The following is a 54,854-nucleotide window of genomic DNA, read 5'->3' as shown; positions in this document are numbered from 1 at the left end:
GAGCAGCAGCACGGCCTCGTCGAGCCAGTTCAGCGGCCAGACCATGGAGTCGATGGGCTGATCGGTGATGTCCCTCAACTGGAGCGGCTTGGAAAGCACGAGGTTCCTCCTCAGCTTTGGTGGTTGGTGGTGGTGTTCGACCTGCCCCACCAGCGGTTGTTGTTGGTGACGTAGCTGTTGTGCTCGTGTCGCTCGACCGTCCGGCCGAGCGCGGCGGGCGCCGAGCGCAGCAGGACCGCCCCGAAGACGATCCAGAACAGGACGCCGGTGCCCGCCCCCGCGGCGGCGCTGACGAACTGCCCGGCACCCCAGCCCACTCCGGCCGCGCAGACACCGCTCGCGGCGATGCGCTGGGCCTTCGGGTCGAAGACGAACAGGGGCTGAGGGCTGAGGTCACGCGGCGGGGTCGCCTGCACGGGCGGCGGAACCTGGCTCTTTCGCATCGGGACGCTCCGGCCGTACGCGTCGTCCATCCAGACGACGGGGTCGCGTTCGTCGTACGTCTCGACCGGCCCCGTGAGCGGCATCTGGGCGAGGGGCATGCGGTAGCGGGGGGTGACGTCGGCGCCGTACCCGTGGTGCGGCTGCACCGCGGTCTCGGTGTCGTCGGGCAGGGCAACGTCGTACCCGTGGGGGGCGAGGGGCGCAGGCGTCTGTGGGGTCTCCGTCTGGACGTAGCGCTGGTACCTCTTCGGCAGGTTGGACACGTTCTCGGACACGTTCAGGGTCTCCGGGGGCTGGTGGTTGCGTTCAGGGGCGAGGTGCTGGGGGTGCTGGGCTGCCCGTCCCGCCGCCGTGCGGGGGCTTGGCGGCGGGACGGGGCACGGTGGTTACTCCCCGCGCAATTCGGCGAGGAGGGCGTCCAGTTCATCGGCGCGGACCAGGACGTCGCGGGCCTTGGAGCCGTCGGCGGGGCCGACGATGCCCCGGGACTCCATCTGTTCCATCAGTCGGCCCGCCTTGGCGAATCCGACGCGCAGCTTGCGCTGGAGCATGGAGGTCGACCCGAACTGCGTGGAGACGACCAGCTCGGCCGCCTGGCACAGCAGGTCGATGTCCTCGTTGATCTCCTCGTCGATCTCCTTCTTCTGCCCGGTGCCCACGGTGACGTCGTCCCGGTAGACGGGCGTCATCTGGTCCTTGGCGTGCTGGACGACGGCCGCGATCTCGTCCTCGGTCACGAAGGCGCCCTGCATGCGGGCGGGCGTGCTCGCTCCCATCGGCAGGAAGAGCCCGTCGCCCTTGCCGATCAGCTTCTCGGCGCCGGGCTGGTCGAGGATGACGCGGCTGTCGGTGAGCGAGGCGGTGGCGAAGGCAAGCCTGGAGGGCACGTTCGCCTTGATCAGACCGGTGACGACGTCGACCGAGGGCCGCTGGGTGGCGAGCACCAGGTGGATGCCGGCCGCACGCGCAAGCTGGGTGATACGCACGATGGCGTCCTCGACGTCCCGAGGGGCGACCATCATCAGGTCGGCGAGCTCGTCGACGATCACCAACAGGTACGGGTACGGCTGGAGCTGCCGCTCGCTGCCCGCCGGCGCCTTGACCTTGCCGCTCCGTACGGCTGCGTTGAAGTCGTCGATGTGCCGGAAGCCGTACGCCGCAAGGTCGTCGTAGCGCAGGTCCATCTCCCGCACGACCCACTGGAGCGCCTCGGCGGCCCGCTTCGGGTTGGTGATGATCGGCGTGATCAAGTGCGGGATTCCCTCGTAGGCCGCCAGCTCCACGCGCTTGGGGTCGACCAAGACCATGCGCACGTCCTCGGGGGTCGCGCGGACCATGATCGAGGTGATCAGGCAGTTGATGCAGGACGACTTGCCCGAGCCGGTGGCTCCGGCGACGAGCAGGTGCGGCATCTGCGCCAGGTTGGCCATGACGTATCCGCCCTCAACGTCCTTGCCGAGCGCGACCAACAGGGGGTGGTCGTCCTCCGCGGCCGCCGCCAGGCGCAGCACGTCACCGAGGTTCACCATCTCCCGGTCGGTGTTCGGGATCTCGATGCCGACCGCAGACTTGCCCGGGATCGGCGAGATGATCCGCACGTCCGGACTGGCAACGGCATACGCGATGTTCTTGGCCAGCGCCGTGATCCGCTCGACCTTCACCGCGGGCCCGAGCTCGACCTCGTAGCGCGTGACCGTCGGCCCGCGCGTGAAGCCGGTGACGGCCGCGTCGACTTTGAACTCGGTGAAGACGTTCGCCAGCGCGGCGACGACGGCGTCGTTGGCGGCGCTGCGGGCCTTGCTGGGGCCCCCGCGCTCGAGGAGGTCGAGCGCGGACGTGGTGAGGCCCGCCATGTCGGCCTCGGGCTCCTCCTGTTCGGGGCGCGAGTCGTGCGCCGGGCCGGGCGTCTGGCTGGTCTCCGGACGCTTCGGCTCGGTCTGCTGCTTGCTGGTGACGGGGAAGGAGCCGTCGGGGCGGGGGGCGCCGATGAATCCGGCGGAGTGCAGGACCATCAGCACCCCGTTCGCGGTGGCCGCGTCGATGCCGAGGCGGTTGGCCAGGTCGTCGGCTGATACCTGCTCCAGCTCGGAGAGGAGGGCAAAGGCCCGCGGCAGCACGAGGTTGACCCTCGCTGTCAGGTCGTCTCCGCCGGTGCTGCTGTCGTCGGGAGCGTCGGCGGAGTCCTGTGCGGTGTCGGGGCCGACCCACACGTAGGGGGTCCTCTTGCCGCCGGGCTGGTCGATGTTCTCGTGGGAGGTGAACCAGCCGTCGATGGCCTGACGGGTTGGGGGCCGCTCGTCCGGGTGCCGGGAGCGCAGCCGGTTGATGCAGTCGTTGATGCTCACGCCGTCCGGTCCCGCCTCGCGGACCATGGCAATGACTTCGTCGTACCGCGGGTGCTGCCGCTTCTTCGGATCGGCCTTGACGCTCTGCTCGTGGTTCTCCCCCGCCTGCCGAGCGATGTCTTCGAACTTCTGCAGCGCGTCGGCGATGGCCGCCTCGACGGCCGGATCCTTCGGCCCCTCATCCCCGCCCGCGCCGCTGGCGGGGGTGTTGGCTGGGGTGCCACTGCTGTTGCCGCCGTCCGGCCCAGGAGCCGAGTCGCGGAAGGCCTGACGGTAATGGTCCATCGACGGCAGCGGACCGAGCGTGGCCGGGCCCGAGGGCATGCCGGGCGCCGCAGGCTGTCCGGGGTTGTGGCCACCGGCCTGGGGTGAGGTGCCGTTGGAGGCGGGGCGCGAGGCCGTGGTGGCGGGCACGTCCAGGCCGTAGGCGTCCATGAGCCAGCCGATGCGTTCCGGGTCCGACCAGCGGTCGGCGTAGCCCCACTTCTCGGCAGCGGCGACGGCCTCGGGGTCGAGGTCAGGCCGGATGTCCCAGCGGGCCACCGACAGGTCCTCGATGTCCGCGCTGTCTTCGTCGTCGTTGACGAACGCGATCCTCCCCTTGGTGGGCTGCTCGCCCGGGTCCATGGTCGACGTCTTGGCGTAGAAGGCACCGTTGCCGGGCAGCGCGGCCAGGTTGATCTGGTGGTAGTAGTCCGGGAAGACGTGCTGGGTCTCGCCGCGCTTGTTGAACTTCATGCCGATGACGGTGTCGTACTGGCTTTCAATTTCGCCGCCACCGGTGTTGGGGCCGGTGCCGCGCTGCGCGACGTCGATATAGTCGACCGCGGCTTTGCGGCCCTGCTTCACACCGCGGGTCTTGGGCTTGAGCGCTGCGGGGCTCCATGCCATCAGGTCGGAGCCCTCTTCGCTGATCACGATGATCGCGGGCCGCTCCCGCTTCGGGACGATCTTGCCGCCGCGCATGCGCTTGGCCCGGTCGATACCCACGTCGAACGCCGCGTTGTACATGCGCACGGCCTCGTCCTCGGTGATGGCCACCCAGTCGATGATCGGCCGGTCGATGAGCCGTCCCTTGGAGTCCTTCCACTGTTCGACCCACGGCCGCAGCCACCGCTTGGCGGTGTTGCCGCCGGCCATGTCGACCATCCAGATGACGCAGTCGACGCACCGCACCAGCAGCGAGATCAGCACGTGCAGGGCTACCGACTTGCCGGAGCCCTTCTTGCCGCAGATGAACACCGAGTTCTGGCGCAACAGGATCTCGAACGGCTCGCCGCTCTCCAGCATGCCCAGCGTCAGGGGCTCATTGATGGTGATGGGGTCGTGGCCCGCCTCAAGGGTGACCAGTTCCGCGAGCACATTGCGGGTGGACACCTCCAGGAATGCCTCGGAGGCCATCTCGCCGCGCTTGAGGGTCAGTGAGCCCTCCCGCAGGTCACCCTTGCGCATCTCCAGCCGGGGCAGCAGCGGCAGCAGCCCGTTGTAGTCGACTTCGGTCAGCCGCAGGATCAGCCGATAGCCATAGCTCGTCTTCTCCTTCTTCACGACCTGCACGCCCCGGCCGCCGACCGCCGCGAACAGCTCCTCCCAGTCGTGCAGCGGCTTGTTGAGCTCCGCCTCCTCGGCCGCCCACTTCGCGGCGATCTCCGGCGCCCGCATCCACCGGTCGAGGCCGTACAGGGGGGTTGCGACGACCGTCGCGGCGGCGAGAACGGACGCGGAGGCGAGCGTCCACGGAGTGCCGTGGGACACCCAGTTGAGCCAGGCCGCCGTGCCGGCGCTCCACGCCCCGGTGAACAGAGTGTGATACCAACGGGCGGCCGTGCTGCGCAGGTTGCCGTCGGGCAGGTTACGGGTGCGGACGAAACGGCTGACGGCTGCGGAGACCACGCCGCCCACCGAGCCGAGCATCAGCATGTCCAGAGGCAGGTCGTGCCCCAGGTCCTCGATGACCCCCGCGCCCAGACCGCCGAGGTAGATGAACCCGGAGGTGTACAGGGGCGTGGCGACCACGCCGTGCCTCCAGGGAACCGCCAGTTCGTCGCGTTCGTCCTTGGCGTCCTTGCGTGCCATGGGGGTCAAAACTCCTTCAGCTTGAGGGCGGGAAATCGGGGGCGGGGCTACACGCGGTTGCGGGAGGAGTCCCACTTCGCGGCCCGGGGATCGGGATTCTCGATGTTGTCGATCTGCTCGGCGTGGATGGTGCGGTACATCTGGTGCAACTGCTGCACCGCGACGCCGATGAACTGGTACTGCATGGCGGCATCGCGATAGGCGGCCGGGACGATTTCGTGGACTTTGAACTCCGTCTCGGTCACGTCGGCCACCTGCCTCAGCAGGCCCTCGAGCGCGTCGGTGACGAGCGGCAGGTTCTCGATAACCGCCTCGTAGCCGAACATGTCGTTCGACGGGTTCATCCGGATCATGCGGCCGGCGTCGACCGTCGCGGCCGTCGCCGCCAGCAGCGGCATCGCGTACGCCATGGGGTTGTGCCAGGCCCCCGGCGTCCAGCCGAAGATGTGGCCCCAGTGTGTGCTGATGTCCCACTTCTCGCCCTGCCAGGTGGGCTGTTCGAAGTTCTCGATCTGCTCGCTGTGCGCCGCGCGGTACAGGTCGTGGTGCACGGCGTGCACGAACTTGCCCATGTCCATGCAGGCCCGAGCGATGGCGCGCAGCTGGTCCGGGATGATCGGGTCGACCTTGAAGGCCTCCTCCGTGGTCGTGGCGGTCTCGTTCAGCACGTACATCAGCGCAAGGTTGACGGGCGGCAGGTTCTCGATGACCGCCTCGTAGCCGCGCATGGAGTCCGCCGGCGCGCTGGCGAACGCCACACCGGCGTCCTGGATGGCCTGAGCCGCGTATACCAGCGGCATCGCGTGCAGCATGGGATTGGTGGCGTAGGGGACAACAGCGCCCACGGTGGTTCCTTTCGCTCCTGCCGGAGAGGCAACGGGGTTGTGCGTACCGCCGGGGATGCCCCCGGCGCCGGGCGTCCCGGCCGCCACGACGGCGACACGCTTCTTCGGGGTGGCGGGCGAGACGCCGGGGATTGCGGTGGCGTTGCGGTACATCCATCGGCTCAGCCAGCCCCAGCTCCGCGACGCTGCGACGACTCGGGCCAGCGGGGTGGTGCACCAGAACAGGACGCGGGCCATGGGCCGCAGCCAGTTCGGGCCTGCCGTGGACAGCCGGACACTGCCCAGGACCACGTGCAGGCCGGTGATCATGCTGGTGGCGCGGCGGATGAACCGGGCCGCCAGCGGCTGCCCGATCCGGTTCGCCACCCGCCAGGCCGTACGGAACGGGGAGGCCGCACGGCGCATGCCCCGCCACAGCCGGGGGTTGGTGTGACGGCGGATGAACGTGGTGATCCTCCGGCCGCCCCGGGCCGGAAGCGGGTGCTTCCACGGGCTGGGCCCGCCCCCCGCCTTCTTGCCCTTCTTCTTGCCCTTCGGGGACGCGGGGGCCTTCCCGCCCTTCCTGCCCTTGGGGCCCTTGCCCTTGGGCGAGCCGGGAGCACCCTTGCCGACCTTCGGCGCCTTCTTCTTCGGGGTGGTGGGGCCCTTCGTCTTCGGTGTCGTGGGGCTCTTCGGCGTCTTCCGCTTCGGGATGGTGGGGCTGCCGCCGCCGGTTCCGCTTCCGCTCTTCTTCCGTCGCAGGATCCGGCCGAGGATGCTCGGCGAGGAGGCGCCGCCGGACGCCCCCGGCTTGCGGTGCTTGCCGCCCTTCGGCGAGAGCACCCCCGCGCCTTTCCCCTTGCCGGACGACTTCGGGCCGCCCGACAGGCCGCCGCCCTTGGCCCCACCGAACAGGCCGCCCCGCATCCCGGAGGTGCTCGGCCCCTTCGTGCCAGCCGACGTGTTCCGCGGCGTCTTTCCGCCCAGGCCGGCCGGGGACAGCTTCTTGCCGCCGCCCTTTCCGGCGGGATTCCGAGATCCGCCGCCGCCCAGGGCGCCGGAGCCGTTCCGGCGCTTGGTGGAGCCAAGTCCGGCACTGGAGCGGTTCAGTGCTCCCGGCCGGCTGCCGCCGCCTGAGCCGAGCCCGCCGGAACCGCGGCCCCGACCGGTTCCGCCGGAGCCCCGGCCGCTGCCGGAGCGGCCCATGCCTGCACCGCTGCCGGACCGGCGCGACCCTCCGGCGCCGGTGCCGCCGCCCGACCGGCCTCCGCGTCCTGGTCCGGCGCCACCGTTGGACCGGCCGGCGCCTCCGTTCCTCCGACCACGGGCGCGTGAGGCGGCCCGGCGGCCCTTCAGGATGAGCGCGGTGGTCGCGGCGGCCGCGGCGGCGAGCACCGCGAAGATCACTATCCGCAGGCCGAACGTGTGGATCAGCCAGCACAGGCTGATCATGCCGACCAGTACGCCGCCGGGAATCATCATCCCGGCGAGGCTGTCGTCGTTCGCGGTGGAGCGGCGGCGGGTGGTGCGCTGTGTTCCGCCCCCACCCGCAGCCGCGGCCGACGCCTGCGGCTGCGCAGACGCCTGCGGCACGGCGGTGGCCGTGGCGCCGGGGGGCTGCATGTCGTAGCTGGGGGTGGTCACGGGGTACTTCCTCCACTCGGGTGGGACAGGTCCGGTTGTTACTGTTCGTGTTCGCCGTGATGTAAAGCTGGGTTGTCAACGTCAACGTCAAGCGCGGATGTCAACGTCAATTGGCCTGATCAAGGGGCCGTTTTCCCGGGGCTGAGCCGGGATTCGGGGGTGTCTGCGTCAAGTCGGCTGCTTGACGTTGACGTTGACGTCCCCGGCTTTACATCACGTTGTGTAGTTGTCGCGCGGATGGTCGGACGGACTGGTGCCGGTCTAGGAGGTGCTCTCGGACGCGCGGTTGGAGTCGCCGTCCGGGCTTTCGTCGGCGCCGGCTCCCGCGTTGGTGAGCTCGACGAGGCTCTTCAGGTCGAGGCGGATCGTCAGCGGAAGCTCGATCCCCTTCTGGGTCGACGCCCTGAGCCCGCCGTCCGGGAAGGCCGTCCGCAGGTGGGCGTAGAGCAGTTGCGTCGCACAATCCAGCGCGGTCACGGCTTCCTGCGCCGTGTTCGCCGTCCACTCGTATTCGGTGCCGTTGATCGCGGTCATGTAGCTCTCCTTGGTCCAGGTGGCGGTCAGTTGCCAGTGCCAGTGGCAGCGGTCTCGGCCTCGTCGGAGGTCTCGATCACGTGGCGGTGGCCGGCGGTGTAGTGCTCGCGAGCGGCCTTGAGGCGCGTGGCGGCAGTGGCGCGGGGGCGCCCTGTGACTTGCTCCGCCTCACCCGGGGTGTTCTTGGACCCGAGCTTCACCGAGTCAGCGCTGCCGCGAGACCACATGAGGTCCAGCAGTGCCTGGATCTCGGACTGGGCATCCCGCAGGTTCGTGACCTTGAAGGTCTCGGTCTCGCCGGTCTCGCCAGACCCGGTCTTGGCCTGGTTGTCGTTGGTCCCGTTGGTCTCGTCGGACCTGGTCTCGAAGGTCTCGGTGGTCTCGCTGGACTTGGTCTCGGAGGTCTGATCGGTCTCGTTGGACCTGGTCTCGGAGGTCTCGTCGGACTCGGTCCCTGTGGTCTCGCCGGACCTGCGCGCCCGCCTGGATCCCCGCCGCTTGGACCCGGTCCGGGTCTCGCCGTCGGAGCTGGACCTTGATGGGGCGCCAGGCGTGGCGTCGGTCTTGGACTGCTCGGCGAGGGTCTCGGAGACCGGGATGCCGTACCGGGCCAGGATCAGTGGACGCAGTTCCTCTGCGGTTGCCTCCCGCCGCCACTTGCCGAACTTGCCGGGGTGGCGCTGCTTGATTTCCTGGATGTAGACCCGCCGCTCCTGCTCCTGCTTCAGTGCCTCGTCCAGCTTGCGGATCCGCCAGATCCGCATCCGCCGCACGAGGAAGGCCGTGGAGGGGAAGGCCAGCAGCCAACGGTCCATGCCGACTGCCTCGATGTGCTGCCCGCTGCTGATCTTGGCGATGTGAGCCACGGCGTGCCGGCCGCCTTCGGTGGCGAGCACGAAGAGCATCGGCATGACGGTGTGCATGCCGACGGCCACCGGGTCACCCCAGGAGGCGCTGGCGTTGAACCACACGGTCGCGACGGTCAGGCCCCAGGCCGCCTGGCGCAGCAGCGGGAACGGCATGCGCCGCCAGGTGAGGAGCAAATCGAAGGCGAACAGCACGACGATGCCGGCGTCCACGCCGATGGGCAGCCACTTGGAGAATCCGCCGAACCCCTTCTGTTCGGCGAGTTCACGTACGGCGGTGTAGGAGCCGGTGAAGCCGATCCCGCCGATGGCGGCCGCACCGAGGAGGATGATGCCGATGAGCACGGCGTGGACCCAGGTGACCTGGTTCTCTCCGGCCTTACGGCGCTCGATGCGCTCCCGGCGGCGCGCGTCCTTGTCCTCGCGCTTGAGCTGCTTCTCTTTCAGCTTGAGGACGGTGGGGCTGAGGGCGTCGGCCATCTTCTGGTCGGCCTGCCGCATGAGCGTCTCGGCTCGCGCCCTGGTGTCCTCGGCTTCCAGACGGACCTTCGTTGCCGCATCCAGCTCCTGCTGGGCCTGTTCCTGGAGTCCCCGGGAGGTTGCCGCGGCCTGGTCGAGGTACCCCTGGGCGAGCTCGGTGGCCCGTTCACGGGCCTCCTCCCCGGCGCGACGCTCGGATTCCGCTTCTGTGGCAGCGAGCTGACGCACGCGTTCCGCTTCCTGGTGTGCGCGGCTGCGGATCTCCTCGGCGGCGCTCTCGGCGCGGGTGCGGATCGCCTCCGCCTGCTCGGTGGCCTCGGAGTGGATCCGCTCGGCCTCGCTGCGGCTTCGTACGACCTCCTGGTGGGCGCGTTCGGCATCACCGGCGGCCGCGGTGCGCACCCGCTCGGAGTCAGCGGCAGCGTCGGCGCGGATCTGCTCGGCGTCGCTGCGGGCCCGGGCGAGTACCTGCTCGGCCTCGGCGCCGAACTCCTCTGCACGGCGACGCGCGGTCGCCACCAGCCGTTCGGCCTCCCGGCTGGCCGCGTCCCGGATGTTGTCAGCCTCACGCCGGGCGGCAGCAAGGAGTTCGTCCGTCTCGCGCCGCGCCTCGGTCAGATGGGCTTCAGCGGTCTCGCGGGCCGTCTTCTGGACGCTCTCGGCGGCGTCGGCCGCTTCGGCGCGCAGGAGATCCGCCTGCGCGCGGGCCTCGTCCAACAGTTCGTCCGCCTGGGTACGCGCGCCGGCTAGCAGCTCCTGAGCGGAGGCTTCCGCGTCGGCGCGCAGGGTGTCGGCGTTCTGCTGGGCCTCGTCGAGCAGCTCCTGGACGGTCCTCTCGGTCTCCTGCTCGGCCTGGGTCAGGTGTGCCTTCGCCTGCTTTTCGGCGTCGGCGATGATGCGACTTGCGTTCTGCTGTGCCTCCTTGACCAGCTCGTCGGGTGCCGTGGCAGCCGTCTTCTGCCCGGCAGCACCCCGGCTGCGGGTGTTGGAACGGCTGTTGCGTGCGGCCATGGTGAGTGGGGGTCCCTTCAGACGGTGAGCGCGAGGGCGGCGGTGACGACGAACAGGAGCCCGGCGCCCTTGAGCAGGAGACCGGCGAGGGCCAGTCGGCGGAACTTGGCTTCGGTGATGCCGGACAGGACGATCAGTTCGCCGTGTCGGTCGGCGTCCGGGCCGAGGGCGAGGCGCAGTTCGTCGCGGCTGCAGCGGGCGTAGTGCAGGAAGTTCGCGTTGCTGCTGCCGGTGAGGCGGGGCAGGACGACGTCGAGCAGGAGCCAGGTGGCGATTCCGATGAGCAGTGCGGCCGCGCCGGCCAGGGCGGCGACGGGCCAGGGCTGGCGCAGGACCGTACTGGCCTGCTCGGCGAGCGGTCCGGCGACGATCGCGACACTGGCGAGGAGGATCGAGGCCTTGGTGTCGGTACGGGCGATCTCGCCGCGCACCACGGTCAGTTCCTGCTCGACCCGGTCGTCGCCGGACCGCTCGAGGACCTCACGCGTTGCGGCGATCTCACCGGCGACCGCGAGCACCGCGAAGGGCAGGGCCACCCTGGGACCGGAGCTGTCCTTGGGAGTCCAGCCGCCCAGAGCGCCAAGCGCTGTGCTGCGGGCTTCGACCGCCTGCTGGCGGCCGGCCGTCTGGTCCACGTGAGTGGTCACCGTCCGTTGGTCCTTTCGTCTGCGGTGGCTGCTGTCAGGGCCGCCCGGCGCGGGCCGGGCGGCCCGGGGATCAGGTGGAGATGGGCCCGGTCGGGGTCTTGCGCAGGACCGGGCCCGTGGAAGGGGTCGTCGGCAGCGGCGGCCGCTGTCGCTCGGCTACGGAGAGAAGCAGGGCACGGTGTACGGCGAAGACGGCCTCGGCGGCCGCTTCACCGATCCACGGCCGGGCGGCCATCCACAGCTCGTTCAGCAGGGCCGCCTGAGCCAGCACGAGGTTGCGGGCGTCGCCGACCGCGCCCGCGCCGCTGCTCAGGCTCGTGAGCTTGGTGAGGATCGGCTCGATCGCGTACTCGTACTCGCCGGTGGCCACCACCGGGCTGTACGAGCCCGCCTCGGCGAAGGCGAGCAGGAGGTACAGGCGCGCCCGCATGGCGTGGACACCGGTGCGCTTGTACCCGTCCTTGTCCTCGCGGTTGGCAGCCCTGTGCGGCCAGCCCTGGGGGTGCAGGCCCGACATGACCTGCTCGTGCTTGGCGAGTTCCTGCAGGTACTGCACGCGGCCGAGGCCGTCTTCCTCCGACAGCGCGAGCAGCGAGGCCTCGACGGCCCGGAGCTCCTTGTAGTAGCGGCGGCGGGCCAGGTGACGGTCCCACAGCTTGTCGATGAGGCTCATGTACGGACCTCCTTCCTGGGATAGGTGCCGCCCGGGCCTTCCGGGCGGTGCGGTGCGCGGTGGGTGGCGCTGTTCCTCGGGAGCCGGAGGCTCAGGGCACGGCGGTGGGGGGCGTGAGGGCGGCGTGAGTGCGGCGGAGTTGGGAGACCACCGAGACCACGAGGCCAAGGAGCAGGCCCACCGCGGCGAAGACGCCGGCCGACCAGGCCAGATGCGCCAGGGCGCTCAACCAGCCGTTGATCAGCACATCGATCAGTGAGGCGATCGCGATGAGGAGAGAAGTGACCAGGACGAACATGACCGCCCCGACACTGATCGGCTCCACCTCGCGAGTCGCCGCCGGGCTCCCGGCACCCTTGGCGGGAGCCGGAACCGGGGCCGCCGGGGCGGCGGGGGCGACGGGCGGGGCCGCTGCCGTGGCTGCAACGCTCGGCATCAGCGTTCACCCCTCGCCGTCGAACGCGTCGTCCGTGAGACCGAACGTCGTGCGGAAGTCGGTCTGCGGGACCAGGCCGGTCGCCGCGTACGCGGTGGCGGACAGCGCCTCCCGCACCTGCGGACCGAGTTCCTCGGTGACGTGCAGCAGGCCGTCCTGAACGAAGTCGCGGCCCGCGGTGTTGAGCGGGGCGTCGTTGCCCCGGAGTCGCACCACGGGGCTGGTGTGCAGGAGGTCCAGGGTGGAGATGACCTCGCCAAGCAGGCCCGCGTCGTGGGAGTCGGTGCCGCCCACCGCCGCGATGTGCGCGGCCAGTTCGAGGCCGGTCTGCGCCGGGTTCTCCTTGAGCGCCTTGTGCAGCCGCGCGACTGCGGCGACCGCGTCCGCCACGGCCTCGTCAACCGGGCTCGTCGTCTTCGTGGTCGTGTTCACGGTCACCGCTCCCCCTCGACCGCGCGCAGCACGGCGGTCAACTCCGCGTCGGAGCCCTGCACTTTCTTCGTGAGGTCCGCGACCTGCTCCGCCGAGACCTGGAAGCTCCTCTGCGGAGCCTGCGGAGCACCGATCGGCTCCAGCGTGATCTTCATGACGGCCGGGGACTTCGAACCCGCCCGCAGCGCGGCCACGTACCAACTCGCCAGCGCGTCGCCCAAGGCGTCTCGCACGGCGTCCGCGTCCACCTCGACCGTCGGGGCACCCGCATCGGCCACGAGCGACAGGCGGCCCGTGCCGCTGACGGTCGGGGCGTGCGGCGCGCTGTCCGCCGTGGCTTCGTGCTCGCTGCGCGAGCCGGACCGCACCTCGTGAATCTCGGTCGCGTCGATGACCGCCGGCATGTCCTTCAGCGGGCGCCGGACCGTCCCGCGCAGCCGCACCAGCTGACCCTCGAAGAGGAAGCCGGAGACGGCGACGTAGTGCTCAGCACCGATCAGGCACGACGCCGACTCGCCGTTCATGCCAGTGAGCAGGACACTCGCGCGAGGAGACTCCTTCGCCCCCATCACCGCGATAGTCGTCACGGAGCCGGTCGCGGTCACCACGGTGCCGTCAGCGACGACGTCCAGGCTCTTGTGGTTCGGGCCGTAGGCGTCGATGAAGTCGACGCGCAGTCGCCCGTGGAGAGGGGTAGAAGTTGAGGCTCGGTCGGGAATCGGTTCCGTGGTCGGCAGCTCGACGAGTGCGCTGCCCGACGTTCCTGTGCGATCCTTCAAGTGGATCGGCCTCCCTGAATGCGCAGGTGGGCGGTTCCTTCTCGGCTGGTCGTAGGACACCATCCGAGGCGGACCCTGGTCGGGTCGTAGGACACCCGGCCAGGGTTTTTGCATGTCGGGCCGTAGGACGCCCGAATACGCGACGAGCTTTTTAGTACCCGTCACGGGTACAAACTTACGCCTGGATGTGACCAGGGTCAACACGCATCGAGAATTCGCTACGAAGCGGAGGGGCGCCGACCGCGCCCAGGCCTGGCGGCGATCCAGGCGTCGATCGTCGATTCGAGCCATGCAGGCGAACGCCTGAACTGCTCGTCGGGCAGCGGGAAGTCCTGCGGTCGCAGGGCCAGATCCTCCGCGATCCGCTTGCGAGTGCGCTTGAGGTAGATCCGAACCGTCTCGCTCGTCACGCCAATCTTGGCGGCCACCGCTGCGGTGTCGAGGTACGGATTCCCGTCCGGCACGTTCACTCCTTGTTCCCTTGGTGGGTACCAAGGTAGCGAACGCGCCGGTTCGAGAGTTGCAGCAGTCACTGCCACCCCCTGCACCTCCTCTCCCGTTGACGACATTGAATGTCCCCTTGACGGGGACAATATTAGGGCGCTTCATGTGACTGTCCAGACCTTCGAGGTGATGTGGTGACTGCCAGAGCTCAGAGCGCTCGCCTCGGCACGGCGCGGCCTGAGGCAGCCGGTTGCCAGGGAGCCGACCCCAATCGCACGTACGGAGCACCTGCCGGAGGTGCGGCCGCGAGGTCCGCGACGGCGCCGGCCCGGTGTTCCATCGGTCGATGCATCTCACGCTCCCCAAGCAGCCACGGACAGGTTTCGGAGTACTTGATTCAGCTTCTGGTTCTTCTGAGCCAGACAAGAGGACCTGGCGTATGCCTGGCGTGTGCCTGGCGTGTGCCTGAGCCCGTAATCTGCTGTTCGCAGCCGTTGAGGGGGTGATCGAATGACGGTCGTGGTGCAGTGGACCGGTTGGGAAGCCGCGCAGTTGGGCAGAGCGCTTCGGCTGTCAATCCGTGAGTACGCACGCCAATTGGGCGTGAACCAGTCGACCGTCCAGAAGTGGCGGAAGCGGGGACGCGACATTGAGTTGCGCGGCGAGACTGCGGAGATTCTCGACGCGATGCTGCGCCGTTGCGATGACGAAGAGCTCGCCACGTTCCGGGCTGCACTGGCCAGCGATGGGCAACTCAGCCTCGATGACGCGGGTTTGGGGATCGCGCTTGGCCCCTTGCGGGTGATCAGTCACAAGTTCGTGCCGGTGTACATCGGCGAGGCTGTTCAACCGCTGCTCGAAACTGCAGAGGGCTGCCCGATGGGGCCTGGTGGCCTCGAGCATTGTGCCGTGCCGGCGGGACACCCAGATGCTGCCCCGGAGTCGCGCCTGTATCTGTATGCGTGCGGTGTGGCTATTTTCCACCTGATTCAACCCTTGAAGGTGTCGAGTCTGGGAGAACTCGCGGCATGGCGGTACCAGTCGTATGTCACGGATCTGGACTGGGCGACTTGCCAGTTGCAGCGTCTCCTGACGACGGAGAACTCGACTTCGGAGGCCGTCGCAACGTACGTGCTGTCGGCGTACCTGCTCGAAGAGTCCCCCTGGGAGGGGCAACACCTGGAGACAGCTCTGCAAGTTCTGGCCACTCCCTCGGTGGTGGTGGACCGGGAACACCAGACCGGGGCTAGGCGTTTGGGCGACGAAGTTGAGCGGGCGCTGTTCGTCGACGGGTACACCCAGCCGGACACCGTGGACTTCGGCATGCAGGCGGTGTCTATGGGGCTGGCCAGTTGGTCGGGAGTTACGTATCACCCATTGGCGCCAGAACGGGCGCTGCCAATGGATGCGATCGTTGCTCTCGAACTGGACGTACAAACGCTGTGGGCATTGAGTACGTACGTCCTAGACGAAGTGGAGGCAGCCCGTGACCCGGTGATGCCGGATGAGGCGTACGGCTGGCGGTGGCTGCGTGGCGCTTACTCGCGGTTAACTGCGGCACGGCCCCAAGAGACGGCCCAGCACCAACTGATGCGTGAAGCAGTCCTCGCAACAAGCCAGTTGCCGGACCGCCTGCGTGCGGCGCAGGAAGCCCTACGCGAGTCGAGTATGTGACCGAACCCGTTTCGTCTGGAGGACTTGGTGATCCCTCGTACGGCAGCGCTCGTGGTTGTCGACGTACAACGCGGCTTCGTCAACGACCACAGTGAGCACGCGGTACCAAAGGTGGTGCGGCTGGTCGATATGTGGGGTGCCGCAGGGTTGCCGGTGGTTTTCGCCCGGTTTCACAACGTGCCCGGGTCGCCGTACGAGCGGATCTCGAACTGGACGCGACTGCGCACGGCTGAGGAGCAAGCACTGGTTGAAGAGTTGGAGCCGTACGTCGCCTCGGCAGCCCTACTCGTCGATAAGACCGTCTCAAGCGCGTTGACCGAAGATCTGGCGCGTGCCGTCGAGGAGCGCGGCTGGTCGGACCTGGTGCTGTGCGGCATCGACACTGACAGCTGCGTGTACGACACCGCTGTAGCCGCGTACCACATGGGCCTCAAGCCATGGATTGTCACGGACGCGTGCGCTTCCACCGGCGGCACTGAGATGCATGACGCGGCGCTGCTGATGGCCCGCCGTAACATCGGTGCTCGCCAACTCCTCACCGTCGACCAGGTCGCGGACCAGCTCCTCGGCCATCCCACTGCGGGAGAGGGAGCTTCCACGTGACGTCCTGGGATGCAGATCTGCTCGTCGTCGGAGCCGGGCCGGCCGGGGTCGCAGCCGCGGTGATGGCGTCCAGCCTGCGGATGAAGACCGTGGTCGTCGAGGCTGAACAGGTGGGGGCGAAGCTGCAGGCCATCGGTGCGATGGAGAACGTGCCGGGCGGCTGGTCGACCGGCCCGGCGCTCGCCGAGGCACTGGCGGCCGACCTGACCCGGCACCAGGATCTGGGGCGCGTCAACGTGTTGTCCGGCCGCGCCGTAGGGGTGGCCGGCCACGACGACTGTGCCGTGGTCAGCCTCGCGGACGGCAGCATCCTGACCGCGTCGGCCGTCGTGGTGGCCACCGGGGTGACCACGCTCGCGCCCGGGGACGTCCCGTGGATCGATGCGCCTGACGTCAGGTGGCTACCGCCACTGTGGCGGGCAACCGCCGATGAACTCATTGGTCGCCGGGTTGTGGTACTGGGCGCGGACCGCCCGCTGGGCACCTGGCTGAACGCGCACACGCAGGCCGACGTGCACTTCGACGTGCTGTTCCCCCGGGCCGACCAGTACAAAACGGATGAGGTGGCCGACGACCAGCGGCTGCGCCTCGACCTCGTCGATCGCGTCACCGTCGCCCGTGTACCGGAGGGCTTCCGCATCGCTGCCTGGCACCCTGTCGGCGGGGCACATACCTTCGTTGTCGACACGGTGCTCACCAACATGGGTTCCAAGCCGGCCGCCATTCCCGGGCTCGTCGTGGGTGCGGACGGATATTGCCCTCCGGACGAGCAGCACCCTAGGGTCCTCGTAGCTGGCGACCTGAAGGGTGCCAGAATGCAGCGCATTACGGTGGCAATGGGAGACGGATCTCGGGCAGCTCTGGCCCCGTACTATCAGGCCCAGGCCGTGCCCGGCTGACACCGAATACTCGGCTGTGGGATCTCAAATTCGACTGCACAATCTCACGGCCCGCTTCATATCGGCTGCACTTGTGAAGCGGGCTGTGAGACACCGCAGGTCAGCGGCTTGTCCATCCGGCTCCAGCTCGGCCACCCGGCGAGGAAATGCAGCGACGCTGAGACAGCGGGCCGGTGAATCCCCCGTGAGACAGCCAGAACAGCGCAGGTCACAGCACCGCCATATGAAGCCGAACCCGAGAACCTACATCGGCGTCGGTCCAGTGCACTCGCATCACTGGCGATGACGGGTTCAGCGCTGTCTGCGAGCCCTTCGGCGAGCGCCCAGCAGCACTCGCAGCGAGCCCACCGCCGGCGGTGATACGGATTCGCGCAATAGCTGGGCGCCGTGCTTGAGCGCCGCTTCCGCGGTGAGCAGCTCGATCTCGACGACCGCCCCCAGCAACACCCCGTTGGGATTCGCGGTCAGGGCGGGCAGCGCCTTGGCCGCCAGCAGGGAGGATCGCGCCGCCTCGATCTCGCGCTCCACCAGCTCCCGTACGCCCGGCGATTCGCGCCCCTCCGCGAGGTCGTTCTCCGTCACCGAGAAGCGGGCCAGCGTCTCCGTCGGGATGCCCAGCCGCCCTTCCGCCAGGTCCTCGGCGAGGTCGTTGACGAAGTCCAGCCGCTGGCTGCCGTCGATGAACGTCCGGCACCCGGCCCGGAAGTCCCCGTCGTCGTCCTCGGGGCCCAGCAGGGAAGCGACGAGCATGAAGGCGGGCAGCGAGTAGGCGTCCAGATAGGCCTGGTAGTCGGCCTCGGTGGCGAAGCCGGCGAACTCCAACTCGGCGGTTGCGGTGGACAGGTACTCCTCCAACACCCTCCTCAGCCGCGGGTACGCGGCTGAGGTGTGCAGCAGCGTACGGATCAGCGGATCGTGGCTGACCCCGCTGTCCAGCGCCTTGCGCACCTCCTGCTCCCACGAGGTCCACGCCGCGACTCGCTGTGGCTTCGGGCCGGTGTCCAGCAGGTTGTCCCCGTGGTGCATCACTGCCGTCACCGCCACTACGTGGGGCAGCACCGCCTTCGGCAACAGCAGGCGGGCCGCGAGGTACGAGGCACGTCTGAAACGCGCGACTGACTCGCGCTGGGCGCTGTAGTCCCGCCGAAGGTCCGACTCCCGTATCCCCGCAGCGTCCAAGCTCTGATTCCACGCACTCATGCGTCGATCGTAGGCAGGACGGGCGTGCCGGTCAGCCGGCCCAGCCGATGTCTCGGACCTCGATCGCGCCGGCGTGCGGCATGTAGTGGATCCAGCAGCGGCGTCCGAACGCCTCCCGGATTTCCTCGACGGAGCCGGGGTCCCGCACGTCGGGCCAGGCCCGCGGCTCCATGCGCGCGACCTCCACGAGCGCCATCACCTCTTGCCGGGCTCGGTCGTCCGGCAGCTGCGCCATGACCTCGACCGCGAGTTCTTCCACCACCACGCCGTACTGCATCCCGCACACCCCCGTGTGATCGACTCCGGCAGCAGCGTACGAGGGACTTGCCGCCCGCGTTCCAGCCTGTGGATAACTCGGATTCTGACTGGAGTCGCCCCTGCTGTTCAGGTGCTCTGAGCTGCGTGGATGGCGCTGCGGATGGCAAGGTCGGCGTGGTGGTCGTCTGCCACTTCGTAGTAGAAGCGGGCGCCATGCGGCTGGGCGCGGAGCGCGGAGGCAACGGTGGCGGCGGCGTGCCCCTTCAGGGTGATCAGCCAGTCCCGGATGCTGTTGCGCGGGTCCCACCGGTCCCAGCGGCCGTCCCAGTCGCCCATCCCTTGGACCGCGGCGTCGAGCATGGGCCATTGCTCTTCCTGCGCGGCGAGACGGGCGACCTTGAGAAGCCACCAGATGGCTCGGGTGGCCTCTTCGTTGGTGGCCCAGTCGCCTCGGTTGCCGACGGCGTGTCCGGTCAGTGCCTTGAGCACTGCGGTCGTCTGTTGGGGATTGGCGAGCAGTGCTGTCTCTGCCGCGCGGACATCGAGTTTGGTGACGATGGCCAGGTAGAGCTCATAGGAGTCGGGCTGGTCGGCTGCAAGGGTGAGGAGTTGGGTGGCTGCGGCGGTGTCGTCGCGTTCGTTGGCGTCCTCGAGGAGGCGCGCGGCACGGATGATGGGGAGCTCGTCGTGGACGCCGGTCTCGCGTTCGACGACGGCGAGGAAGTCGTCGATGGTCTGGGGGCGTTGGGCCGGGTCGAGCTGAGTGGCTTGGCGTACGACGCCGTACCAGGGTCCGGGAGGCGGCATCAGGGGCACGTTCGCCTGGGGCCAGGTACCGGTGAAGATCCAGCCGATGAGTTGTCCGAGGCTGTAGATGTCGCTGGCGGCGGTGATGTCGTGGCCGTCGACAGCCAGTTCGGGTGCGGCAAAACCCTGGGTGCCGATTCCGGCGCGGGTCAGGAGTCCGGCGGTGCTGGTCTGGCCGCGGGGGCGGCGTGCGATGCCCCAGTCCGCGACCGTCCATCGGCCGTCGAGGAGCAGGACGTTGGACGGCTTGATGTCCCGGTGGATCCAGCCGTCCCGGTGGGCGTCGGCCAGGCCGGCGGCCACGGAGCTCACGAGGGTGTGCAGCTGGGTGGGGTCCTGTAGTTCGGTCCGCTTGTCCTCGACGGTGGCCTGGGCGAGCGGCATGACGAACCAGTCGTGGGCGGGGCTGAAGTCGAGGACAGGCATGACGTGGGGGTTTCCGCCGAATCGCAAGCCGGCCTCGACTTCGCGGTGCATGCGACGTCTGTCCCTCGCGCCCCCGCCGGTGCGCTTCTTGAGGGCCACGATGGTGCCTGTCGTCTTGTGTTCGGCGCGGAAGACCTCCCCCTGGCCCTCACGGGCCAGGGGAAACTTGTCGAGCCGGTAGTCCCGGCGCTCGCCCCGGGCCGACTGGCTCACCGCGTCGTAGGCGACGGCGGGGGCGGCGGGGGCCCGTGGCGTCGTGGGTGCGGAGGTGCAGTGGCCGGTGAGGCGCATCAGGACCGGCCGGACGTGGGTGTGGTCGTTGTCGGGCAGTGAGGCGAGCAAGTAGGCCGGCCCGTCGCTGGGTTCCTGGGCGAGGCCGAAGATCTCGCCGAGCTGGGTGTGCAGCAGTGGCTCGCTGGTGCGGCTGGTGATGTCGGTGCGGTGCAGGCCCACGCCGATGCCGGTGCCGTCGGGCGACGCGGTGATCACGCTGTCGATGCCCGCGCGCAGGACGTGCCCTGGGTAGGAGACGGGGGTGCGGATCCAGTCGTCGCGCTGCCCGGCGTCCGTGGTGCGGGCGAGGTCGACGACGGCGCTGTGTCCGGAGGCGGCGAGGAAGAAGCGACGCCGGTCCAGCCAGAGCGCCGAGCGGACGGAGGCGTTGAAGGTGATCGGGTAGCGCAGCTGCTCTCCGGCCCGGACGCCGGCGCGGGTCAGCGCGAGGGTCCCGTCGCCGGTCCTGAAGGTGACGCCGGATCCGGACAGCACCCACGGCTCCCCGTCCGGGCCGGGCAGTAGGACTGCGCCGTCTTCGAAGCCGCCCGCGACGGCGTCCAGCTGCCCGTGGTGCCAGCGTACGAGGGCGGAGCCGCACATCACCCACACTGCACCGTCCTTATGTACCAGCGGTGCGCCGTGGCAGCCGGGCAGCGGGAGGTTCCAGCGGGCGTGCCCGCGGGCGAGGTCGACGTTCAGCAGGCCGTCTGGACAGGTGAGCAGTGCTGTGCGGTCGGACTGGAGGGCCAGCCCCGTCGGCCGGTCCTTCTGTGGCTGTCCGATGAGCAGGACGTCGGCCGCTGCGCCTGCCCAGGTGGTCGTCTCCACGCGGACTGGAGACGTCAGTCGTGCTGCTGGTGTCATGTGCCGTTCGTCTGCAGCAGATCCGTCGGTGGTCAGCAGGTCGGCGAGCGGGGTGTAGGTCCGGTGTTGGCGGAAGGCAGCCTGGATCAGTTCGGCCAGTGGGTACAGCCCCGTCAGGGCGGCCTCCAGGTGTGTCCCGTCCAGGACTACGCCGGATGTCCCGATCGCGTTCACCAGCTGCTCGTCAGCGCGGTTGTCCGTCTGAGGGTCGTGCTCGGGCAGGTACAGCAGGATCCAGCGCCGGTCGCGCAGCAGCCCGGGTTCCTGAGCTGACGGGCTTCTGCGCGAGATGAACTCCTCCCAGTGGCCGTGCCAGGAACTCTTGGCGGGGACAAAGGTGAGGAGGTAGTCGCGCCCCTCCAGCTCGAAGATGAGTTCCGCGTCCCCGTCGACCATGACTCCCTGCGTGGCGGCAGGTGGGATGGAGCGGTGCAGCAGCGTCTCGATGAGCTTCACGCGGTTCGACGGAGAGAATTGCGCTTCGTGTCGCTGGCCGTACTCGACCAGCAGAGCCCGCACGTCATCCAGTTCGTCCATGGTGTTCTCTCCCCCTCAGCCGGACAGCAGCAGGACGTGCCCGTCGGCTGGTCTGCTTCGCGTCATCATCGCCCCGATCGGGGCTCGCTCGGATTCCGGCCGTCGTGCGCTCGCCGGTTGTCCGCGCCTGGTCCTACGGTCGGCGGGCGTCGCGCCAGGCGCTGCACAAGGCCGCGAACTCCTTCTGCCGCTCCGTCAGCAGGTCTTGGGGGCGCTGCAGATGGCAGTCCAAGAGGCACACCCCGTCACGGAACGGCTCGAAGCCGATGGTCGACCAGACACGGGCCAGTTTGGCGGCGGCTTGGCGGTGCTGTTCCTCGGTCATCTCGCGGCCGTCGGCGGAGCCGGGTTCGCAGGCCACCGCGGCGCAGCCGGAGGACAGGCGGCGGATGGCGGCGCCGGCCAGGACGGGCCCCAGTCCCAGGCCGCGCCAGGCTGGCTCGAGGATGACCCGGTCCATCACGAGCAGGTCGCCGGCCGGATGGGCGAGTGCGTCCTCGCACTCCGGATGCCACTGGCCGGTGGCGACGTCCAGGACGGTCTCGCCGATGCGGCAGAGGTCCTGGCTGTGGGAGTCCATCGCCTCGAAGGGGTCGTCGGGTCCGTACATCCTCACCCGTGCGAAGGACATCCGGCCCACGGTGACGTCCTCGATCTCGTCGAGCGTCTTCTGGTCGACGTCGTTGTGCGCGAGCATCTCTTCGGCCGCCGCATCCGCGTCGATCCTCGCGGTCACCGTCCAGATCTCCAGGGTGTCGTCGAATTCGAAGGCCTGGAGGGGATGTTCGTGGTGGTAAGCGAGGCCGATCAGCGAGGGATCGGCGGGCAGCCGGGAGACATCGTCGTGCACGGTGGTCACGTGGTCACAATAGTGGTCCCAGCGACCCACCCGCCGGGCCGCGCGACGCAGGTAGGCGACCGCGATCTCGCCCTCCACGCGGTGCTCCCCGTGCAGGTGGGCTGGTCGACCCGGGAGCGAGATGGTCGACGAGCGCGGTGGGGACGCGGGACGTCATTTGACCATCGCGCACCCCCGCAGGATCACGAGGAGGCTGTCGGTGGGAGGTCCACGACGCCCTCGGCGGGCTCCCGGCGGCAGACCGGTTCGCAGCGAACTACTCGGCGGGGCGGGCGCCGCGCGGGTGGCTCGCAGGGAAGCGCTCCAGGGCGATACGGACCGGGCTCATGGTCACAGCGGCCGTCAGTCCTCCACCGCCCGGGCGGCTGACACGTCCAGCACCGGGAACATGCCGATCAGCTGATGTGTGCCCTGGATCTCCACCCAGGCTCCGGCATGGAGGGCGTCGAACAGGCTAAGCAGGACGTTGGCGTCGACGTAGAAGACGATGTAGCCGCCCTCACCGACGAGGACACCGCGGGCATACCCGCCAGCCAGCGGGTCAACGAATCGGACGGTGCCGGCCGCGGCGACCGCACTGCCGATCGGTGTGTCCTCGAACCGCCTGTGGTCCTTGCGACCGGAGCTGCAGTCGACCAGCAGTGATCCGGGCGGAAGCGCGCCCGGGTAGGAACTGATCTCGGCGGCGAGACTCGCGGTACGCAGCGGGGCAAGCTGCCGGTCGATGCGGTCGAGGTCCAGGCGGGCACGGGTGATGCAGCCCTCCGTCTCGACGCGGTCCAGGTCGCTCAGCGTGGGGTCATACAGGCGGGCCTCATATCCGGAGATCCGGCAGGACTTGACGGCCAGCTCCGTCTGAAGGTGGCAGATCTGCGCACGCAGGGGCAGATCCGGAGTTGGGGCGGGGCGTACCCCCTCGTCGGCGGCCATCACGCGCTCGCGTCCGTGGCGCGGACTGTGGCGGACATGCAGGTCAGTCCGATGTACTCGCTGGAGTCGTTGTAGTGCTTGATGCTGCCGTCGTCGCCGTGCTTGGTGCTCTTGACCGCGAAGGACAGGGTGCGCTTGTCGAACTCCCGGCGGGCCAAGGCCTCGTTGTCGACGAAGACCTGCTCGATTACCTCCGGGTAGTAGTCCTGGCCGGAGACGATCATCCAGACGGTGGGGCCCGCGGCCTCCAGCCGGTCGGCCATCTCGCCGAAGTACTCGGACTGCCGCTTGAGGGTGCGCGGGTTGGCGTCGACGAAGTCGCCGAGGAAGCCGCAGAAGTCCCACGGGCTGAGGTTCTGGACGTGGTCCAGGACGCTGTCCGGGGCCTTCTCGTTGTAGATGAACATCGTCCAGGCCAGGGTGGCCTGGTAGCCGGCCGCGGTGCGTTCGTCGCGGTCGTCGGCGTGCTCCGCCGAGACGTTCTCGTGGGCGAAGCGGATGGCCCTGTCGATACGGCGGTGCTGGTCGTGACCGTTGTCGAAGCGAGGAGTGCCGGGGGTGAGGGCGAGGATGGTGCGGAGGTGTGCGGTGAAGGTCTGTCCGTTGGTCATGGCCCCTCCGGGTCGGCTCGGCGGTCCGCACCGGCTGGATCGCGATGCGTTGGTAGCCCCATAGAACTTGAATTAGAGTTGCCCAGTCAACCCTGATTCCCTGAAAATCTTAGTACCCCCCTTGCTTTGATGTTAGTAGGGTCCTAAGTTTGATGGTGGAAGCATCGCCTGCCGCCCTCGGAGGTACCTCGTGCGCGTCATCCACTCCACCGTCCGCGGCCTCGACATCGACGACGACCAGGCGGAAGTCCTCCCGGCCGCCGCAGAGCGGGCGCTGAACAACCGCCATGCGGTCCGCGAGACGTATCACGTGGACGACCGCGGCAAGAGGGACGTGTGGATCGCCTTGGTGCCCTACACCACCCCGAGCGGCGAGCGCCGTTGGGCCGTTCTCGACAGCGGGCCCGCCGACGCCGACTGGCAGGACACCCGCGACCTGGACGAGGCGATCGCCGCCTACGAGAGGACCGTACGTCAGGCCAGCGACACGGCCATCCGCGCAGAGGACGCCGCCACGCTGCCGCAGTGGGACTTCACGGATGTCGACGGCATCTTTGCCAGGGAACGGGGTGACGCCCGGTCCGGCAACCTCAGCGCCTTGATGATCGATGCCGAGTGGGCGCACGAGGACTTCGCGCCGGCCGAGGAGGCCTACCAGAGGGCGGCGCAGCGCCGTCAGGGCGCGTTCGCCCGCGCCATCGACGGCCACCGCCGGGGCGGCCAGGCCACGTTGGCCCGGCGGACGAGGCTGAAGGAGCCAACCGTCAGGGCCATCGCTGACAGGGGCCGGGCGCAGCGCGTCGAGTTGTACGAGGACAAGGGTGGCGGCATGTACCTGCGCCGCGGCAACGAGAGCACCGTGTGGCAGCTTGTCCTCGTCCCGGGCGAGCGGCAGTTCGCCGACGACGCAGCCGCCTGGCACGCCGGGGACTGGGCGCCCTCCGAGAACGACGGGCAGAGCACCGTGCCGGCGTCGGTCCTGGACGGCCTGGAGCACATCGCCACCTGGTGGCCCGGCGGGGCCGTGGACGTCCTGCGGGACGAGACGGCCACTCCCCGGGCAGGCGCGGGAGGCCGGTCCTACCTCGGCATTCCACTGGCCGACGACTAGAAGCCCAAGGAGAGCGTCATGGCACGTCAGCAGTGGTGGACCCCGGCGAAGGCCAGCATGGACATCGAGACCGGCGAACTCGGTCACACGCTCACCTGGAAGCGGCTGCCGCGTGAGGCCGGGCACGCCCTGGTGTTCGAGGGGACCTGCGCCGACTGCGGCGCCACCGTGGAGATCGGCTCCGGCTGGTCGTCCTGCGCCACGGTCCGCGACGCGCGCCGCGAGCCGTGCTCCGGGCCCGGAACGGCAGTCCTCACGCAGGTCGAACAGGACCACTCCAGCGAGCAGTTCGGCGGCCTCGTCAGCGCGTATGTGCAGGCCCTCCAGGATGCCGGGGTCACCTTCGAAGCCCCCAAGCGGCCCTTCCGTAACCCGCTCGCCCCCGAGGGCCAGTGCGGGCTGATGAGCAAGGGCGGCTACACCTGCATACGCCGCCTCAACAAACGCGGCACCCACAACGGCAACGAATGGGGCGGCCCCGAGGGGCACGTCGGCACCCACCCCGACGACGACTTCACCAACCCGTTCAGCGACGACGACGTCCTCTACGCCTGACGGTCCGACACCCATTGGCCCGCCGCCCCAACGACAGGGAGAGCATTCGCCGTGTATTGGAAGACGTCCGCGGACACCGTCGACGGCGCGCGCATTCGCCTCGAACTCATCGTCAACGACGAGATCGACCGCGTGCTCCGCGAACGGCACCCCGACGAGGGGCACGACGAACTCGCGCCCCAGTGGTCAACGCGCGCACTGGGCCGACCGCTACGCATGACGATCCATCTCGCCCTCGACGACCTCGACCTGCCCGGCCCGGTATGCGCTCGGGTCGCTGCGGATCGGTACACCACGCTGCAGGCCAACACCGTCGGCGAGGCCAAAGCGATCCTCAGCGAGGCCTTGGGGATGATCGACACCGAGCTGAGGCGGCGGCCTGCTCCGGGCCGACGCCGACACCGGGTTGCGGACCGGGACCGGCCGCTGCGCACAGTCGTCCACTACGACCTCGACGACCTGGACCGCGACGGCCCGCTCGACGTCAACGAGTGCTGGCACATGCCCTACGACGGCATCCCGCCCGGGCTGCAACCCCGCAACTGCCATCCCGAGTACGCCGTGTACGACCGGCCTCACGTGCGACGCGTACCGCCGCCGCGCCGTCGCACGCTGCTCCAGCGGATGCTCGGCGGGTGAGTTACACAGGCGCCCAGCGCGGTCCCGCGAGACAGTCCCGCGCCGCGGCGGGCCGATCCCACCCGCCGTCAGCCGATGTCTCCGAGGGAAGGCGCGTCATGCCGCTGCCCGACAGGTTCGCCGCCGGCCGCAGACCCCGCCTCAACTACCTTGAGCTCGACCACCAGCGCCGCGCCATGGCGTTCCACGAGGCCGGGCACGCCGTCCTCGGCATGCTGGCTGGCATGCGCTGCAACCACACCGGCCTGCTGTCGTATCTCACGCCTAGCCCTTCCCGCGACGGCATGGTGACCGCGTGGACGGGGCTGACGAACTGGGCTCCGTACCACGCCGGCTTCTTCGACATCGCGGTTGCGCACGGCGAAGCGGGCAGGGTGGCCGAGGCCCGGTATCTGTCGCAGCACGACTTGCTCACGGCCCTGTCGGCGCCGGACGCGAGGCACGATCGCCTCTCTGCGGCCGCACTGCTCGCCGACGTCGGGTACCGGATCGTGGGCATCGGTGAGCCGGTACCTGCGTCCGGTACGACGTGGGAGGCCGTCACGGGCGCCGCCGAACGACGGTGTGAGGAGGAATGGGAGCGCATCACCGCTGTGGCGGACGCGATCATGACCGCCTCGTACCACACGGTTTCGGGCGACTTGGCGGCGTCGGCAGCAGGAATCCCCAATCCTCCGCCTGCCCGCATTGCCGAGTGAAGGAGAGCGGCAACTCTGGCCAGCGATCGCCCCATTGTCCGCTCGACGGCGGCCAGCCACGTGAGCGCGAGCGGGTTCGGCCTTCCTAGATCTGGCTGAGGAGAGGCCAGAGCAGCGTGTTCCGGCCCCACTGGGGGTCGATGAGCGTGATCTGCCAGGCGTCGATCACGGTGCGGACCGCGTGAGGGTGGCAGTACAGGAAGATGCGCCAGATCTCGCGAGGCGGAAGGTGGCCGCCGCAGTCGGTGTTGACGCTGTTGCCCCAGGTCGTCACATCGACCGGGCCCGGCTCAGCGTCCTTGTGGCGGATGCGCGGGGGGTAGGCCCGCACCAGCAGCCCGGCGTCCGCCGCCTGTGCCGCCAGGGCACGGGCGCGCAGGGGGTCGGCGACGAAGCCGCTGACGAAGGCCCGCTGGCGCCAGGGCCGTCCGAGGAAGGTCTCCATCTCTCCGGGCTGACTGCCGTCGGTGAGGAACCCGCCGCGGTTGGCGGCCTCGAGGGCGCCGAGCAGTGGCTGCGTCTCGGGGTCCGGCCCGGTGTGATGGCCGTTGGGGTGCCGCACCAACTCGCCCTTCATCCAGTCGGCTGTCAGCGCCGCCAGGTCGTCGAAGGTGCGTGCCGCGTACCAGGTCCGGGCATCGCGCAGCTGGCGTGCCGCTTCTCGCCTGTATCGCTTCAGCGTGCCGGTAACGGACCTGTCCGGGCGGTGAGCATCACGGCCTCCGCGGTCTCGTTGGTCCAGCGGACGCTGCGGGCGGCGGGAGCTGACGCCGGGGTGCTTACTCATGCCGGCTGGCTCGTTCGTGCCAGGCCAGGAATTCCTGCCGGACGTAGGCCCGGGTTCCGCCGGCGGGGTCGAACTCCGGGGAGTCGGGCCCGATCGGGCCGAGGACGTGGACGCTCGCGTGGTCGAGGTCGAACTTGAGGAAGTCGAACGCTGCGTGGACTGCCATCGTGCTTGCCGTGGACACGGCTGCTTCGGCATACGGCGTGCGGTATACGTCCAGTTCGAGCTCGCGTGCCGCACGGTCCAGGTAGGCGGCCCTGCGGAGAAGCAACTCGCGGTGCTTGCTGCTGTCCACCGCCGGCCCCTGGTGTGTCAGGGCGGCCGTGGAGCGCGCGTTGACGTCCTGGGCGAGCAGCAGCAGGGCGAGTTCCTCGTCCACCAGGTCGGGGGTGCCGGAGTACGCGCTCGCGTAGTTGGGCGTGCTGAACAGCGGGGTCTCCCAGGCCTTCCAGCCGAAGCCGCATCCACGGCAGTTGAAGGCGTCGACGTCCTTGCCGCCGTCCGGGCCGTGGACGAGGTGAGCTTCCAGGTCGGTGCAGCCGCACTTGGCGCAGCGGATCGAGGGCTTGGTGGGCATCAGGTCCTCCCCTGTCGGGTGCTGTCCTTCAGGTCTCGGCCGAGGATCCGGTCGGGGGCTGCGACGACGGGCCGCCACTTCAGGCGCGGGGCGGGGTCCCAGTCGGCTCGGAGGCTGATGGTGACGGAGAGCGGGCCGAGGGCGTATGTGCCGTGGGTGTTCAGCTGGTCGCGTGCCTCGCTGGGGCTGACGTGGAGGTCCAGTTCGGCGGCGGCCAGGCTCAGGGCGCCGAGCGCGGTGACGAGTGCCTTCCGCGGCTCCGGCCCGGCGGTCAGGGTCTCTGTCTTGCCGGGGCGTTGGACGACGACACGGTAGGTGGCGATCGCCTCGTGGACGTACTGCTCGGCGTCGCGGGCGACGCCCTCGACGACCCGGGCGACGATGTTGCAGATGTGCTCGGCCGCTGCACGCAGATCGACCTTTTCCCCGTCTCGCCTGGGGCCCAACCACGGAAAGGCGCTGGATCCGGCGAGCAGCAGTACGGACTGGTAGATGCCCCACCCTCGGATGTTGATCTCCAGACGGAAACCGTGGTCGCCGTCCGAGCTGAGCCACACGTCCGAGACGCCGAGGGTGCTGAAGAGGTGGTTGGTGCTCATGAACTCGAGGAGCCGGTTCGCGGTGGTGAGCGTGGGGTCGTGCTGGGGGATCATGGCTTCTACGAGGTCACGGATGGCACGGTCGCGGAAGGTCATCGTTCCTCCGAAGGACATCGGCTGACGGCAATTGATCGTGTCGAAGAGAGCTGTCACCGATCAGCTGTGTCAGCTTTCCCAATGGTGCACCGGTGTGTGGGATCCGCTGCGTGCATGTCAGCCGCCATCGGTGCTGTTCGTCCAACGGTGTCCGTCGGGGCACTCCAGCGTGTGGACGCTGAGCAGTTGGTACGGGCCGCGGTCGTCCCATCGGTGGGTGCCGGCCGATGCCGTCGACTCGCACCAGGGGCACTTCCAGCTCGTGAGCTCGCACGTTGCCAACGGCCTCGGGTCCGTCGACCGGGACGTCGGCTCAACGACCGGACGCATCGCAGACGGCCTGGGGGTGAGCTGCCTCGCCGGCGGGTTCGGCTTGCGGTCGGCCCAGGCGTGGACAGCCATCCATCCCTTGCCCAGCAGCCGCGCGGGGAACAGCTGCGCCAGCCCGAACACGGCGGCCGCCACAACCAGGGTGCTCACGGCCACTATTTCTGGCGGGAGGTTCAGCACCCGCCACGCCACGGCACCGGAGGTCGCAGCGGCAGCTCCCGCGACCACCGCATCCCCGTAGTAGATGGCTTCCGCCAGGGATCGGGCAAGGAGCTTCTTGCTGTTCGTCATGGCCCGGCAGGCGATCGCAGCGGCGAGTGACTTCCGCCTGGGCTCACGCTCGATGGACCACCACGAGTACTGGAGACCGGCGGCCTCGATGATCGGGTCGTCGAGGTTCCATGCGTCGCTGGTGCATTGATCCCAGCACGCGGAGTCGGGGAAGTCGCTGGAGGCGACGGCTTGGTCCAGGGTGGCGAAGACGCCCCGCCGTTCCCGGTCGTCGTGCTCGCCTCCCCGCGGGTAGAACCACAGGACGTAGCTGTGTTCGGCAGCCTCGAGGCGCTCTCGCCAACGGCGCAGGCGGTGGCGGCGGATGGTTGCGGTGTCGGCCGGGCGGTTCGCGGATCGGTTTTGCACGCGCACCTCCTACAGATTCGGGCTCCCGCAGCGACCCGTGAGGGCCGTCTCGGTAGGTGCACGAGACCCTCGCGCGGGGCAGGATCGCGATGCGGCTGGGCGACCCTATGGAACCGCATTCAGGGTTGCTCAGTCAACCTGTAATTACGCCAGGTCTGCCTCTTTCCCCGGCGCTCCGTCGTCCACCGATCGGGGGCCGGTGAGGGTGCTAACCTCCGGCGATGAGCAGCGCAGCCGCCGGCCTGGTGCCGGTCCACATCGGTCAGCCGGAGCCGGGATCCGAGCGCGATCGGGCGTTGCGGCTCTGGGCGGAGCACGGACAGAACCGCCCCGCGCCCCTTCGGGTTCCCGGAGATGTCGACTGGCCGCAGCACGGCCTTCAGCCGAGGTGGCTGGGCATGGAGAGCAGCGACTGCGCGGTCGCTCTGTCGCCCGGTCATTTCCACAACCAGGGCGACGAGGAGTGGAAGCGGCTCCTCGCCGGCGCCCGCCAGCGCGGCGAACTCGCTCTCGTGGTCACGGTGGTCGGCCAAGTCGAGGAGGACCGGCCCCGCAATGTGTTCGGGCCCGGCGGCGCGTCCGCCCACCTCGGCGATCTGTTCACGAGCGTGGGCGGTCGCCGCCTCCCCGCCGGAACGCGGCCCGAGATCGCGCCCGGTGTGAGCGGCGCCGACCGGGACCTCGCGATCCGCATGCTTACCCGCCCGGCGGACGCCCCGTGGTGGAGCCTGCAGCTCAGCGGCGTGCATCTGGTGCGCGGCGACGGGTCCGGTACCGAAGAACACCACCCGCCAGAAGGCGAGCTGCATCCCATCCTGGTCGATGCCCTGGGAGACCCGGTGGTAGCGGCCTGGTCGTCACCGGCGGGCGACCAGCGCTGGTACGTGGTTCCGGACGGCACCGGTTGGGACACGGTGCTGGGCTGGCTGGTGCACCGGGCCCTGCCCGAGTACGTGCCCGGGGCACTGCGCCGTGCCCGCTCTCCGTTCTTCGTCGACCCCGATCTACAGACGGCCGACGAGCAGAGCGCCCGGCAGGCGCTCGAGGAACTGGAGGCCCAGTACGCCGAGGAGAAGCAGCGTCTGGAGCACACGCTGCGGGAAGCCGAGGAGAAGGCGAAGCCCGTGCGGTACGGACTGCTGTACGGCAGCGGGTCCGAACTGGCCGACGCCGTCGCGCAGGTACTGACCGCGGCCGGCCTGAGCGCCGTCGACCTGGACGAGGAACTCGGCGGCACGAAGTCCGCCGACCTCCTCGTCAGCGCCGAGGGAGCCCCGGCGCGTCTCGTCGAGGTCAAGGGCGCCTCCGGTCCCGCGCAGGAGAGCTTCATCGGGCAACTCCAGCGGCATCTGGAGACCTGGCCGCAACTGCGGCCCGACATCCCGGTCTCCCACGGCGTACTGATCGTCAACCACCAGCACAAGCTGCACCCGTCGGAGCGGTCGGCGGACGTGTACATGCGGCCCGAGCACCTCGCCTCGCTGGCCTCTCTGCCGGTGACGGTCATCAGCGCGGTGCAACTGTTCAACTGGTGGCGCGCCGGTGACTGGGCGGCGATCCGCAGCGCCGTACTCGAGTCTGCGGATGCGAGTGTGCCGACCTCCGCACCCGCGGAGCCGGCTCAGCCGCAGACCGATCGGCCGCGCTGGCCGTGGAGGCGCCGCCAGTAGCCGGGAGGCAGCCCCCACGGTCCAGTAGGGCATACGGCGGGCGCCGAACGGTCCCGATGTCCGGCTCGGGAGGCCCGGCCGGACCCGGCACTACGTCGATGTGATCCCTTCCAGGTCGCTACGTCGCACGGTTCTGCGCAGCTCATCAGCGCACCTGCACGGGATGCGCAGGTATGACGTCGCGACCGTCGACCACGCCAGATCCGTTGCGCCGTCACCCATGAGCTGATCGAAGTCGCCGTAAAGGATGGGCTCGTCGATCCGCCACAGATCGACACCGGCCTCGATGGCCCACTCTCTCAGCCTGCCGTACGCCCTCCGCTCCTCGGAGGTCCGGGGACCGCGCGTGGTCTCCATGACGGCGTAGCGGCGCCCCGCGCACCAGGAGCACCGGTGCTCCTTGGCGTTCACCACCTCGTCGTCGTGGACGGGGCGGCTGGAGTATCGGCAGGTGCTCTCACAGTCGTCGTGGTATGCCCGCCCACACCCGAGACAGTCCGTGCAGAGTTCGTCCACGATCTGCGCCACGGGGTCTCCCGGGTCCGGGTCGGGGTCAGGCAGCTCGTGTCGTTCACCGGTCAGTCCTGTGCCCTTACAGCTGAAGCACGGCTCGGCGCCCTCGAGTTCGGGTACCGGGAACGACGCGACGACGACACGCTCCGCCCGGGCGTCTGCGCCGCCGTTGCGGACCTGGTCGACGGCCTGGCGGTGGTTCTCGTCGGGGTGTTCCCGGCGGCGGTTGCGCGCGGCATCCTTACGAGCGTGATTGCGAACCATGGCGACTCCCTGTGTGCGCGGCCCCGCGATCTGGCACACCGGTCGTGGCGACATGGTGGAGCAGAGGCTTCTCACCGCGCTGGTGCGATGCACCTGGGGCCGTGGACGCCCATCGATCACGGGTCGAGGGACTGGGCCGGGCCGACGCGTCAGCCATCCCCCACACCATAGCGTCCCGGCCCGCCCGCCTCGACGCCGTAGCGCTCGCGCGGCGTACGGTGTCCGCGGGTTCGCCCGGCGCGGTAGGGCAGGCCCTTCTACAACAAGCCGTGACGGGATGCGAGGTCGGCGTGGAGGCAGAAGAGGCGTTGCGGGACATCCGGCGGCGGCCGGTGGTGTCCCTGCTGCGGGAGGCCGCGCACACGGACGTCCTCGCGGAGGCGGCGTGGGACCGGGTCCGGCAGGACCTGCGGGACCGCTCCTTCGGTGTACTGCCGGGCGTTCTCCCGCCGTCCCGGGATGCCTTCGTGGTCGTTTTTCCGCTCGCCCGGGGGGAGTTCGGCCGGATCCTGGAGGCGGCCCGGCAGGTGGCCGAGACCGGCACACAGCAGGCGGCAGAGGAACTCGCCCAGGCAGCACGGTCGTTGGGCGCGCTGACCTCCGTGCCCCGCCAGCGGCTCTACCGTGGTGCCCCTCCGCCGCCGGACGCTTCGCCTCGTGCGCGGCTGGACCACCGGGTCGGCGTGGAGGGAGACGGCTATCTGGCGATGCCCGCCGCGGAGGCGCTCAGCGCGCTGGAGCTGGGAGGGCGGGAGCCCCGGCCGCGTGATGGGGTGTTTCCGCTGCCCCCGTACGCGGCATCGGGGTCCTGGGTGGTGGTCCGCCGGGGCGTCCATTCCGCGCCCGGCATCGTGCTGACCGGCGTCCAGGCTGCCTACAGCCACCGGGAGGGGATCGGCGCCGAGCAGCTCATCAGCTATCTGGGGACGGCGGCGGCCGCTCTGCGTCTGACGCCGTCCCGCTGATCGTCTTGTTCTCGGGCAGCAGCGCGCCGGCGAAGATGGCAGCGCGGCCCCCGTCCAGGTCCAGCGCACCGTCGAGGGCGTTGAGTACCGCCTCGTCTTCCTCGGTCAGCAGCTTGTCCAGCTGCTCGTCCTGGTCCGCTTCGCTCACGGTTCGTCTCCTTCAGAGTTTCGTCGGTGCGATGAACCGGCGGACCGCGACCGTCAGGACGCAGACCTCGGCGAAGCCCAGCAGTATGGCGCCTGCCCGGATGGTGTTCGCCTCGGCGCCGGTGCGGTTGCTGATGACCAGGGATGCTCCGAACTGCGTGGCCATGAACAATGTCAGGCAGGCGATCATCAGCAGGGTCAGGCGTACGCCGAGCGGCATCCAGTCCGGGCCGCGCGAGGGCCCGAGACGGGTGTTGACGTGTTCCATGTGGGCGGACAGGGCCAGTTCCTTGGCGATGGCGGGCCGGGTGGCGTTTCCGCAGGAGCAGTGCGCGACGTAGCAGGCCTCGCCTGCGGCCACCGAGGCATCGTCGTCGATGACGATGGTCGGTACATGGCGGCCGTCGTCGATGGCGAAGCGATCGAGTGCCCCCTTCATCGCATGGCTCCGTTCGGCGCGTACAGGCCGCTGAGCAGTACCTGCAGCAGGTCGTAGACGTCGGTGTGCTCGGTGGTACGTACGTCGCCGGTGTGGGCGGTCGCGCGCCCCGTCTCAAAGCGGAACCCGTACGGGTGCGGTTCGCTGCCGTCCGGGGAGGGGTCGTAGGCGAATTGGGCGGTGACGTCGAACCGGCGGCCGTCGAGTTCGGTGTGGCCCTGGATGACCAGGTTGATGGTGTCGCGGCTGTCGCCGAAGCACACGGTCTGGGTCTGCGCGAAGTTGGGCAGAGAGCTGGTGCCGGGCGCGAACGGGCCGGCGTCACCGGCGATGTAGTCGCGTTCCTCGCCGTCCGTGTAGCGCAGTCGGACGAGGTACTCGCCGTCGGCCAGTTCTTCGGGCAGCCGGCCGGGAAAGACGAACCGGTCGTGGCACTGGGCCTTCCACAGCGGGGCTGCCTGGTCGGGGGTGGTGTTCTTTCGGGCGCAGCGGGAGCACATCGGGTCGCAGCCGTCGACGACGACCTGGCAAAAGGCGCCGCCGCAGCAGCAGCACAGGAAGTCGTGGAGGTCGCGGGACCAGTAGGTGAACGGCTTGGCCCCGAGCACGAGGTTGTCCCAGGAGCCGACCGTGAGACCGCTGTTGACGACCTCCTGCTGCCGGTCGCGCGCGTACCAGCTGTAGACGGTGGCGGCGCGGCTCAGACCGTGGAGGGAGATCAGGGTGTTGGCCCACGCCGTCTGCAGGGACCGGTCCTGGTCGGTCATGTCGGGGCGGCCGTTGTAGTCGACCAGGACTCCCAGGCCGCGGTCGTCGGCGAAGAGGCGCCGCATCTGCGCCAGTAACCGGCCTCGGGTGGTTGGGGTAGTGGTACTGGTGGACATGGACGGTCCTTCGGCAGGGGCGGGTGTGGTGGAGGGGCGGGCGGTCAGGGTGCGAACGCCGCGGGGACGGGTCCGTGATCGGGGAAGGGCACGCTGGCGTCGGCCGGGTGGGCCGCCGGGTTACGCAGGGCGGTGACCGGGACCGCTCCGGGCTCGGTGGCCGGGGCGTAGACGAGCCGCCATGTGCCGTCCCACTCACATCCGCAGCGGCGGTCGGGGTGGGGGTGACGGATGAAGACAGCGTGGGTGTGCACCGCCCTGAGCAGCGCGGGGGTCAGCGGGTCGGCGCCGGTCCGGCTGGTGTCGGGCTCGGCGGCGCCGTGGAGGCGCTCCATGTAGTCGGTGGCGGCCTCGCTGACGGACATCCAACTGTGGTGGCCGAGCGCGACGAACACAGCGGGCGGCTTCTCGTCGTCGTCGGTCCAGGAGCCGATTCCCGTGATGAGCAGCCCGTTGTGAAAGTGGAAGCCGTGGTCCTGGGCGTCCTGTCCCTCCGGGATCCACGCGTGCTCGGTGGGATGGGAGGTCCCGTCGTCGCCTTCGGCGGTCTCGAGTGCGTACAGGGGCGGGTTCGCGGTGCTCATGCGGGATCCGGCGTGCGGCCGCTCGCGGCGTCCAGCACTCGCCACAGCGCATAGTCGCGGCCGATCTCGGGGTCGATGAGGGTCACTTGGATGGCCTTGGTCACGGCCGTCACGGCCTCCTGCTGGATGCCCTCCTCCCACAGGGCCTCCATCTCGAAGGTGCCGATGCGGTGTCCCGCGAACTCGACGGGCTCGCCGTTGCGCTTCGTGACCGCGATCGGCCAGCTGTCGCAGTTCGCCGCGGGGTGGTGGACGAAGACCTGGATACCGGAGCGCCACGCATCTGCCGCGATCCGGTGCAGGAGTTCCTCGTCGTCGCGGGCGATGAGGCAGGTGACCGTGGCCAGTTGCTCCCACCGCTCACCGTTGTGCGCCCGCACCTTGCCGGGGCGGATGCTTCCGGCGAGCGTGACGATCCCGGCCGTGTTGGCGGCTGCCAGGGTCGGGACGAAGGGCCGGATCTGCTCGGCGACCTCGTCGGGCCCGTTGGGGTGTTCGCCCTGGACGCGGCCCTGCAGCCAGTCCGCGTTCAGTCGGCCGAGGTCGGCGAGGGTGCAGGCCGTGGCCCACTGGGGGGATACGGCGGGTGCGGCGGTGACATCTTGGGTCATGACGGGATGGGCTCCATTGGTCGTTGAGGATCGTGGTGCGTTCGCCCACTGGCCCGGGTCGCACCCTGGCGAGCGGGGTGGAATCAACCTACTGAATTTCAGGTGTTCCGAACAACCCTAGTTTTGGTCAGTGGCCCGTCCGGGCCTGCGCACGCGCGGAGTTACAGCGTCCGTCCCGTACGCGTGCGCCACAGTTCGTCGAACTCGTCGAGGGCTTCCTCCGCACTGCGCTCACCGGCGGCGTAGGCCAGTTCCAGGCCGGTGTCCAGGCGGGCGAGGTCGAGGGGGGTGTAGGGGCAGGGAGGGTGCAGCGGCGTGCGGAACCAGGCGACGACGTTGCGGACCGTGCCGAGTTCCTCGACCGTGAGGCAGGTGGCGACGAACCGGGCGAGCTGGACGTGCGCCTGCTGGCCGGCTGCGTCTCCGTCTCGCCATCCGGCGACTGCGTCCTCCGTGACGTCGAGGAAGCGTGCGTACTCCTCGCACCATCCCTGTTCGTCCAGGCGAGAGACCAACTCTGCCGCGGGGGTCATGACGAGCAGATCCGCCAGTTCGTTTCGCCGGCGCGAGATCTCGCGCGTCCCCTGTGTGGGCAGCGGCGCGCCCGGAGGCGGCGTCCGTACGGCGACGTCGACGGCTGGCCCCTGCTCGAGCACCGTGCGCAGCAGTTCGCGCAGTTCCGTGTTGCCGGGGTCGCGGGCGAGGAGAGCGACTTCGTCGAGGATGACGACGAACTGCCCCTCGGCCGTCGCGTCGGGGGTGCCGTTGCGTCGCTCGATCTCGCGCTGGGCGCGTCGCAGTTGCGCCATGAAGGCGTCGAGGGAGGCATCGGCTGGCAGCGCCTGTTTGCCCATGGCCGCCCGGCCCAGGAACGCGCGCTTCGCGTCCGGCCCGGAGATCACCTCCAGCCTGACGGCGGGTGCTCCCGGCATGGGTTCGAGGTCCATGGTGTGGGTCCTTTCCGGTTGACGTCGGCTCCCGTGACGCTGCCCGGTGCGGGCGCGTCGGCATCGTACGCGAGGGCGAGCGGGTGGGGGCCGGAGCCGGGAGGGGGCTCCCCGGCGAGCCGGTGGCCGGGGCGGCGGTTCACGGAGTGGAGGCGGGGCCGCGGGTGCGGGCGGTGAGTTGCTCGCGTGCCCGGTCCACGCGCATGCCGGCCAAGTCCCGGACGTAGCTGGCTGCGCTGTCGATCGCGTCGACCGCGGCTTCCAGGTCATCGTCCAGTGCGACGGAGCCGTCGTTGAACGGTGCGGTCGTCGCGGTGAGCAGGTCGCCGAGGATGCCCAGGATGCTGTTGTCCGCGTCGCTGTCGTCGTAGAGCACGCCCAGCAGGGTGAGGCGGTTCTGGTCGTCGAGTCCGGCCCGGGCCTCGTGGAGCAGCTGCTGCAGATGCTCCCGCGCCGCGGCGGCCGAGCGGCTGATCCGCTCGCCTTGACCGCTGCCGGTCATGCCGTCGGTTCCGTCGCCCAGCGGCCTGCGGTGGTCCTGAGCGCCTCGTGCCAGTCACCGGTGTACGCGGCGGGGGCGTCGAGGTCACTGCCGATGATCGCGAAGACGGCCTCTCGGGCGGTGTTGTCGTCGGCCGCCCGGCCGGGTGTGCTGGGCTTGCCGGGAGCGGTGGCCGAGCTGGTGGCTTCGGTGGTGGGGGGCGTGTTCACGGGTTTCTCCTCGAAGTTGCTGGTCTGGCTCGGGGCTGCCCCGCCGGGGAGCGACGGGCCGGCCCCGAGCCGGGCCAGGGACGAGCGGGGCTCAGCGGCTGTACTGGGCGGTCTTGGCGAGGCGGCTGACGTCGCAGTCGCAGCCGCCACCGTGGGTCATGGCATGGAGGTCGGCCAGGGTCCAGCCGACGGTCTCCTCCAGGCGTGTGGAGTCCGGGAGAAGGGTCATGGAGGAACTGCTGGGGCGGCCGTCGTAGTGGGCGCCGGGGACGGCGTCGAACTGCCAGCCGGTGACCCGGATCTGGTTGCCGCGAGATCTGGTGCGGGTGGTGATCGTGCCGATCTTCAGGATCCGCAGCCGTGCCGTACGGTCGCCCTCCGGGCGGTCCGGCGTCTGCCGGCCGCGGGCCCGAGCGGCGGCCTGCTCCTTCTGGCGCCGAAGAGACGTCTCGTACTGCTGGCGCATCTCCGCTTCCCGGTGCGGCCCTTGGCAGCGGTCTTCGCTGTGCCCGGGTACCAGGTGGCCTGAGGCGCGGGAGCACCAGGTGCAGGAGGTCCTTGCGCGCAGAGTGTCGGCGAGCCACCACCGGGCGACGCCGAACAACGCGGCCCCCAGGAGCATCCACAGGTATGCAGGCACGGGAATCTCGCCTCATTCCGCCGGGGCCGGGACAGGTCCGCCGCTCAGGCCGAACGGGGCCCGGATCGCGGGTGAGACCGTGCCGGCCCGGGCGGTCGGGGTCGTGCCGTTCACCGGGCGTCGTCCCCATCGGTGCGGGACCCGCTGGTGATCTCATCGAAGGCTGCGACAGCGGATGCCGGGTCCTGCATGGCCTTCTCCATCAGGAAGTCGGCGTCCAGGCCGATGCACTGCTCCTCCAGCGAGGCCACCAACAGCGGGTCCACCGTGGTGCGCTGGGCACCGGAGGCGTCGGAGTCGATCAGGTCTTCCTCCTCCGCCGCCGCCCGGTAGGCGTTCACCGATGTGAGGGCGTCGGTGGCGGTCTCGATGTCGTTGGCCGACAGCGAGGCCTGGCCGATGACAGCTCCATCGGGGCCCAGGAAGATCAGCCGTCCGGCGACCTCGGGGCTGTCGGACAGGGCGAGGAACTGCTGGCGCAGTTCCTGCATCGCCATCTCCTCGTTCGAGAACGGCTGTTCCATCAGCTGTTCACCGCCTTCACGATGACGAGGAAGGAGTCCGTCGCGAGGTCCATGACGACCTCGGCGGGCGTGCCCTCCATGCGGCGTGCGTGCGCGAATTCCTCGGCCGGCCACGAGCCGCGCGGCCCGCCGGCGGGGAACCGCTCCAGGACCGTGCGCTCCGTCCTCATCGCGCGCTCACCGCCCGGGCGGCCCAGACCTCGATGACGGTCATGGTGAGGACCCTCGTCACGGTGCCGCGCAGCTTCACACGGGCCCCGGCGACCAGGACGTCCTTCAGCCGGGCGTACGACGGGACGAGGATGATGGCGGTGCCGCCGGAGCCGTCGATGACGGCGCGGGCGCGGCCGCCGCGCGCCGGTTCGACGCTCGTCACGTCGACGGCGGCCTCCACGGTCGTGCCCGGGGTGACCTGGCGCAGCGGCTGGCAGTTCGGGCCGAGATCGGTGGAGAAGTCCACGAGCAGGCCGCCGGGGGCGTCGATGGGCTGCGGGCTCGGGGCGGCCACCGAGCGAATGGCGCCGGTGGCCTGGCTCGCCGCGGTCGGGCGAGCGCTGGTACGTGCAGACATGAGGATCACTCCTCCTGTGTGCGGAGTCGGGTGGGGCCCCGCCGGAGATTGCTCTCCGGGAAGGGCTGATTCCGAGACTAGGGAATAAAGGTTGCTCAGACAACCCCACTTCAAGGGAAATGCAGGCCCTCGGCACCCGTCCGCCCGCCGCTCCCCATCGGTCACACCCGCGCCCCGCCGATCGGCTCCCTGCCGGTCCCGTGCTCAGAAACGCTCCTGGAGACGAAAGGCGGTCTTGCCTCGCTGCTGCTCCGGCCGCGCGGTGTGGACCATCAGCAGGAAGACGCGGGCGCCGGAGTGGAACTCGACGCCGACACCGGGGTGTCTCAGCGGGAGCGTGTCCCGCGCGTTGTAGGCCCAGACCCGTGCGATCTCCGGGGAGCTCATGTTGGTCAGCGCAGCCGCGAGGTACCGCTCGGCGCTGTCCGGTGTGATGTGCCCCTTGACGACGTCGTACAGGTTCGACCACGGATCTCCCGGCAGGCAGGCGCCGGTGACGGGCGCCTCCGGCCGCTCGTGCTTGTCACCGGGAGCGAGGGTGCCCGTGATCCCGAGCCAGAGCCGGGAACCGCTGGTGAAGGTGACTTCCAGCCCGAAGGGGCGACTGCCCGGCTCGCTCCAGGCGTCGACGGCCTTGATGTCCGGGGCGGTGAGAGCGGTCAGGCAGAACTCCTGGAAGCGTTGCGGACGCATAGCGCATTCCTCCTTTATCGGGCGAGCTGCTTGAAGCGTACGCGCCAGCAGTGACAGTCGGTGCGTGAGCTGCGAGCGGCCTCAGAGCAGGGTGAGCGGGGAGTGTGACCCGTAGCCCTCCCACGGAGGCCGACGGCCCGATACCGTAGGGGCATGGCCCGCATCAGCATCGATCTGCCCGACGACGACTACCAGCGACTCCTGGCCGAGGCGGAGGAGCAGCACGAGCCCGCCGAGGAGTACGCCGGCCGCGTCCTGGCGCAGAGCCTGAACAAGAAGCGGTTCCTCGAGGGCAGCGCTCTCTTCATCAGCACTCCCGGGATGCGCGAGGAGTTCGCGAGCCGTTTCGGCCCGCAGGCCGGCACCGCTTCCACGGCTGCCTGAGTCGCATCGGTGGAACTGACGGTAGACCTTCCCTGGCTGCTCGAAATCGCCCGCACCCAGCTCAACGACCCGGACGTGACGGACTGGGGAGCGCTGGAGGCGGCGCGCGCCAGACACTGCTTTCGCGTAATGGACGGCCTCGTCTACGACCGGCCCCATCACCGCGCCGCTGCTCTCTTCCACTCCCTTTGCCGTGTGCCGGCTCTGGAGCACAGCAACGAGTTCTTCGCGGCGGCTGCCGCCGCTGGCTACCTGCACGCCAGCGGGGTCCCGGTCCGGGTCACCACGAAGGAAGCGGCCGACCTGGCCGAACAGGTAACCGCCGGACGTTTGGACGTGCGCTCCCTGGCGAACGCGCTCAAGGCGTGGACCGAGCGGGACTGACTCCAAGCCAGCAGCACGCTTTGATCCCACCCTGACGCCAGCAAATAGCGGCTGCGACCTGCCCTGCGCGTCGAGGGGATTTTCCGAGTGTCCGCACACAGAAGCGGGAGGTTCACACCTCCCACTTCGTGGCTTCTGCGTCACGACGATCAAGCCTGTTCCTCTCAGGAACAGAGTCGTGCAGCTTCTGCATCATGCTGTTGCCGTGGAGCACAGTCCCTGAGAACCGCGCCCCACGACGCTGTCATGCGGTGCGCCGCAGTGGCACCACATTGTCCTGCTTGGGCTCGGCTGTCGGGCCGAGACCGTAGTACCGGACGTTCCCATGCCGAGAGGCGACGCGAAGCCAGCCCTGCTCCAGAAGACGGGGAACCGTCTTGGACAAAAGGGGCCTGTTCATGCCGATCGCCGAGGCGATCTTCTCCCCGGTCATGACCACGGCGTCACCGAAATCCGGGTCCTTCTTGGCGCCGAGGTAGAAGAGGACCAGCCGCATCTGCGGATACGGCAGCTCCAGGATCTTCTCCAGCACCCCGGGCTCGATGACGACGTCTTCCGGGAACAGCGGTGCATTCATGATGCTGCCCGACCCTTCTGCTCTGGAGTACCGGGAACGACGGGGATCCGGTGTGCTGCCGCGTCTTGACGTTGCTGCTCACCGCCCATCCGTGAGGCGTGGTGCGGGCTGACCCTGTAATAGATGACACGCCCGTGCTTCTCAGCCTCGATCAGGTACCCGGCCTTGGTCAGGCGCTTGATCGCGGTGGCTACGGTACGGGCGCTGATGCCGAGGTAATCGGCCATCTTTGCGCGGGGCCAGCGGAGCACGTCTCCCCGTCGGTCCGGGCCGTGCACGTGAAGTGCAAGGATGTCCCGGTCTGACGGTGTTAGACCCGACTCCTTCGACAAAATCTGCAGGCCGGAGCGGTTGCTTACGGCAGTGAAACCTCCCGGCATGTTGTAGGCGGGGCGACGGTCGCCATCCAGGTCGTAGTACTCACGAACCTCTCCCGTCGCGGAATCGGCGAAGCGCCGCACTGCTGCGGGGTCTGCTGACATGTCAGCAACTTCGACCTTTCCCCTGGGGAACAGTGACGCGGCGATACTTGCATATCGCTGTTCCTCAAAACAACAGTCCCACGCCGCAGGGCGTTTCGCGCCCTCCGTCTGGACGAACCTGACCGCTCGGGTGGTGCTCGCAGCGATCCCCCCGAAGCGCGCCGAAAGGCGTCAGGTGTTGTGCACCTGGCTGCACAACACTGTTCCTCTCAGCGACAGTAGATGGTCTCCTGTTGCATCATCAGAGGTCTCTGGTTGCATCATGAGCAGTCCCTCATTTCATGATGAAGGGCCTGCAGTTGCATGATGAAGCGTCTCGTTTTGCATCATGAGCGGTTCACAATTGCATGATCGAGGGGTGCATTTCCGCAGGTCAGAGCACTCTTGATCGCGCTGCCCTCTATATACCTTTAGGAACAGTGGCCACGCGCAGACCGGCACGGGTAGCCCTGCGGTCCTCGCAAGCTCCGGTCCTCGGGGTGCCACACACTCTCCGCTCTCATCGCCAGGCCGTCGTGAGCCCGGGTCGCGATCAGTAAGGAGCAGGCGTGGCTGGTGCCGGTCGGGGTTCAGGTGACATACGCGCGCCGGTTCGTTTGTCGCCCCCGACGCTGTGGCTGACTTTCGTGGGCTGAGGTTCTCACCGGGCATGTGAGCAAGCTACGGAGGGAGGATTGTCCTGGCGCCTCGGACGGGTCGTCTGTATGCCAACTGCGGATCAGTTGCTGCCGCTGGCTGTCGTCTCAAACGGGCGAGGGGTCCTGTGGCCTGCGTATCTCTGTGCGGGACTGTTTGGGCTCAGGCGATGATCCACTTGACAGCTCTGTCTGCCGCTACTGTGCGGGTCCCGAAAACTCGGTCCCGTCAGTCCCACGAGCTGAGGGGACCTCAGGACTCCCTGACTCGTACAAAACGCAGCGTGGGATGCCGTGTGGTCCCTGCCGCAACCTCGACCAGGAGGGTGTCTGTCAGGGGCCACCGCCCGTCAGGACCGCGTACTGAGAGGCGGCCGGCGACCGCCCGGCCGACCAAGACCCGGTCCGCAGCGTTGAGTTGCGCTGTGCGCCGGATCCTGCCGTCGGGCAGACGTACAACGAGCGCGGTGGGCCGGTCGGGTGGCCCGATCACAGACAGCAGCTCTGCGTCGAGGGTCTCGCTGTGCCTCACTTTGACCCACCGGGTTCGCCCCGGTACGTACAAGCTCTCGGGCCTCTTCAGGACGAGGCCTTCCACTCCTGCGGACTGGAGCGCCTCGTACCACAGGAGAGCTTCCTCCCGGCTGGTCGTGGCGTCCACCTGCTGCACCGGCGGGCCGGCCTCGTCGACCACCTGTTCCAGATGCGCGACCCGTTCGCTCAGCGGCCGGAGCCGCAGGTCGGTTCGGGGCCTGGCGAGGACATCGAACACCACGTACGCGACGGGCGGCCACTTGCGGCGGTCCCGGCCGCGGCGACGGGCGAGCGCGCTGAAGCTGATCCGTTCCTCTTCCCAGGCGACCAGTTCTCCGTCGACGACCGTGCCGATGGCGCAGTGCGCAAGGGCGGCGAGTACCTCAGGAAATAGGGGCCCGAGATCGTTGCCTTCGCGGGAGAGGAGGACGGAACGGTGGTCCTCGAGGACGGCGCCGACGGCACGCCATCCGTCGAGCTTCACTTCGGCGCGCAGGCCTTCCGACCACTCGCCGGCGGGCGGGAGCCGGTCGGTAGCGACCGGCCGTACGACGTCCACCGGCGGCCGTACGGGCACCAGGTTGTCCTTCACCTGGCCAAGCCCATCGGTCTGCTGCTGCGGCGGCCCGGCGACGCGCACGCCTGTCACGGTGGTGTCCACCGGACGGCCGTCCCCGAGCATGGCACCGGACAGGGCTGTGCCCCGTACGACAGGCACAGCCACTGTCGTACGGGGCACGGGGAACGTTCAGGAGCTGACCGAGGTGGCGGGGCGGGTGACGCGAGGCCAGGTGCGGCCTTGATCGTCCTTGTGGTCGTCGGCGTGATCCTTCTCTTTCTCGCACGCCCAGGGTTTGCTGGGGTGTTCGTCGCCACAGACGATGACGAAGCCGCGCAGACGGAACGCGGCGACGATCGCGGAATCACCGGCGAACTCGCCGAGCGACTCATCCACCGTGTCCCAACCACAGTCCTGGAGACCGTCGATGAGCTCGCTGCAGACCTCGGTCTTGGTGACGTCGTCGGCGCCGAGTTCGATCAGCTTGCGTGCCACGCGTTCGAAGGCGGTGTTGCCGCCGGCCCAGCCCACGTCAGGCCTTCTCCTCGGCAGTCCCGTTCTGCTGGCGCAGCGGGGCGACGTAGGCGACGTACAGGCGGGTCCCACCGTCGACGGCGTTGATGCGCGCGTCGTACGCCCCGGCCGGGGCGTAAGGGCCGTCACCGGCCTGGACCGAGAGGGCCATGAGCGCCGCTGCGTCCGAGGTGGGGTAGGTGTCGACGGGCAGGTAGACGCCGGGCATCTCGCGGAGGCCTTCGGCTGCTGCGGCGTGGTCGGCGCGGGGCGGGGCTATCGTCTTGGGCACGCGGATCTCTCCTTGCGGGTCTGTTCAGCGGGAAGTGCTGTGTGGAGCCGCAGTCATCTGCCGCTCGGGGCGGGGCCCAGCAGCTCGGCGACTCGGCGGAACTTCTCCTCACGGGCGCCCTGGACGGTGGCGATGCGGACGTGGGCGCAGTTGTGGGGATCGGGCCCGGCGTGGCGCGTGAAAATGGCTGCGCACAGCGGCAGCGTGACGCCGGGGAAGATGCGGGTGGGGCCCGGCGGCGCCTTGCCCTCGGGTGTGAGGTCGATGATGAAGCCGCGGTCGGCGGCCTGCCGCATGCGAGTGCGCATCCCGGCGAAGGCGTCGCCCTTGAGCCACGCGCTCGGGGTGAGGAAGGCGATCACGCCGGCGTTCAGACGGGTCTCGAAGGCCCGCCAGAGCGCCCACCGCCAGAAGTACACGTACAAGTTGGACAGCGCGTACTCGAACTTGCCCTGGCCGGGGGCCCGGAACTCATCCAAGGACGGGCGCCACAACTCGTCCGGGGCGCGCTCCGCCGACCGGCGGGGACGTCGGGCCTCGATCCACGGCGCCGCGCCTTTCGCCTTGTCGCGGTAGGGAGGGTTGCCCACGATCGCGAGGGGCTTCGGGGAGTTGAGGCGGCCGGCCAGCGCCGGAGGCAGATCCCCGTCGAGCGCGTTGCCGACGACGATGTTGGCGTCGAGCCAGTCGATGGGCGTGTGGCCGCTGGTCTCCAGCCAGCAGGCCGACTTGGCGAGGTCGACGGCGACGGGGTCGGTGTCGATGCCGAACACGCAGGACTTCATGACGTTCGCCATGACGGCCGTGATGGTGAGCGGCGCCGGATCATGCGTGCTGTACAGGAGACCGACGTAGGCCGTGGCCAGGAGCCGGGCGGCGGCGATGAGGAACACGCCTCCGCCGCAGGCCGGGTCGAGGACGGACACCTCAAGGACGTCGGTGGGGTCGTCGTCGAGGTACAGGTCGGTGATCTCGCTCAGCGCGGCGCGGGTGAGCGACTGGGCGAGTTCGGGCGGGGTGTACCAGGCTCCGGACTCGCTGCGGTCGCTGTTGTCGAGGAGCTGCTCGCGCAGGGCACCGAGCTCGGCGGCGCCCCACTGGCTGAGGTCGCCGAGGTCGCTCAGGAGTTTGGTCACGCGCTGGACTGTGTCGTCGGGCAGGCGCATGGACCAGGGCTGGGGAAGGCCTCGGGCTGCGGCGACCGAGTTGACGGCCACGCGCACGATTTCGCGGTGACCGTCCGGGCCGGGGGCTTCAGCGGCGAGTGCTTCAACGGTGTCGCTCATGCGGTCCCCGGGACGGGAGCAGTTGCGCTTGGACAGTGGGCGGATGCGGTTGGCACAGCGTCACCTCCTGGAGGCGGTTCTGGTCCGGGCTCACGCACATGCCGGGGCAGCAGTGCCCCGCCGCCTTGACGGGCGGCGGGGCACTCGGGGGAGCTGAGCCGTTGGTGGCTCAGGCGGGGCCCACTCTACAGAAGTAGCGTTGTCTAGGCAACCTGATATTGGGGCAGGGTGGAGTCCAGCAGGGTCATCTGGTGCCACTCCGGCATCCGGTGCAGGATCCTCTGCCGCCACGCGAGCGCGTAGCGCAGGCAGTTGGCGCAACTGCGGTGCATGCAGCCGGGCAGTGCGTCCGCGCGGCGGGCGCTGTAGGACCAGGCGAGCGAGTCGGCGGAGACCAGCAGGTGGTGGGCCTTCTCCAGGCCGCGGGTCTTGAAGCCGAAGCCGTGGAGCCGGGTGATGCCGATCTCGCGGAGGGCCTCGATGATGCGCAGGGCCTCAGCGGTGTTGTGGCGGCGGCACATCGATCCCAGGCCGACGACCGGGTGCAGGCTGAGGTCGAAGCCGTAGTTGGCGTAGATCTCCACGCCGCGCAGGTAGTCGTCACGGGTCCACCCCTGAAGCACCGGGACCCAGGGGAGGTCAGGGTCGGCGTACTGGAGGTTGAGGTAGTTCTCGACGGTGCGCAGCTGGTGTTCCTCGACGGTGAGGCCGGTCCGGCGAAGGATCCACGGCTCGCACATCCAGTCCTGGGGGCAGGCGAACTCCAGCAGGCCGATCTCGTCGTGGTAGCGGCGGACCGCGGCGGCGTAGTCGCCGGCGTCGGTGCGCCACTCGCCGTACAGGTACAGCTCGCTGTAGGCGCCTGAGTCGAGGGCCCAGGGGACGACGGCGCGCGGCAAGGTGCGTCGCGGGGCGAGGCGGCGGTGGGACACGAACAAGCGGACCGGCTGCCGGCCGAGGAATCCCCTCAGTCGCGGTTCGGCGAGCCAGTGCGGCATGTGGGTGCCCAGGTACAGCGTGGAGCCGATGTCCTCGTCCGGCCAGATGAGCTGGTCCTCGGTGATGAGGGTGCGGTAGCGGGGGCGGTACTTGCGGTGCGGGTGATCGTCGGGCAGCTTCACGGCGTGCCAGTGCTGGGGATCGGTGATGACGGGAGGGGCGGTCGGCATTCCAGGCTCCGATTCTCGTGCCCACTGCTGACGCGATGGCGATAGAGAGTACGCAAATCGAGTGGTCTATGCAACCCCCTTTTCTGACGGTCGCGACCGGGCCCGTCAGGTGGCGCGAGTCACATCTCCTGCCCGGGCCCCGGTGATCGACTTATGGGGAGCGCCAGTTGGGGTCTGTCGGTATCGGGGGCGGGATGCCGCTCGAGTGCGCGAGTGCCGTCAGGGTTGCCTGATTCGTACGCACGTTCGAAACTCATGTCGTGGAGACGGCCGCGATCAACCCAGGACAGCGCGGGCGCGACGGACAGCGAGCCGGTATCCCGGTGCCGGGCGCGCTCGGCACGCTGCTGCCCGACGGGATGCTCTACCGCGGCAGCACCGTCAGCATCCCGGGCGACCTGCCGCTCCTGCTCGCGCTCGGCGCCGCCGCCGGGGCCGACCACACTGCCTGGGCAGCGGTCGGCATGCCCTACCTCGGGGCCCTCGCGGCACGCAGCGCCGGACTCGACCTGGAGTGCGGTCTGTGGGTGGACGCGCCGGGCGAGCGCTGGCCGGAGGCGGTCTCCACGCTCGCCGACGGCGTCCCGCTGATCCTGCTCGGCCCGGTGGGCCCGGTCGCCGAGCGCACCCACCGGCGCCTGACCGGCGGCCTGCGCCGCAGCGGCACCGTGCTGCTGGTGGCAGGCCCCTGGCCCGGGGCCCAACTGCGGCTCAGCGTGGACAACGCCTACTGGGAAGGCGTGGGGCACGGACACGGCCTGTTGCGTCGGCGCCGGGTGCGGGTCACCGCGTCGGGCCGGGGCGCCGCCGCAGCAGCGCGCACCGCCGACCTGTGGCTGCCGGGCCCCGACGGTTCCGTGCACCCCGTCGCGGCCCCCGCCCCGTCCACCGATGCGCCGCGGCCGCGCCTGCGCGCGGTGGGGTGATCCCCGGTGAGCAGAGTCATGGTCGTCTGGGCGATGGACTGGCCGCTGGTCGCCGCCGAGGTTCCCGCCGACGAGCCGGTCGCCGTTACCTCTGCGGGACGCGTCGTGGCGTGCACGGCCGCGGCCCGCGCAGTGGGCGTACGGCGCGGCATGCGCATCCGGCAGGCCGTCGGCAAACTGCCTGAACTGCGCCTTCGCCCCCGGGACCCGGCGGGTGAGACCCGCGCGTTCGAGCCGCTACTGCACCGGTTCGAGCACGACGTCGTCGCCCGCCTGGAGGTGCTCCGACCGGGCCTGGTCGCGCTGCCCGCCCGCGGCGCAGCCCGCTACTGGGGCGGAGAGGAACCGCTCGCCGAGCGACTGCGCGCGGCGGCGTCCGCGCTCGGCATCGCCTGCCAGACGGGGGCTGCCGACACCGTCTTCGCGGCCGCGCTCGCCGCCCGCCGCGATCTGCTCGTGCCGCCCGGCACCACCCCCAGCTTCCTGGCCGACTACGGGCTCGGCGTCCTGGGACGGCCGGCCCTGGCCGACTTGCTGGTCCGGCTCGGCATCCGCACCCTCGGCGGCTTCGCAGCACTGCCCGCCGACGCTGTCGTGGCCCGGTTCGGACCGGACGGCGCCGCCGCCCACCGGCTTGCCCTCGGTAGGGAGGACCACGGGCTGAATGCGCGTCCGGCCTCCGACGGACGCCGGGTCGAGCACCGCTTCGACCCGCCCGAGACCCGGCTAGAGGCCACCTCCTTCGCGGGGAAGGCGCTCGCTGTACGGCTGCACCGTGCCCTGGAGGAGGCCGGACTCGTGTGCGCCCGCATCGAGGTGCGGGCCCGGATGTCCGACGGGCGTACGCTCGCCCGGGTCTGGCGGCACGAGGGACGCCTCAGCGACCTGGCGGTGGCCGAGCGGCTGCGCTGGCAGCTGCAGGCCTGGCAGGAAACCGGTGTCCTTGCCCCCACCACAGCCGGAGGCGAAGGGATCGCCCAACTCGAGCTGGTGCCCGAACACGTCGCGCCGGCCCCCGGCCAGCAGCAGGCGCTGTTCGGCGCGGCCGCCGCCCAGGAGGTACTCGGCCAGGCCGCGGCCCGGCTCCAGGCACTCTTCGGACATCAGGCGGTGACCCGGGCCGAGGAGATCGGCGGACGGGGGCCCGCCGACCGTATCCGCCGCGTTCCGTTCGGTGACTTCGCCGAGCCGGGTCGGCCGCAACGGGCGGCGTGGGCGGGCCAGTTGCCCGCGCCGCACCCTGCCCGGGTCTTTCCCACTCCGCTGCCCGCACGCCTGCTCGACGAGGACGGGAACCTGCTGGCGGTGTCCGGCCGGGGACAGCTCAGCGCCGTGCCCGCCCGACTGGCGGTCGGCCGCGTCGCACCGGCTCCCGTGGTCGGCTGGGCGGGACCGTGGCCGCTGGACGAGGACTGGTGGCAGCCCGGACAGCGCCGGCGGCTCGCCCGCGTGCAGGCCGTCACCGGCGACGGCCGGGCCTGGCTGCTGCATGTGCGTGCCAGCCGCTGGTGGGCGGAGGCCCTGTATGCGTGAGCTGCCGCACCTGACCCTCGCCCCCGAACCGGCGACGGCGCACACCGCGGCCGAGGAGACGCCGGAGTGGGCAGAACTGCACACCCACTCGTTCTTCTCGCTACTCCGCGGGGCGAGCGAACCGGAAGAGCTGATCGCCGAGGCGGCCCGGCTCGGGGTAACGACGCTCGCGCTGACCGACACCGACGCACTCACCGGCGCCCGCCGACTGGCCCAGGCCGCCCAAGAACATCGGGTGGCAACCGTCTACGGTGCCGAACTGTCCCTGGGAGCACACGGGCTGGACACCCCGGTCGTGCTGGCCACAAGCGTGCACGGCTTCATGCTGCTGTCCGAGGCGATCAGCCAGGCCCAGCTCGCCGGCGACAAGGGACACCCCGTGTACGACCTGGACGCCCTGGAGTCGGCCGCCGCCGCAGGCCACTGGGCGGTCCTCACCGGCTGCCCGTCGTACGACCCCGGCGAGATGCCGGACGTGGACGCGCTCGCCCGTACGCTGGGCCGACTGCAGGACGTCTTCGGACCGGTGGTGCACGCCGAGCTCATCGACCACCGGCTCGCGGCCGACAGCCTCCGCAACGACGCCCTGTTCGTAGCCGCACGCCGGGCGGGCGCCGCGATCGTCGCCACCGGCGCCGCGCACTACGCCGCCCCGCGTCAGGCCCGGCTCAGCCAGGTCCTCACCGCTCTGCGGCACCGCGACAATCTCGAAGCCACGGCGGGATCGCTGCACGCCGCTCCCACCGCGCACCTGCGCTCCGGGGACGAGATGCTGCCGTGGCTGTCCCGCTACCCCGGCGTGCGAGAGACCACCCTCGAGCTGGCCCGCCGCAGCGCCGTCAACCTCGCCGAACTACGGCCCCAGCTGCCGCAGTTCCCGGTACCGGACGGCCACGACGACAACTCGTGGCTGCGCGTCCTCGCCGAGCGCGGCATGCTCCGCCGCTACGGCCCACGCGAACAGGCGGGCGCCGCGTGGCGGCAACTTGAGCACGAGTTGACCGTAATCTCCGAGCTATCACTGCCGGGGTACTTCCTCATCGTCGAGGACCTGTGCCGGTTCGCCCGGGAGGCCGACATCTGGTGCCAGGGCCGCGGCTCCGCCGCCAACAGCGTGGTCTGCTTCGCCCTCGGCATCACCCAGGTCGACCCGATCGCCAGGGAACTGCTGTTCGAAAGGTTCCTCAACACGGAGCGTGCCTCCACCCCGGACATCGACGTCGACTTCGAACACCGGCGCCGGGACGAGGTGTTCGCCTACGCCTACCAGCGCTATGGCCGCGACCACGCCGCACGCGTCGCGAACATCATCACGTTCCGTCCCCGGCTCGCGGTCCGAGAGGCGGCGCGCGCCGCCGGATACCCGCCGGCGCAGATCGACGAGATGACCCGGCACATCCAGCATCACGAGCCGCCCGGGCCGGACGTGGTCCTGCCCCCGGAAGTGCGGGAGATGGCCGCCCAACTCGACGGGCACCCGCGTCACCTCGGGGTGCACTCGGGCGGACTGGTGCTCACTCGGAACAAGGTCACCCGGATCATGCCGGTCGAATGGGCGACCGCAAATGGAATGAGTGTTCTACAGGGGGACAAAGAAGACGTCGACCTGGCGGGATGCGTCAAAATTGATCTTCTGTCGCTGGGGATCTTGAGCGCCCTGCACGACACCTGCCGTCTCATCGAGACCCACCATGGCCGACGGCTGGATCTGGCGACGATACCCGCCGAGGATCCTGACGTCTACGCCATGATCACTCGCGCGGAGACGCACGGGACCTTCCAGATTGAAAGCAGGGCAACTCAGTCGATTCTGCCCCTGCTCAAGCCCAGTAAGTTCGGTGATCTGGTGGTCGCCGTTTCCTTGATTAGGCCGGGCCCAATTCAGGGCAATTCGGTCAAACCGTACTTGCGGCGCCGGGCGGGGAAGGAACCGGTCACCTATCCGCACCCGCTCGCCGAGCGTGCCCTGCGACGGAGCCTGGGCGTGCCGCTGTACCAAGAACAGATCATGATGCTGGCGATGGACTGCGCGGGCATCTCCGCCGGCGAGGCCGACCGGCTGCGCAAGGACCTCAGCGCCAAGCACGCCCCCGAGAAGATCGCCGCCTGGCGCAGCCGGCTCCTGGCCGGGATGGCCGCCCGCGGCATCCCGCAGCCGTCCGCCGAGGACATCTTCCACATCGTCGAGGCCTTCAGCGGATACGGCTTCCCAGAGAGCCACGCGGCGAGCATGGCCCACCTCGTGTACGCCTCCGCCTGGCTGAAGCACCACTACCCGGCAGCCTTCACCTGCGCCCTGCTGATGAACCAGCCGATGGGCTTCTACAGCCCGCTGACGCTGATCGGCGAGGCCCGGCGACGCGGCATCACCGTCCGCGGCGTGGATCTGGCCGCCTCCGGCGTGTACGCCACCCTCGAGCCTGACCCGGCGTCGCGCGCCGGACAACCCGCGATCCGCCTCGGCCTGGCCACCGTGCGCAGCCTGAGTCCGCAGGCTGCCCAACGCATCATCGACGCCCGGCCGTTCGTCGATGTGGGTGACTTCGCCCGGCGCACCCGGCTGTCGGCGCGGACCCTGGAAGCCCTGGCCACCGCGGGCGCCTTCGGCTGCTTCGGCTTGTCCCGGCGTGAGGCGTTGTGGCGGGCCGGTGCGCTCGCGGCCGTCGACGAGCAGGCTCTGCCGGGCGCCGACCCGACCTACACCGCCCCGCGGTTGCCGGCGCTCGGACCCATCGAGGCGACCTTCGCCGACCTGTGGGCCACCGGTTCGTCACCCGACACCCACCCCGTACAGTACCTGCGGGGCCACCTCCGCACGATCGACGCGGTCAGCGCGGCCGAGCTGCGCGAGCTCGCCGACGGGGAGCCCGCTTCCCTGGGCGGGCTGGTCACCCACCGGCAGCGGCCTCCGACCGCGAAGGGCACCTGCTTCCTGTCGATCGAGGACGAGACCGGGCTCGCCAACGTGATCGTGCCGCCCGCCACATGGGAGCGTTACCGCCGTACGGCGACCGAGCACGCCGGGCTGCTCGTCCACGGTGTCGTCGAGCACGCGCGGGGCGCAGCCAGTCTCGTTGCCCGCCGTCTGGAACCGCTGAAGGTTGTCGTGCCGTCCCGGCGGCGCTCCACCCCCTGACTCGCCTTGCGTGCCGAGGGTCCCGACCCAACTGGCATCCACCAGTGTGGCCCACGCCACACGAGCGGATCTCGATTGGGACGGGGGGAGAAACGCGGCGCGCTCCTATGACGTGGGATATGAAGCGATCAGACACCAACCCCGTATACATGGACCCCGCCGCCTTCGCTGTGCTGCTGGACTCCTCCAGCCTGGGAGCCCCGCGGGCCCGTAGGGTGCGCGAGCGCACGCCCACGGCGGTCCGCCAACTGCTCCTGTGCCGGCTCTCCTCGAAGCTGCGCGGCTCCGCGCCGGAGAGCGGGTGAGCCGGGTAGGCCGCTGTTGCGAACCCCAGCAGCCTCGCGCCGACCCGTAGGGCCCGCCGCCGGTCCGCCGGACGAAGCTTGTCCGGCATGCTGACTGGCGTGGTGAACCAACCCCGCCCCCTGGGCCCCATCAGCGCCGTCGACATCGCAGACCGGGTCGCGCTCCGTCATCGGCACGGCGACGCAGGCCTCGCCGATCCGCCCGGTCCGGACGACCTGCTGGGGCTGATCAGCTTCATGCGGGACCGGCACGCCAAGCTGATGAAGCTCGACGACGAGGGCACACCCGTGCCTGACATCGCAGCGCGGCACGCCGAGTTGGACGAGGCTCTGAGGCTGACCCGCCTCGCTCATCAGGAAGTCGACCGCCTGCAGTTGTCCTTGCTCAACGCGGCCCGTGCGGCGGGCATGACTACGAAGCAGCGCGGCCAGCCCCTGGGACTCGGCTCCCGCCAGGGCATCCTGGACAGGGAAGAGGCTCTCCGCCGAACCCTTGAGGCCGCCGCGAAGTATGTCCCCGTCAATGCACTGGACGACAAGCCGGAACCGGTCGATCTCGCACCTGCTGTTGTCCGGGAGATCGCTGAGGACCTGGTGGCGCACTGGGACGATCTGCTCACCGACGACGAGGGCGAAGAGGGCAGTGAGGACGGTGAGAACAGTTGGATGGCCGGACTCGCCACGAAGATGCGCGACCTCACCGAACTCGGCATCGTGGATCTGAGCTGTACGGACGTGGCCTCCATCGTCACGATGGTTCGCGAAGTCCTGGAGGAAATCGACGAGCAGGCCCTGGTCACCGGGCAGCCGGCCGCGGCCACGGCGTCCGCCCTGGCCGCGCTACAGCAGGCGCGCCGCCTCGGTCGCCGTCGTGGAAAGCCGGGACCGAACGGGCCTGAACACCCTTGATCAGCCACGTCCCGATTCATGCAGGTCCCTCAGCCGGGCCCTCCTGCTGGCGGAGGTACTTGCCCGCGACGGCGACGAAGTTGTCGTGGGCGACCCGAGCGGCCTCACGCGCTGCGGTGAGCTCTTCGGCTGTGGCGTACGCGTTGCGAATGGCGTAGGTCGCGGTGACCATGGCGTTGACGCTCGCGTGGACAGCAGGGTCAGTGATCAAGATTCGGAGGGCGTTCAACGGGCGGGTGATGGCCTGGCGAGTCGTATGGCTCGCGGTCTGCAACTCCCGTTGTCGCTGGTCGTTGTCACGCTTGAGGGCGGCCTCGCCTCGCTTCCACATCACCGTGCGGTGATTGGTCACTGCGTCGGCGAGGTCGAGGACGGCGTCGAACTGGCGAGAGCGGCGCTTCTCGACTCGGACCGATTCCTCGCTGCGACCTGCGGCACGCTCCTGGAACCGTCCGTTGACAACAGCTCCGAGCACGGTTCCTAGTACGGCGATTACGCCAGTGACGAGTGCTGCGTCCATCTCCCTCCCTCTCAGGTCTGTATCGGCGATCGGCAGCGGAGGTCAACGGGGAGCGCAGTCCGCGCAGGCGAGGCTTCCCGGCGGATACGGTCCTGCCGGGATGTCCTCCAGGCGATGGTTGTGCCGGCCGCGGCCGCGCGTGATCGTGGTGCGGCGAGGCGCCCACTCGGTGGGCATGCGGAACTGCTGGATGTCGGGGGTCTGGCTTCCGCACGCGGCGCACCGCCGGTAGCTCACCTGCTCGTTGACGGTCCAGGTGGCCGGGTCGGTGTCGGCGGCGGACTCCAGGCGCAGGCCTGCGAGTTCGCTGGCAGGGATGGCGGGGTCATAGCCGCGGTCGACCACGGATCCGGTGCCAAGGACGCGGCCTGCGACTCGGGCGAGCTTCTGCTGCTCACGGGAGTTGGGCTCGCTGCGCACGTCGCCGGGCGGCCCGTACGGCAGCTTTCCGGGCTGGAAGACCAGCCGGTGCGGGCCGTCGAGTTGGACGCCGGTCAGCCCCAGGGTGACGATGCAGTTCTCGATCGGGCACAGGTAACGGCCCTTGGCGCGGCCGGCCGTGACGCCCGTGAGAGGGGTGCTGCACGTCGGACACCGATGGTTGCTGACCTTGTCGCCGCGCCGGATTCGGACGGGGAAGTTCTCGTCGCACTGCGGGCAGTGTCCGGTCATGTCTGCTGGCTCTCGGGATAGTGCTCGTTCAGAGCTTCGGCGATCTTCCCGGCGCGCTGGCGGCTCCGGCGGTCGACGGATCCGCTGGCGGACTGCATCTTCTCGACGAGCACCCTGGCGGAGACCACGTTGACCTCGCGCTTCTCGTTGGGGGCGGGGTAGCGGGTGAACTGCAGGTGCTCGTCCAGTACCGGGGCGTTGTGCACGGGCAGGACCTGGCCGACGCTCAACACGCCCAGCCGCCGTCGGTGCTTGCGCTTGTCGA

General features: G+C 69.7%; 61 protein-coding genes and 1 pseudogene (1 of these 62 running past the window's edge). 16 read left to right on the top strand and 46 right to left on the bottom strand.

What is annotated here, in order from left to right:
• The 12 genes and pseudogenes from ACZ5FU_RS25965 to ACZ5FU_RS25910 all read right to left on the bottom strand — a co-directional run.
• Positions 1-99, bottom strand: partial view of a hypothetical protein gene (locus ACZ5FU_RS25965; protein ID WP_469046820.1) — the 5' portion only. The gene continues 561 nt to the left of window position 1, outside the view; the window shows 99 of its 660 coding nt (coding positions 1-99); it begins with the start codon at positions 97-99; its stop codon lies beyond the left edge, outside the window.
• Between the two features lie 11 nt (positions 100-110).
• Positions 111-719, bottom strand: coding sequence for a hypothetical protein (locus ACZ5FU_RS25960; RefSeq protein ID WP_469046818.1), 609 nt, complete (start codon positions 717-719; stop codon positions 111-113).
• Positions 720-830: 111 nt separating this feature from the next.
• Positions 831-2,276, bottom strand: a pseudogene (locus tag ACZ5FU_RS25955) (DNA translocase FtsK); the annotation flags it as partial.
• A 2,636-nt stretch (positions 2,277-4,912) separates the two neighbouring features.
• Complete coding sequence (locus ACZ5FU_RS25950; RefSeq protein ID WP_469046816.1) at positions 4,913-7,333, bottom strand: hypothetical protein; 2,421 nt, start codon at positions 7,331-7,333, stop codon at positions 4,913-4,915.
• Between the two features lie 261 nt (positions 7,334-7,594).
• Positions 7,595-7,867, bottom strand: a complete 273-nt coding sequence (locus tag ACZ5FU_RS25945; protein WP_469046814.1) for a hypothetical protein — start codon at positions 7,865-7,867, stop codon at positions 7,595-7,597.
• Between the two features lie 26 nt (positions 7,868-7,893).
• A complete protein-coding gene (locus ACZ5FU_RS25940; protein WP_469046813.1) occupies positions 7,894-10,224 on the bottom strand; it encodes a DUF2637 domain-containing protein in 2,331 nt (776 codons plus the stop codon).
• 17 nt (positions 10,225-10,241) lie between these two features.
• The gene (locus tag ACZ5FU_RS25935) at positions 10,242-10,871 is read right to left on the bottom strand and encodes a Pycsar system effector family protein (RefSeq protein WP_469046812.1); all 630 of its coding nucleotides are present in this window, start codon (positions 10,869-10,871) and stop codon (positions 10,242-10,244) included.
• A gap of 70 nt (positions 10,872-10,941) precedes the next feature.
• Complete coding sequence (locus ACZ5FU_RS25930; protein ID WP_469046810.1) at positions 10,942-11,544, bottom strand: hypothetical protein; 603 nt, start codon at positions 11,542-11,544, stop codon at positions 10,942-10,944.
• Between the two features lie 91 nt (positions 11,545-11,635).
• Positions 11,636-11,980, bottom strand: coding sequence for a hypothetical protein (locus ACZ5FU_RS25925; protein ID WP_469046809.1), 345 nt, complete (start codon positions 11,978-11,980; stop codon positions 11,636-11,638).
• A 6-nt stretch (positions 11,981-11,986) separates the two neighbouring features.
• Positions 11,987-12,412, bottom strand: a complete 426-nt coding sequence (locus ACZ5FU_RS25920; RefSeq protein ID WP_469046808.1) for a hypothetical protein — start codon at positions 12,410-12,412, stop codon at positions 11,987-11,989.
• 2 nt (positions 12,413-12,414) lie between these two features.
• Entirely contained in the window at positions 12,415-13,191 is a 777-nt protein-coding gene (locus ACZ5FU_RS25915) for a hypothetical protein (RefSeq protein ID WP_469046806.1), read from the bottom strand.
• Between the two features lie 218 nt (positions 13,192-13,409).
• Positions 13,410-13,661 (bottom strand): hypothetical protein, encoded by a 252-nt coding sequence (locus ACZ5FU_RS25910; protein WP_469046804.1) that lies wholly within the window; start codon positions 13,659-13,661, stop codon positions 13,410-13,412.
• A gap of 484 nt (positions 13,662-14,145) precedes the next feature.
• On the opposite strand from ACZ5FU_RS25910, the gene ACZ5FU_RS25905 reads away from it, so the two are divergent.
• Genes ACZ5FU_RS25905 through ACZ5FU_RS25895 form a run of 3 tightly spaced genes read left to right on the top strand, consistent with a single transcriptional unit; the run spans position 14,146 to position 16,811 of the window.
• The gene (locus tag ACZ5FU_RS25905; protein ID WP_469046803.1) at positions 14,146-15,309 is read left to right on the top strand and encodes a helix-turn-helix domain-containing protein; all 1,164 of its coding nucleotides are present in this window, start codon (positions 14,146-14,148) and stop codon (positions 15,307-15,309) included.
• A 51-nt stretch (positions 15,310-15,360) separates the two neighbouring features.
• On the top strand, positions 15,361-15,912 hold the full coding sequence (locus ACZ5FU_RS25900; protein ID WP_469046802.1) for a cysteine hydrolase family protein: 552 nt from the start codon (positions 15,361-15,363) through the stop codon (positions 15,910-15,912).
• Positions 15,909-16,811: an FAD-dependent oxidoreductase gene (locus tag ACZ5FU_RS25895; protein ID WP_469046801.1), complete on the top strand. Its 903-nt coding sequence runs from the start codon at positions 15,909-15,911 to the stop codon at positions 16,809-16,811. The genes ACZ5FU_RS25900 and ACZ5FU_RS25895 overlap by 4 nt, the downstream gene beginning before the upstream one ends.
• A 291-nt stretch (positions 16,812-17,102) precedes the next feature.
• Here ACZ5FU_RS25895 and ACZ5FU_RS25890 read toward each other — a convergent pair whose 3' ends face one another.
• From ACZ5FU_RS25890 to ACZ5FU_RS25865, 6 genes are all read right to left on the bottom strand, one after another.
• Positions 17,103-18,011: a squalene/phytoene synthase family protein gene (locus tag ACZ5FU_RS25890; RefSeq protein WP_469046799.1), complete on the bottom strand. Its 909-nt coding sequence runs from the start codon at positions 18,009-18,011 to the stop codon at positions 17,103-17,105.
• Between the two features lie 31 nt (positions 18,012-18,042).
• Complete coding sequence (locus ACZ5FU_RS25885) at positions 18,043-18,288, bottom strand: hypothetical protein (protein WP_469046797.1); 246 nt, start codon at positions 18,286-18,288, stop codon at positions 18,043-18,045.
• Positions 18,289-18,395: 107 nt separating this feature from the next.
• Complete coding sequence (locus tag ACZ5FU_RS25880; protein ID WP_469046796.1) at positions 18,396-21,179, bottom strand: serine/threonine-protein kinase; 2,784 nt, start codon at positions 21,177-21,179, stop codon at positions 18,396-18,398.
• A 133-nt stretch (positions 21,180-21,312) separates the two neighbouring features.
• A complete protein-coding gene (locus ACZ5FU_RS25875; RefSeq protein WP_469046794.1) occupies positions 21,313-22,116 on the bottom strand; it encodes a hypothetical protein in 804 nt (267 codons plus the stop codon).
• Positions 22,117-22,380: 264 nt separating this feature from the next.
• On the bottom strand, positions 22,381-22,968 hold the full coding sequence (locus ACZ5FU_RS25870) for a hypothetical protein (protein WP_469046792.1): 588 nt from the start codon (positions 22,966-22,968) through the stop codon (positions 22,381-22,383).
• Positions 22,968-23,579, bottom strand: a complete 612-nt coding sequence (locus tag ACZ5FU_RS25865; protein ID WP_469046791.1) for a hypothetical protein — start codon at positions 23,577-23,579, stop codon at positions 22,968-22,970. Before ACZ5FU_RS25865 ends, ACZ5FU_RS25870 begins: the two co-directional genes overlap by 1 nt.
• Positions 23,580-23,769: 190 nt before the next feature.
• Here ACZ5FU_RS25865 and ACZ5FU_RS25860 point away from each other — a divergent pair, with 190 nt between their 5' ends.
• From ACZ5FU_RS25860 to ACZ5FU_RS25845, 4 genes are all read left to right on the top strand, one after another.
• Positions 23,770-24,690, top strand: coding sequence for a hypothetical protein (locus ACZ5FU_RS25860; RefSeq protein WP_469046789.1), 921 nt, complete (start codon positions 23,770-23,772; stop codon positions 24,688-24,690).
• 18 nt (positions 24,691-24,708) lie between these two features.
• The gene (locus tag ACZ5FU_RS25855) at positions 24,709-25,245 is read left to right on the top strand and encodes a hypothetical protein (protein ID WP_469046787.1); all 537 of its coding nucleotides are present in this window, start codon (positions 24,709-24,711) and stop codon (positions 25,243-25,245) included.
• Positions 25,246-25,296: 51 nt separating this feature from the next.
• Entirely contained in the window at positions 25,297-25,884 is a 588-nt protein-coding gene (locus ACZ5FU_RS25850) for a hypothetical protein (RefSeq protein WP_469046785.1), read from the top strand.
• A gap of 98 nt (positions 25,885-25,982) precedes the next feature.
• Positions 25,983-26,582, top strand: a complete 600-nt coding sequence (locus ACZ5FU_RS25845; protein WP_469046784.1) for a hypothetical protein — start codon at positions 25,983-25,985, stop codon at positions 26,580-26,582.
• 85 nt (positions 26,583-26,667) lie between these two features.
• On the opposite strand, the gene ACZ5FU_RS25840 is transcribed toward ACZ5FU_RS25845, so the two are convergent.
• From ACZ5FU_RS25840 to ACZ5FU_RS25825, 4 genes are all read right to left on the bottom strand, one after another.
• Positions 26,668-27,369: a DUF6919 domain-containing protein gene (locus ACZ5FU_RS25840; RefSeq protein WP_469046782.1), complete on the bottom strand. Its 702-nt coding sequence runs from the start codon at positions 27,367-27,369 to the stop codon at positions 26,668-26,670.
• Positions 27,362-27,946, bottom strand: a complete 585-nt coding sequence (locus tag ACZ5FU_RS25835; protein WP_469046780.1) for a hypothetical protein — start codon at positions 27,944-27,946, stop codon at positions 27,362-27,364. Before ACZ5FU_RS25835 ends, ACZ5FU_RS25840 begins: the two co-directional genes overlap by 8 nt.
• Positions 27,946-28,641, bottom strand: a complete 696-nt coding sequence (locus ACZ5FU_RS25830) for a hypothetical protein (protein WP_469046779.1) — start codon at positions 28,639-28,641, stop codon at positions 27,946-27,948. The genes ACZ5FU_RS25835 and ACZ5FU_RS25830 overlap by 1 nt, the downstream gene beginning before the upstream one ends.
• A 117-nt stretch (positions 28,642-28,758) precedes the next feature.
• Positions 28,759-29,610, bottom strand: a complete 852-nt coding sequence (locus ACZ5FU_RS25825) for a hypothetical protein (RefSeq protein WP_469046777.1) — start codon at positions 29,608-29,610, stop codon at positions 28,759-28,761.
• A gap of 221 nt (positions 29,611-29,831) precedes the next feature.
• Between ACZ5FU_RS25825 and ACZ5FU_RS25820 the strand changes: the two genes are divergently transcribed.
• The gene (locus ACZ5FU_RS25820; protein WP_469046775.1) at positions 29,832-31,280 is read left to right on the top strand and encodes a hypothetical protein; all 1,449 of its coding nucleotides are present in this window, start codon (positions 29,832-29,834) and stop codon (positions 31,278-31,280) included.
• 90 nt (positions 31,281-31,370) lie between these two features.
• Here the strand turns inward: ACZ5FU_RS25820 and ACZ5FU_RS25815 are convergent, their stop codons facing one another.
• Entirely contained in the window at positions 31,371-32,057 is a 687-nt protein-coding gene (locus ACZ5FU_RS25815; protein ID WP_469046774.1) for a hypothetical protein, read from the bottom strand.
• Positions 32,058-32,326: 269 nt separating this feature from the next.
• Between ACZ5FU_RS25815 and ACZ5FU_RS25810 the strand changes: the two genes are divergently transcribed.
• On the top strand, positions 32,327-33,022 hold the full coding sequence (locus ACZ5FU_RS25810; RefSeq protein ID WP_469046773.1) for a hypothetical protein: 696 nt from the start codon (positions 32,327-32,329) through the stop codon (positions 33,020-33,022).
• Here the strand turns inward: ACZ5FU_RS25810 and ACZ5FU_RS25805 are convergent.
• The 13 genes from ACZ5FU_RS25805 to ACZ5FU_RS25745 form a co-directional block, all read right to left on the bottom strand.
• Complete coding sequence (locus tag ACZ5FU_RS25805; protein ID WP_469046771.1) at positions 32,970-33,170, bottom strand: hypothetical protein; 201 nt, start codon at positions 33,168-33,170, stop codon at positions 32,970-32,972. The two genes, ACZ5FU_RS25810 and ACZ5FU_RS25805, sit on opposite strands and share 53 nt — an antisense overlap.
• 12 nt (positions 33,171-33,182) lie before the next feature.
• On the bottom strand, positions 33,183-33,608 hold the full coding sequence (locus ACZ5FU_RS25800) for a hypothetical protein (protein WP_469046770.1): 426 nt from the start codon (positions 33,606-33,608) through the stop codon (positions 33,183-33,185).
• Positions 33,605-34,492 (bottom strand): hypothetical protein, encoded by an 888-nt coding sequence (locus ACZ5FU_RS25795; protein WP_469046768.1) that lies wholly within the window; start codon positions 34,490-34,492, stop codon positions 33,605-33,607. Before ACZ5FU_RS25795 ends, ACZ5FU_RS25800 begins: the two co-directional genes overlap by 4 nt.
• A 44-nt stretch (positions 34,493-34,536) precedes the next feature.
• Entirely contained in the window at positions 34,537-35,076 is a 540-nt protein-coding gene (locus tag ACZ5FU_RS25790) for a hypothetical protein (RefSeq protein WP_469046767.1), read from the bottom strand.
• The gene (locus tag ACZ5FU_RS25785) at positions 35,073-35,687 is read right to left on the bottom strand and encodes a DUF6919 domain-containing protein (RefSeq protein WP_469046766.1); all 615 of its coding nucleotides are present in this window, start codon (positions 35,685-35,687) and stop codon (positions 35,073-35,075) included. Before ACZ5FU_RS25785 ends, ACZ5FU_RS25790 begins: the two co-directional genes overlap by 4 nt.
• Before the next feature lie 161 nt (positions 35,688-35,848).
• Positions 35,849-36,634 carry a hypothetical protein gene (locus ACZ5FU_RS25780; protein ID WP_469046764.1) on the bottom strand — a complete coding sequence of 262 codons (786 nt, stop codon included), beginning with the start codon at positions 36,632-36,634 and terminating at the stop codon, positions 35,849-35,851.
• A gap of 139 nt (positions 36,635-36,773) precedes the next feature.
• A complete protein-coding gene (locus ACZ5FU_RS25775) occupies positions 36,774-37,136 on the bottom strand; it encodes a hypothetical protein (RefSeq protein WP_469046763.1) in 363 nt (120 codons plus the stop codon).
• Positions 37,133-37,345, bottom strand: coding sequence for a hypothetical protein (locus tag ACZ5FU_RS25770; RefSeq protein ID WP_469046762.1), 213 nt, complete (start codon positions 37,343-37,345; stop codon positions 37,133-37,135). The genes ACZ5FU_RS25775 and ACZ5FU_RS25770 overlap by 4 nt, the downstream gene beginning before the upstream one ends.
• Positions 37,346-37,436: 91 nt before the next feature.
• On the bottom strand, positions 37,437-37,985 hold the full coding sequence (locus tag ACZ5FU_RS25765) for a hypothetical protein (protein WP_469046760.1): 549 nt from the start codon (positions 37,983-37,985) through the stop codon (positions 37,437-37,439).
• A 110-nt stretch (positions 37,986-38,095) separates the two neighbouring features.
• Positions 38,096-38,509 carry a hypothetical protein gene (locus ACZ5FU_RS25760; RefSeq protein WP_469046759.1) on the bottom strand — a complete coding sequence of 138 codons (414 nt, stop codon included), beginning with the start codon at positions 38,507-38,509 and terminating at the stop codon, positions 38,096-38,098.
• Positions 38,509-38,679 (bottom strand): hypothetical protein, encoded by a 171-nt coding sequence (locus ACZ5FU_RS25755; protein WP_469046757.1) that lies wholly within the window; start codon positions 38,677-38,679, stop codon positions 38,509-38,511. The genes ACZ5FU_RS25760 and ACZ5FU_RS25755 overlap by 1 nt, the downstream gene beginning before the upstream one ends.
• Positions 38,676-39,080 (bottom strand): hypothetical protein, encoded by a 405-nt coding sequence (locus ACZ5FU_RS25750; RefSeq protein ID WP_469046755.1) that lies wholly within the window; start codon positions 39,078-39,080, stop codon positions 38,676-38,678. The genes ACZ5FU_RS25755 and ACZ5FU_RS25750 overlap by 4 nt, the downstream gene beginning before the upstream one ends.
• A gap of 204 nt (positions 39,081-39,284) precedes the next feature.
• Positions 39,285-39,773, bottom strand: coding sequence for a hypothetical protein (locus tag ACZ5FU_RS25745; RefSeq protein ID WP_469046754.1), 489 nt, complete (start codon positions 39,771-39,773; stop codon positions 39,285-39,287).
• Between the two features lie 153 nt (positions 39,774-39,926).
• Between ACZ5FU_RS25745 and ACZ5FU_RS25740 the strand changes: the two genes are divergently transcribed.
• Positions 39,927-40,157, top strand: coding sequence for a hypothetical protein (locus tag ACZ5FU_RS25740; protein WP_451498442.1), 231 nt, complete (start codon positions 39,927-39,929; stop codon positions 40,155-40,157).
• A gap of 9 nt (positions 40,158-40,166) precedes the next feature.
• Positions 40,167-40,541 carry a fic family toxin-antitoxin system, toxin component gene (locus ACZ5FU_RS25735; RefSeq protein ID WP_469046752.1) on the top strand — a complete coding sequence of 125 codons (375 nt, stop codon included), beginning with the start codon at positions 40,167-40,169 and terminating at the stop codon, positions 40,539-40,541.
• A gap of 244 nt (positions 40,542-40,785) precedes the next feature.
• Here the strand turns inward: ACZ5FU_RS25735 and ACZ5FU_RS25730 are convergent, their stop codons facing one another.
• The 7 genes from ACZ5FU_RS25730 to ACZ5FU_RS25700 form a co-directional block, all read right to left on the bottom strand.
• Positions 40,786-41,118, bottom strand: coding sequence for a replication initiation protein, RepL2 (locus ACZ5FU_RS25730; protein WP_469046751.1), 333 nt, complete (start codon positions 41,116-41,118; stop codon positions 40,786-40,788).
• Positions 41,115-41,600: an HTH domain-containing protein gene (locus ACZ5FU_RS25725; protein WP_469046750.1), complete on the bottom strand. Its 486-nt coding sequence runs from the start codon at positions 41,598-41,600 to the stop codon at positions 41,115-41,117. The genes ACZ5FU_RS25730 and ACZ5FU_RS25725 overlap by 4 nt, the downstream gene beginning before the upstream one ends.
• A gap of 888 nt (positions 41,601-42,488) precedes the next feature.
• Entirely contained in the window at positions 42,489-43,430 is a 942-nt protein-coding gene (locus tag ACZ5FU_RS25720; protein ID WP_469046748.1) for an ATP-dependent DNA ligase, read from the bottom strand.
• Between the two features lie 87 nt (positions 43,431-43,517).
• On the bottom strand, positions 43,518-43,859 hold the full coding sequence (locus ACZ5FU_RS25715) for a hypothetical protein (protein ID WP_469046747.1): 342 nt from the start codon (positions 43,857-43,859) through the stop codon (positions 43,518-43,520).
• A gap of 1 nt (position 43,860) precedes the next feature.
• Positions 43,861-44,133 (bottom strand): hypothetical protein, encoded by a 273-nt coding sequence (locus tag ACZ5FU_RS25710; protein ID WP_469046745.1) that lies wholly within the window; start codon positions 44,131-44,133, stop codon positions 43,861-43,863.
• A gap of 53 nt (positions 44,134-44,186) precedes the next feature.
• On the bottom strand, positions 44,187-45,419 hold the full coding sequence (locus ACZ5FU_RS25705; protein WP_469046743.1) for an N-6 DNA methylase: 1,233 nt from the start codon (positions 45,417-45,419) through the stop codon (positions 44,187-44,189).
• A gap of 203 nt (positions 45,420-45,622) precedes the next feature.
• Entirely contained in the window at positions 45,623-46,588 is a 966-nt protein-coding gene (locus tag ACZ5FU_RS25700; protein ID WP_469046741.1) for a deazapurine DNA modification protein DpdA family protein, read from the bottom strand.
• A gap of 260 nt (positions 46,589-46,848) precedes the next feature.
• Between ACZ5FU_RS25700 and ACZ5FU_RS25695 the strand changes: the two genes are divergently transcribed.
• The 5 genes from ACZ5FU_RS25695 (at position 46,849) to ACZ5FU_RS25675 (ending at position 53,397) form a co-directional block, all read left to right on the top strand.
• Entirely contained in the window at positions 46,849-47,514 is a 666-nt protein-coding gene (locus tag ACZ5FU_RS25695; protein ID WP_469046739.1) for a hypothetical protein, read from the top strand.
• A 6-nt stretch (positions 47,515-47,520) separates the two neighbouring features.
• A complete protein-coding gene (locus ACZ5FU_RS25690; protein ID WP_469046737.1) occupies positions 47,521-49,047 on the top strand; it encodes a DNA polymerase Y family protein in 1,527 nt (508 codons plus the stop codon).
• Positions 49,040-52,183, top strand: a complete 3,144-nt coding sequence (locus tag ACZ5FU_RS25685) for an error-prone DNA polymerase (RefSeq protein ID WP_469046735.1) — start codon at positions 49,040-49,042, stop codon at positions 52,181-52,183. The genes ACZ5FU_RS25690 and ACZ5FU_RS25685 overlap by 8 nt, the downstream gene beginning before the upstream one ends.
• 119 nt (positions 52,184-52,302) lie before the next feature.
• Positions 52,303-52,488, top strand: coding sequence for a hypothetical protein (locus tag ACZ5FU_RS25680; RefSeq protein WP_469046734.1), 186 nt, complete (start codon positions 52,303-52,305; stop codon positions 52,486-52,488).
• An 87-nt stretch (positions 52,489-52,575) separates the two neighbouring features.
• A complete protein-coding gene (locus tag ACZ5FU_RS25675) occupies positions 52,576-53,397 on the top strand; it encodes a hypothetical protein (protein ID WP_469046732.1) in 822 nt (273 codons plus the stop codon).
• Positions 53,398-53,413: 16 nt separating this feature from the next.
• On the opposite strand, the gene ACZ5FU_RS25670 is transcribed toward ACZ5FU_RS25675, so the two are convergent.
• The 3 genes from ACZ5FU_RS25670 to ACZ5FU_RS25660 all read right to left on the bottom strand — a co-directional run.
• A complete protein-coding gene (locus ACZ5FU_RS25670; protein ID WP_469046731.1) occupies positions 53,414-53,917 on the bottom strand; it encodes a hypothetical protein in 504 nt (167 codons plus the stop codon).
• 42 nt (positions 53,918-53,959) lie between these two features.
• The gene (locus ACZ5FU_RS25665; RefSeq protein WP_469046729.1) at positions 53,960-54,589 is read right to left on the bottom strand and encodes a hypothetical protein; all 630 of its coding nucleotides are present in this window, start codon (positions 54,587-54,589) and stop codon (positions 53,960-53,962) included.
• Positions 54,586-54,854, bottom strand: a 269-nt coding sequence (locus ACZ5FU_RS25660; RefSeq protein ID WP_469046728.1) for a hypothetical protein, incomplete at its 5' end; no start/stop codon positions are given. The genes ACZ5FU_RS25665 and ACZ5FU_RS25660, both read right to left, overlap by 4 nt.

The sequence above is a fragment of the Streptomyces sp. NPDC031554 genome, assembly GCF_055580685.1.
This window is presented reverse-complemented; position numbering and strand designations above follow the sequence as displayed.

Excerpts from the sequence above, each read along its gene's own strand:
- ACZ5FU_RS25945 (WP_469046814.1), bottom strand. The coding sequence starts at position 7,867 with ATGACCGCGATCAACGGCACCGAATACGAGTGGACGGCGAACACGGCG.
- ACZ5FU_RS25855 (WP_469046787.1), top strand. The coding sequence starts at position 24,709 with ATGGCACGTCAGCAGTGGTGGACCCCGGCGAAGGCCAGCATGGACATC.
- ACZ5FU_RS25730 (WP_469046751.1), bottom strand. The coding sequence starts at position 41,118 with ATGAATGCACCGCTGTTCCCGGAAGACGTCGTCATCGAGCCCGGGGTG.
- ACZ5FU_RS25775 (WP_469046763.1), bottom strand. The coding sequence starts at position 37,136 with ATGACCGGCAGCGGTCAAGGCGAGCGGATCAGCCGCTCGGCCGCCGCG.
- ACZ5FU_RS25925 (WP_469046809.1), bottom strand. The coding sequence starts at position 11,980 with ATGCCGAGCGTTGCAGCCACGGCAGCGGCCCCGCCCGTCGCCCCCGCC.
- ACZ5FU_RS25675 (WP_469046732.1), top strand. The coding sequence starts at position 52,576 with ATGCTGACTGGCGTGGTGAACCAACCCCGCCCCCTGGGCCCCATCAGC.
- ACZ5FU_RS25740 (WP_451498442.1), top strand. The coding sequence starts at position 39,927 with ATGGCCCGCATCAGCATCGATCTGCCCGACGACGACTACCAGCGACTC.
- ACZ5FU_RS25790 (WP_469046767.1), bottom strand. The coding sequence starts at position 35,076 with ATGAGCACCGCGAACCCGCCCCTGTACGCACTCGAGACCGCCGAAGGC.
- ACZ5FU_RS25845 (WP_469046784.1), top strand. The coding sequence starts at position 25,983 with ATGCCGCTGCCCGACAGGTTCGCCGCCGGCCGCAGACCCCGCCTCAAC.
- ACZ5FU_RS25930 (WP_469046810.1), bottom strand. The coding sequence starts at position 11,544 with ATGAGCCTCATCGACAAGCTGTGGGACCGTCACCTGGCCCGCCGCCGC.
- ACZ5FU_RS25815 (WP_469046774.1), bottom strand. The coding sequence starts at position 32,057 with ATGGTTCGCAATCACGCTCGTAAGGATGCCGCGCGCAACCGCCGCCGG.
- ACZ5FU_RS25870 (WP_469046792.1), bottom strand. The coding sequence starts at position 22,968 with ATGGCCGCCGACGAGGGGGTACGCCCCGCCCCAACTCCGGATCTGCCC.
- ACZ5FU_RS25840 (WP_469046782.1), bottom strand. The coding sequence starts at position 27,369 with ATGAGTAAGCACCCCGGCGTCAGCTCCCGCCGCCCGCAGCGTCCGCTG.
- ACZ5FU_RS25700 (WP_469046741.1), bottom strand. The coding sequence starts at position 46,588 with ATGCCGACCGCCCCTCCCGTCATCACCGATCCCCAGCACTGGCACGCC.
- ACZ5FU_RS25885 (WP_469046797.1), bottom strand. The coding sequence starts at position 18,288 with ATGCAGTACGGCGTGGTGGTGGAAGAACTCGCGGTCGAGGTCATGGCG.
- ACZ5FU_RS25830 (WP_469046779.1), bottom strand. The coding sequence starts at position 28,641 with ATGACCTTCCGCGACCGTGCCATCCGTGACCTCGTAGAAGCCATGATC.
- ACZ5FU_RS25780 (WP_469046764.1), bottom strand. The coding sequence starts at position 36,634 with ATGGACCTCGAACCCATGCCGGGAGCACCCGCCGTCAGGCTGGAGGTG.
- ACZ5FU_RS25755 (WP_469046757.1), bottom strand. The coding sequence starts at position 38,679 with ATGAGGACGGAGCGCACGGTCCTGGAGCGGTTCCCCGCCGGCGGGCCG.
- ACZ5FU_RS25665 (WP_469046729.1), bottom strand. The coding sequence starts at position 54,589 with ATGACCGGACACTGCCCGCAGTGCGACGAGAACTTCCCCGTCCGAATC.
- ACZ5FU_RS25800 (WP_469046770.1), bottom strand. The coding sequence starts at position 33,608 with ATGAAGGGGGCACTCGATCGCTTCGCCATCGACGACGGCCGCCATGTA.
- ACZ5FU_RS25760 (WP_469046759.1), bottom strand. The coding sequence starts at position 38,509 with ATGGAACAGCCGTTCTCGAACGAGGAGATGGCGATGCAGGAACTGCGC.
- ACZ5FU_RS25890 (WP_469046799.1), bottom strand. The coding sequence starts at position 18,011 with ATGAGTGCGTGGAATCAGAGCTTGGACGCTGCGGGGATACGGGAGTCG.
- ACZ5FU_RS25940 (WP_469046813.1), bottom strand. The coding sequence starts at position 10,224 with ATGGCCGCACGCAACAGCCGTTCCAACACCCGCAGCCGGGGTGCTGCC.
- ACZ5FU_RS25670 (WP_469046731.1), bottom strand. The coding sequence starts at position 53,917 with ATGGACGCAGCACTCGTCACTGGCGTAATCGCCGTACTAGGAACCGTG.
- ACZ5FU_RS25685 (WP_469046735.1), top strand. The coding sequence starts at position 49,040 with ATGCGTGAGCTGCCGCACCTGACCCTCGCCCCCGAACCGGCGACGGCG.
- ACZ5FU_RS25835 (WP_469046780.1), bottom strand. The coding sequence starts at position 27,946 with ATGCCCACCAAGCCCTCGATCCGCTGCGCCAAGTGCGGCTGCACCGAC.
- ACZ5FU_RS25745 (WP_469046754.1), bottom strand. The coding sequence starts at position 39,773 with ATGCGTCCGCAACGCTTCCAGGAGTTCTGCCTGACCGCTCTCACCGCC.
- ACZ5FU_RS25880 (WP_469046796.1), bottom strand. The coding sequence starts at position 21,179 with ATGGACGAACTGGATGACGTGCGGGCTCTGCTGGTCGAGTACGGCCAG.
- ACZ5FU_RS25705 (WP_469046743.1), bottom strand. The coding sequence starts at position 45,419 with ATGAGCGACACCGTTGAAGCACTCGCCGCTGAAGCCCCCGGCCCGGAC.
- ACZ5FU_RS25795 (WP_469046768.1), bottom strand. The coding sequence starts at position 34,492 with ATGTCCACCAGTACCACTACCCCAACCACCCGAGGCCGGTTACTGGCG.
- ACZ5FU_RS25725 (WP_469046750.1), bottom strand. The coding sequence starts at position 41,600 with ATGTCAGCAGACCCCGCAGCAGTGCGGCGCTTCGCCGATTCCGCGACG.
- ACZ5FU_RS25820 (WP_469046775.1), top strand. The coding sequence starts at position 29,832 with ATGAGCAGCGCAGCCGCCGGCCTGGTGCCGGTCCACATCGGTCAGCCG.
- ACZ5FU_RS25785 (WP_469046766.1), bottom strand. The coding sequence starts at position 35,687 with ATGACCCAAGATGTCACCGCCGCACCCGCCGTATCCCCCCAGTGGGCC.
- ACZ5FU_RS25865 (WP_469046791.1), bottom strand. The coding sequence starts at position 23,579 with ATGACCAACGGACAGACCTTCACCGCACACCTCCGCACCATCCTCGCC.
- ACZ5FU_RS25750 (WP_469046755.1), bottom strand. The coding sequence starts at position 39,080 with ATGTCTGCACGTACCAGCGCTCGCCCGACCGCGGCGAGCCAGGCCACC.
- ACZ5FU_RS25905 (WP_469046803.1), top strand. The coding sequence starts at position 14,146 with ATGACGGTCGTGGTGCAGTGGACCGGTTGGGAAGCCGCGCAGTTGGGC.
- ACZ5FU_RS25680 (WP_469046734.1), top strand. The coding sequence starts at position 52,303 with ATGAAGCGATCAGACACCAACCCCGTATACATGGACCCCGCCGCCTTC.